This is a genomic window from Gellertiella hungarica (genome assembly GCF_014197145.1).
Lineage (GTDB): Bacteria > Pseudomonadota > Alphaproteobacteria > Rhizobiales > Rhizobiaceae > Gellertiella > Gellertiella hungarica.
In genome coordinates, this window is record NZ_JACIEZ010000001.1 from 56,458 (window position 1) to 112,210 (window position 55,753).

The following is a 55,753-nucleotide window of genomic DNA, read 5'->3' on the forward strand; positions in this document are numbered from 1 at the left end:
GGTGGAAGGCCTGAGCTTCGATCTCTATCCCGGGGAAACCCTGTCGCTGGTCGGCGAAAGCGGCTGCGGCAAATCCACCACCGGCAAGGCGCTGATGAACCTCGTGCCCTGGACCGGATCGGTCAGGGTGGCGGGACGCGAGACGCAGGGGCTCTCCCGCCAGGCCATGAAGGCGGTGCTGCGCGACGTGCAGATGGTGTTCCAGGACCCCTATGCCTCGCTCGATCCGCGCTACCGCGTCGGCGATCTCGTCGCCGAGCCGCTGCTCATCCACGGCATTGCCTCGGGCAGCGAGCTGAAGGACCGGGTGGAATATCTCTTCAGGCGGGTGGGCCTGTCGCCGGATCAGGCGCGACGCTATCCGCACGAGTTTTCCGGCGGTCAGAGGCAGCGCATCTCGATCGCAAGGGCGCTTTCGCTCTCGCCGAAGATCATTATCGCCGACGAAAGCGTTTCGGCGCTCGACGTCTCCATCCAGGCGCAGGTGCTCGACCTCCTGCAGGACATCCAGAACGAGACGGGCATTTCCTACATCTTCATCTCCCACGACATGGCGGTCGTGGAGCAGATCAGCCACCGGGTCGCGGTGATGTACATGGGCCAGTTCGTGGAAACCGGCACGCGGCGGCAGATCTTCGAGAACCCGCAGCATGCCTATACGCAGGCGCTTCTTTCGGCCGTGCCCGTGCCCGATCCGACGCGGGACAGGAGGGCCTACGACCCCTCCGCCCGGGAGATCCGCAGCCCCATCCGGCCGCTGGACTTCACGCCGAAGCCGGCCGCCTTCCAGAATGTCGGGGGCGGCCACTTCGTCGCGCGGTGACGGAAGGCGCCCAAGACCGGGCAGGCGGCGGCTCGGCGCCGGCCGCCGTCCCGGGCAGGGCCCTGCGTCATATGCGTCCCATCAGCATCAGCACGATGACGATCACGAGCACGAGGCCGAGACCGGAGCTCGGATAGTAGCCCCATGCCGTGCTGTGCGGCCACACGGGGAGCGCACCGATGAGAACCAGGATGAGGATGATGACGAGAATGGTACCGACGCTCATGATTGTCTCCTTCTGCTGGGCCGCTGCGACCGGCAGGCCGCAGGCGGCGGGGTCTCACTGGGAATAGGTGAAAGGCGGAAGCCGCTTGAGGTTGTCCTTCGTCGCGCCGCGCAGCAGGAGCTGGTCGCCCTTGCGCTCGAAGGAACTGGCGGGAACGACGACAAGCGTGTCGCCGAGCCCGAGAAAGCCGCCCACGGACAGCACCGCGAAGGGCACGTTGCCCGCCGGGCCGATGATCAGGTCGTCCACGGTGCCCACGGCCTCGCCGTCGCCGTTGACCACGGTCGCGCCGATGAATTTCGAGGCCCGGTAGCCGCCTGCCAGCGCATTCGGATCGATCTGCTCGAGGGTGATCACTGTCGTGGTGGTGCTGGTCTGCGCAAGGGCTGCGGCCGGCAGGGCGCCGGCGGTGGCAGAGGCAGCCAGGAAGAGGAAGGTGCTGGGTTTCATGCTGTCTGTCCGTGGAAGCGCCGGGCAGGCCGCCGCAGCGGCCCGCCCGACGAAGGATAAAACGATCAGTCGCGGGCGGCGTCCTTGACGCTGCCGACGGCGTTCTGAACCTTGCCCTTGGCCTTCTGCATCTTGCCATCGGCATTCAGCTTGGCGTCGCCGAGGATCTCGCCGGCAGCTTCCTTGACGGAACCGGCGGCCTGGTTTGCGGCACCCTTGATGCGATCCTTGTCCATGGTCGAATCCTTTCCTTCATTGCTGGCCCGCTGGGAGAACGGGCCTCCTTCGTGAGGGGATGAAGGGCCGGCGGAAGCCGAGCCTGCAGTCCTCACCTTTCATCGCAAGTAGGGCTGGCTCGGCTCGCTCACAGGATCGGAAACTACTCAATTTCCCCGGCGGGCAGGGCAAGGACGAGGCGGGCGAGCTGGGGAAGCGACCGCGAGCCGGTCTTCTTCATGATCGCGGCCCGGTGGTTTTCGACCGTGCGCTGGCTGATGCCGAGATCGGCGGCGATGTTCTTGCTGGGGTGACCGTCGAGAACCATGGCCATGATCTGTTTCTGGCGACGGGTGAGCCCCTTCAGGGCCTGGGCCGCCTTCTCGCGGCTCTGCTGTTCCGCCTCGGTGTTGCGGGCGCGCGACAGGGCGGCGCGCACGCAGGACACCAGACTGGCCGCGCTGACCGGCTTCTCGATGAAATCGCTCGCCCCCATCTTCATGGCGCTGACCGCCATCTGCACGTCGCTGCTGCCCGTCATCATGATCGAGGGAAGGGGGTGGCCGCGCCGCCCCATTTCGGCCAGGAGGTCCAGCCCGCTCATGCCGGGAAGATAGGCGTCGATCAGCAGGCATCCGTGGCTCTCGCCCTCGTAGGCGGTCAGGAAATCCTCGCAGCTTTCGAAATCGCGGACTTCCGATCCCTCGGCCTCCATCACCTCCCGCATGACCGTGCGGATGGAGGGATCGTCGTCGATGACGAAAACGAGCGGCGCCTGCCCGTCGGCTCCTGCCGCGGGCTCCGGTTCCTCGGCCGGCGGGGCGGCGGGCGGGGGCGGGGCAAGCGGGCGCAGGGCCGCCGGTGCCGGATTGGCGAGGAGCGCCGTCAGCTGCCCGATCGTCACGCCCATGCGGTCCACGAGCATCGCCGCCTTCGGCTCCGTGACCTGCTTCTTCAGCAGGCTGTGGAGCAGCACGAGCGTCTGCAGGGGCTGGCGCAGTTCGTGGGCGGTGCCCGGCGAAGCCGGCGCCGGCGGGGCGGGCACGGAGAGCGGTATGGCCTCCCCGGAAAGGTTTTGCGAAGGCAAGAGATCGCCGGCACCGAGCAGGCGGCCCTCCGGGCCGAGCACCTCCCGCAGGAGCGTGGCTTCGGCTTCATCGAGGGCGCCGTGCACGATCACGGCCAGCCCGTCGCGGCTGCGTGGCAGCGAGGGGAGAAGCGCCGCGATCCGTTCCGCATCTCCCTCGCCCGGCGCCGGTCGCAGGCAGAACCGTCCCTTCTCCACGACGAGGCAGCGCCCGGCCGGCAGCAGGTGGATGGTCCCTTCGACGAGTGCGGTGCCGTGGGAGACGGAAACGACCGGCTGATCCTCGGAGCCGGCAGAGGCGGCGGCTGCGGTGGCCGGGGCGGGGGCGAGCACCAGCAGCGTCGGCTCTCCAGTGCTCCTGCCGGAGATTTCGGCGCGAATTCTGCGCATGAGGGAAGCGAGCTCCGCCGCTCCTCCCTCCTTCATCCAGAGGAGGAAAAGGGCAGGCGCGCCTGTCTTGCGGTGGCGTTCGGTCGGCGACATGGCTGTTTCCCGTTACAGCGGATCGGCTGGAACATGCCCCGTGCCGCCAGCCGGGGCACGATATCCCCACTCGCGACTCATGTCCCGCCTCGAGCCCCTAGAACGGCGAAGCCAGCCTTTGGTTCCCGTTCCGATCCCAGAAAATGCGTATAAATGCTCATGGACAGATAGTTCCCTCGCGATCCCCTTCAACCTCGCCTCGCCGGCCATAGGTATATTCCGAGCCTGCCACGGTTCCTGCCGCTTCCTACATGCCAAGGCGGAGTTCGGCGGCGGCGCTGGCTGCCTGCGTCTCTCGAAGGCCGCGCGGATCGCGGCGAACAGACAGCACCGGAGTAAAGACGACATGGCCAATTCTACCAGTGACGACATTGCAGCCCTTCGCGAAGATCTGAACAGCCTCCGAGCGGATCTTGCAAGCCTGGTATCGAACCTCAAGTCTGATGCGACGCGCGGAATGTCGCGGGGTGCCAACCAGTTCGACGAGAACATGCAGGCCCTCTACCGCTCTGCCCTGAACAGCGGCGAGGAACATGCCCGCCAGATCGGCAGGAAGATCGAGGATCATCCGCTGCTTGCCATCATGCTCGTGCTGGGCGCCGGCTATCTCGGCGGCCGCATGCTGAGCCGCTCATAATCCATGCGCGAGCTCCTTCGCCTCCTCATCCATGTGGCCGACAGCCAGATGGCACGGGAGCGCCCCAGTCTGGTGACGCGCACGGTCTGCGGGCTCATCGCCGGGTTCTTCATGCTGGCGGCGGCCGGATGCGGCGTCGCCGCCCTGTGGATAGCCCTCCTGCCGAGCCTCGGCCCGGCAGGCGCGCCGCTTGCCATTGCCGGCCTGCTGTTCGTCATCGGGCTGGTGTTTCTGCTGGTTGCGCGGCGGCGCCCGGTCCTGGTCGTTGCCGATCCGGCTGCCGACCCCCGGCATCCGTCCGCAGGCAGCCCCCTTTCGGCCAACAGGAGTGCGCTCCTTCTCGCACTCTTCACGGCCGCCTTCCAGAGCGGCGCGCGTCGGTAACCCAACCGCTTCGGAAATGGAAAAAGCCCGGTCTTCGGACCGGGCTTTTCTGTGTCTGGCTTCCCCTTGCGGATCAGGCCTTGAAGGGGCCCTCGATGCCGAAGGACTGCATCAGCGACTTGTGGCGGTTGAAGGCCTTGAGGAGTTCGGCGCCGTAACGTTCCACCAGCATCGACTGGCGGCAGGCATCCGGTGCGGAATCCAGCGCGCCGAGGATGGCGGCGAGCGTTTCAGCCGTTTCGCGGGCCGTCTTCAGCGCGGCCTTGTCGGCGGCAAGCGCCAGAACGTCCTGGCCGGTGGTGGCCCCGACGCCCTTGACGGTCTTCGCGCCGCCGGAGGTGTAGCCGGCCGGCAGGTCGCCCTTGAGGTTCACCACGCGCTTGAACTGGATCAGATCGAAGATCTGGTCGACGGCCTGCTTAGCGCCTTCGACGCGCGAGACATGCTCGGTATCGGCGGCGGCATGGGGCAGAAGCTCCAGCCGGCCCGGATATTTCTGGCCGAGCGGCAGGTAGGGCACCATCGGGCCGGAAACGGCGCCGGTTTCGGCATGGGTGAAGAGATCGGCATCGATTGCCGCATAGCGCACCTTGCCGGAAGCCAGCGCCCGGTCGAGGGCATCCGCATCCACGCCTTCGCCGCGGTCGTAGTTGAGCAGGACCGCGCCGTCATTGGCGGCGGCAAAGACGCTGTCGCCGATGAAGCCGGCATTGGCGAACTTGCCGGTTTCGGCATCGAGCGCCCCGAGGCCGGTGTGAAGCGAGAGCACGTCGGCGCCCCTGGCTGCCTCTTCCTTGGTCGCGGCCCAGGTGAAGCCTTCGCTTTCGATCCACTCCTTGTGGCGCTCGCGGGCGAAGATCTTGACCTTCATGCCGAAGGCGCTGGCGAGCTTGGCGAGTTCGCGGCCGATATTGCCGTAGCCGAACACGGCCATGACCTTGCCTTCCAGCTTCTCGGTCGGGAATTCGCGCAGGTTGCGGCCCGTGTCGAACTTTCCGGCGGCGGTGAGCGCGTGCATCTTCTCGACGGCGAGATCGGGGAGCACCTTGAGGAGTGCCTTCATGGCCATCTGCGCGGTGGCGCGGGAGTTGAAGCTCGGCGTGTTCATCAGAACCGCGTGGCCGCCCTCGCCATTGCCGCCGCCCCAGGAGGCGGAGCCCATGTTGCCGGTGCCGGCGCCGATGCGCACGCCGCCGAACTCGAACTGCGCGCCCTTCGGCAGGAAGGTGGCGGCTGCGATCACGGCGTCATACTGGCCGTTGCCGGCAACGGCCATGATCTCGGCTTCGGTGGAGATGTCGGGCACGTAGAAGAAGTGCAGCTTGCCCTTTTCGAGCGCCTGGCCGTCCTCGTAGCCCTTCTCGTGGAAGACGCCGCCCTTGGCTTCGACGTAAGCCTTGACTTCCGAATGATCCGGCTCGCCCTTGGCATCGAACTTCAGGCCGACGCGGTCGCAGACCAGCACCTTGTAGGCGCGGTTCGGATCGTCCTTGCGTTCGGTGGCGGAAGCCCTGGCTTCGGCTTCGAAGGTCACGCCCTGCTTTGCAAGTTCCTCTTCCAGCACGGCGATCTTGGCGCGGTGATAGGCGTAATGCAGGTTGTCGAGCAGCGCCGTCACGTCGGAGATCGGGCGGATGCCGCCGATCCAGGCGCGGTAGTCGCCGGGCGTGCCGGGGAAGGCGTTGATGTAGCGGGCGACATCGAGGCCGGCCTCGTAGGTGCCGTTCGGATGGGTCACGCCGTCATAGGACAGGATGTTCTTCGAATAGGCGACGATGCGGGCATGGATCGCCGGATCGGTGATGTCGGCATCCTTGACCTTCAGGAGCGTCACGGCCGCACCACGGTGATCGACGCTCGAGACGCCGAGCTCGAACAGCGGATGGGCGGCCACCCAGCGGTTCACTTCCTCGCGGTTGGCGACGGAGCGGCGGTTCAGCTCCGAGACGGTGCCGATGCGCTTTTCGGCGCGCAGCAGGCCGAAGGTGGTTTCGGCAAAGGCGAGCGTCGAGAAGGTGTTGATCACGCCGCCCAGCATCTTGTTCTGCTCGGGATCGTAGATCGGGCCGACATTGACGGTGCGCTCGCCGGTCAGCGGCTTCTTCGGATCGACGGGGGCGGCAATCTTCAGCTGGCGCGGGATCGCCCAGGAGGGCTGCTTCTGGTTCCTCTCGACGAGTGCCAGCGCGGCCGGCGTGAAGGAGATGATGTAATAGCCCGAGATGCCGCCGATCGCCTTCTGGAAGGGCATGAACATGCAGCACCTGGTGATGACTTCGTTGACCAGCTTCTCGCCCCAGGGCATGGCGCCGAGCATCGAGGTGGCGTCGAGAACGACATGGTGCTCTTCCGGGTTCATCGCGATCCAGGCGAGCAGCTGCTCGATGTCGCGGGCGGAATAGGTGGTCGCACCCGTGGTTTCATGGCCGACGCCGATGAAGAGCTTGATGCCCATCGCCTTCAGCTCTTCGGCACTCGGCACGATGCCTTCTTCCTTGGCGAAGTGGATGCGGCTTTCGTCGCCGTTCTTGGCATAGCGCATCATCTCGATGATCTGCGCGCCCCAGGACTGGCGGAAGAAGCCGGACGACTTGGCCTCTTCGCTTTCGGGACGCAGCGTGTCGACGAAGACGTGCTGGGAGGGATCGTTGGTGGTGATGAGGTGCAGGGCGGCAGCGGTGAAGCCGGAATGGCCGCCGCCGAGGCCGACGGCCATCTTGTTGGCCTTAGGGAATTCGAAGTAGCGGTGGATCTCGCGCATCATGTCCAGCAGGAACTTGTCCGCCGGATAGCCGCGATGCATGGAACGGCCGATTTCGGCAGCGGTGAACGGGCCGAGATCGTTGCCCTTGTCGTCGAGCTTGCGGTAGTTCTGCTCCAGCCAGCGCTCGAACTCGAACTTGATGAAGCGGCTGTCGGCCTCGTCGGCTGCGCCGTCGGTGATCGGGCCCACGCCGAAGAAGGGGTTCGCGGTGCGTGCGGGCGGACCGTTGCGGGTCGCCTCAAGCGAAGCAGCACGTTGAGCTTTGAGCGTTTCTACATCAGTCATTTTTGCGGAACCCCACCGTAAGGAGAATGGCACGAGGAAAAGTGCCGGCATCTTATCGATGGCCGGTTGGCGTGTAGGCTTGGATACGTCACATCTTGTCTAAAAACGCCCAGAGAAACGATTGTTTCAGCGCTTTCGTGCCGGTTTTTCCCAAAAGCGTGCCGCAAAACGCCAAGCGGGCATTGATCGGCGCGAAATGCGCCGTTTGGCGGGATGGCCGGCTCCGCCGGGCCTGTCCACTCCGTCCGCTGCGGTGAGGCCTGAAAAGATCGTTTCAGCGGCCCGTCAGCGCATTGGCGAAACGCGCGAGGCCGGAGGGACCGGCGCCCGGCCTTGCCTCCTGCCGGTCGGCCATGTGGAAGAGCCGGTACATGGTGTGCACGCCGAGCCAGCGGAGCGGTTCCGGCTCCCAGGGGCGCACCTTCCGGTTCACCCAGGGCAGGCGCGTGAGGGCGGTGTCCTTCCGGAGCACGAGATCGGAGAGCGTCCGGCCCGAGAGGTTGGAGGTGGAGACGCCGACGCCGACATAGCCGCCCGCCCAGCCGATGCCGGTATCCGGGTCGAGGCCGACGGTGGCGCACCAGTCGCGCGGGACCCCGAGCACGCCGCACCAGGCATGGTCGATCCTTGCACCCTTCGTCTGCGGAAAGTGCCGGTGGAGGATTTCGGTAAGCTGCCGGATCGTCTCCGGCTGCGTCTGGCCGTTCACGTCGGTCTGCGAGCCGAAACGGTAGGGAACGCCGCGTCCGCCCATGGCGATGCGGCCTTCGCGGGTGCGCTGCGCATAGCAATAGGCGTGGGCCCCGTCGCCGAGGATCTCGTGGCCGTTCCAGCCGATCTCCCGCCACAGCGCCTCGGAAAGCGGCTCGGTGACGATCTGCGCGCTGTTCAGCGGCAGCCAGGTGCGCGAGAGGCCCGGCAGGCCGGCGGTGAAGCCCTCGGTCGCGCGGATGATCACCGGCGCCCTGACGGTTCCGCGCGCGGTGGTGACGAGACCCTTCTCCAGCCCGGTGACGGCGGTGTCCTCGTAAATCGTCACGCCGAGGCGCTCGACCGCGCCGGCGAGGCCGCGGACCAGCTTTGCCGGCTGCACGCGGGCCACGCCGCGGGTGATCATCGCGCCGTGGACATTGGCGATGTTGATCCGGGCGCGCGCCTCTTCGGCGCCGATCAGGTGGATGTCCTCGGCGGGGACGTCCCAGGCCTTCTCGGCGGCGAAATCCTTCTGGATGCGCTCCCACTGGACGGCGCTGGTGGCGGCGCGCATCTCGTCGGTGCGCACGATGTCGGCATCGATGCCTTCCGCCTCGCAGACGCGGATGACCTCCTCGACCGTTCCCATCATGGCGGCCACCATCTCGCGCACGCCGTCGCGGCTGCCGGTCGAGAGATACTTCTCCCGCGACCAGGCGAACCCGCCGGAGAGCCAGCCGCCATTGCGGCCGGAGGCGCCGAAGCCGGCAAATTCCCGCTCCAGAATCACGATGTCGAGGCCGGGGTCGGCCTTCTTCAGGTAATAGGCGGTCCAGAGCCCGGTATAACCCGCGCCGACGATGCACACATCCGCCGTCCGGTCGCCCGGAAGGGCAGGCCGTTTTCCGGGCAGGCCGCCGATATCGCGGTACCAGAAGGACACATCCCCGTTGCGCATGAAATACCCCCGCCGATCATTGCGACGCGCACCCTGCCATGTGCCCGGCGACGGGCGCAAGAGGCGGATTGGCGCGTTGCCCGAAGCGCGCCGGAATGCGATACCGGAGGGCAGACAGTCCGGAGACCCTGCATGACCTCGATCACCACGCCCCGCTCCATCGCCCAGCTTTCGGTCCTCATCCAGTCGGGTGCCCTCGATCCCCGGGATCTCGCCCGGGAAACCATCGCGGCCATCCGCGCCCACCCCGATGGCGCGATCTTCCTCAAGGTCACGGAGGAGCGTGCGCTTGGCGAAGCGGAGCGGTCTCAGGCGCGCCTGCGCGAGGGGCGCTCGCTCGGGCCTCTCGACGGCATTCCGCTGGCGTGGAAGGACCTCTTCGCCATGGAGGGCCTCGCCAATCCGGCGGGGTCGCGCATCCTTGCCGATGCCGCGCCGGAGGCCCGCGATGCGGCGGTGGTCGAGCGGCTCCAGCGGGCCGGCATGGTCAGCGTCGGTCGCGTCAACATGAGCGAGTTCGCCTTTTCCGGCCTCGGCATCAACCCGCATTTCGGCACGCCGCGCAATCCGCGCGCTACGGACGGGCAACGCATCACCGGCGGGTCGTCCTCCGGGTCGGCAGCAGCCGTCGCAGCGGGACTGGTGCCGGTGGCGATCGGCACGGACACGGGCGGATCGATCCGCATTCCCGCCGCCTTCACCGGGATCGTCGGCTACAAGGCCACGCGCGGCCGCTATCCGATGGATGGCGTCTTTCCGCTGGCGACCAGCCTCGATTCGCTGGGGCCGCTCTGCCGCACGGTGCAGGACTGCATCCTCGTCGATGCCGCCATGCGCGGACGGGTCACGCCTGATGTCCGCGCCGAGTCGCTGTTCGGCCAGGACGTGATCGTCCCCGAGACCGTCGTCTTCGACGATATCGAGGATGGCGTGGCCGCCGCCTTCGAGGCGGGGCTCCTCCGGCTCGAAAAGGCCGGCGCCCGCATCCGGCGCATGGCGGTGCCGGCCTTTGCCGCGGTCTTCCGGCTGGCGGCGGAGCATGGCCCGCTGGTCACGGCGGAAGCCTTCGCGCTGCACCGCGAACGGCTTTCGGGGCCTCAGGCCGAGGGCATGGACCCGCGGGTGGTGGTGCGCTGCCGGCTGGGGGAGAAGATTTCCACCCCTTCCTACATCGCCATCCTCGAGGCGCGCGCGCGGCTGATCGCGGAGATGGAAAGCCTCGTCGGCGAAAGGGCCATCCTCGCCTTCCCGACGCTGCCCCATGTGGCGCCGCGCATCGAACCGCTGCTCGAAAGCGACGATGCCTTCTTCCGCATGAACGGCCAGACGCTGCGCAACACGCTGATCGGCAACTTCCTCGACTGGTGCGGCGTTTCGCTGCCCTGCGGAACGGGGGAGGCTGGCATGCCGGCAGGCCTGCTGCTCTCCGGCCTGCCGAACCGGGACGACCGGCTGCTCGGGCTGGCGCTCTCGGCGGAGTGCGCGCTCGCCGGGCCCTGAGCGCGTCCCTGCCGCATCACGGCACGCCTTCGCTTATGCACAATAAAAACGTTTATATTTTCTATTGAAAACGATTTTATCGTGCCGTATGACTCACGTCAGGAGGAGCGAGATGGGCAAGCCGACACGCAGGGTGGAGATGCCGACAATCAAGACGCTGGCAGAGATGACCGGCTTCTCGATTGCGACCGTCTCCAAGGCGCTCCGGGACTCTCCGGTGGTTGCCCCTGCGACCCGTGACGCGATCTTCGATGCCGCCGAGAAAGTGGGATATCGGGCAAACCAGCGCGGCCAGGCGCTTCGCACCGGCAAGACCTATCAGGTCGCGGTTCTCATGCCGCTCACCGGCGCATCCGGCTATGAGTGGGACGGGGTGGAATATACCCAGATCCTGTCCGGCATCAGCCAGGCGCTTGATGGCAGCGGCTACCGCATCTCCGCTCACATCGTCACCGATGCGGAAGACGGGGCCGCGATGGCCCGCCAGATCGCGGGGCTCGGCATGGCGGACGGGCTGATCTTTTCCGGCATTCTGGCCGACGATCCGCGCATCAACCTGCTGGCGGAGACGGCCTTTCCCTTCGTGACGCTCGGGCGCTGCCGGCGCGACATCGACTATGCCCATGTGGACGTCGACAACGAATGGGCCGCCCATGCGGCCACGGCCCGGCTGATCGAGGGCGGCCATCGCCGCATCGCGCTCGTCAATCCGCACCGGCGGCTTTCCTATTCGCTCGATCGTCTCGACGGCTTCACGCGGGCCTTTGTGGAACGGGGGCTTGCGCCCTCGCTCGATCTCGTGGTGGAGGGCGATCTCTCCACCCGCTTCGGCAAGGACAGCACCGAGGCGCTGCTGGCGCGCCCCGATCCGCCGAGCGCCTTCGTCTGCGTCAACGAATCCACCACGCTCGGCGTCCTGTCCGGCCTTGCCGCACGCGGCCTTGCGGTTGCCCGCGACGTGGATGTGATCGCCTATGACGACATCAATGTCAGCGCCTATTTCACGCCGCCGCTGACCACGCTCTACCTGCCCATCGAACAGCTTGGCCGCATGCTCGGCCAGTTCCTGCTCCGGCGGATCGCCGGGGAGGGGCCGTCGAGGCTCCGCCAGACCTTCCAGCCGGCGCTGATCCCGCGCCAGGCCGACAATTGCCGCATGACCTCAAACCCTATGACAGGAGGAGAATAGGATGAGAAAGACCCTTCTTGCGCTGGCGCTCGCCGCCCTTTCCGCATCGTCCGTGCTGGCTGCCGATCTCGGCGGCAAGCTCTTCAAGGTGGGATCGGACACCACCTCGCCGCCGATGGAAAGCGTCGATCCCGCCACAGGGCAGATCGTCGGCTTCGACGTGGACGTGGTGAATGCCATCTGCGCGAAGATCAACTGCAAGGCCGAATTCGTCACCACCGGCTGGGACGGCATCTTCGCCGCCCTCGACCAGGGCAATTTCGACTTCGTCGCCTCGGGCGTCTCCATCACCGAGGAGCGCAAGAAGGCGATGGACTTCACCGATCCCTACATCGTCAACAGCCAGGCGGTGCTGATGCGCGTCGAGGATGCGGTTTCCTCCGCCGAGGATTTCAAGGCCAAGGGCCTGAAGCTGTCGGCGCAGGCCAACACAACGGATGCGGATGTGGCGGCCAGCATCGTCGGCAAGGAAAACGTGCTGGCCTACGATACCTTCAGCGCCTCGGTCCTTGCGCTGAAGAACAAGGACGTGGATGGCGTGGTGATCAACGGCGCCAATGCCGATGCCTATGAAAAGGAATTCGCCGGCGAGCTCGTGGCGCCGATCCGCGGCCTCTCCTCCGATCCGCTCGGCCTCGTCTTCCGCAAGGGCGATCCGAATGTCGCGGCCTTCAACGAGGGCATCAAGGCGATCCGCGAGGACGGTACACTGGACAAGCTCGTCCAGAAGTACTGGGGTACCAACTGAAACCAGCTCCCTCCCGAGCTGACCTTGCGGGCCGGTGGCAAAAGGCCGCCGGCCTGCAGGGGAATCCCTGAACTGTCTTACTGGAGGAATGGATGTCATTCCTGACGCGGGTCCGCCCGAGCAACCTCATCATCCTGTCGGCCACGCCCTTCATTATCTATCTTTTCGCGACTTCGGCCGATTACATGCGTTCGCTGCGGGCGCTGGCGGGGGTGGAGAACGGCTCGGGAATCATGGTTCCGGGCTTCCTCATTCTCGTGGCGCTTGCCGTTTCCGGCCTGCTGGCCCTTGCCTTCATGGGCCGCAGGGACGCAAGGCGGCTGATCGCGATCCTGTCGGTTGCCGTTCATGCCGCCTGTCTCGTGGTGCTGTGGTCGGGGGGCCTTGCCCATCCCTTCATCGCGTCAGCCCTTGCAAACGGCGTCGATGCCTTCGCCTCGAACCTCATCGTCCCCGGCGTCAGCCCGCGGCAACTCACCCCGGAGGCAGACCTCTGGCTTCGCGGCCTGGTGCACATCGCCGTTCCGGTCCATGCGGCACTCTCTTTTGCCGGTCTGGCGCTTTATGGCGCTGCCCTTCTGAAGATCTCCCCCGCGCTTCGCAAGGCCGGCCTTCTGGTCGCCGGCCTGCCCAACGGCCTGCTGCTCGCCTTCCTTGCCTTCTTCGCCCACATCGCCTTTGCGGCGGGCGTGGCGACCACGCTTAGGGCGGCGGTGCTCGCCTATCTGCTGGCGGCCTTCCTCGGCCTCGTCTGGGTCGGCATGCTGCAGCTTGCCCACAGCCGGCGCACCACCGCCATCTTCAGCGTGATTGCCCTGCTGCTTGCGGGCATCGCCGCCTGGAACCTGCTGCAGCCGCCCGCGGACTATGTCCTTGCCGGCACGCGGGAGGCAAAGATCGGCATCGTTCGGGGCACGCCCTCCTCGCTGGTGGGCGCGGTCCGCTTCGGCCAGTATCCGGGAGCGCCGGAGGGCGAGGCGGGCGTGCGCACCTTCCTCACTGCCGAAGAGGCGATCAGGGCCGTGGACGCGAAGCAGGGCGTCAGCGCCGTGCTGCTGCCCGCGGCCCGGCCGCCGGCCGGCTGGCCCGTGCTCTGGCAGACCGCCGCGCTCAACGACGGCAACCGCTCCGCCGGCATCACCTTTGCGGTGCTGGCCATCATCCTCGGCATCCTGACCTTCGGCGGCGCCATTCACCGGCGGCATCCGCTGGCGATCGGCTCGGAATTCGTCATCGACACGATCCGCGGCATCCCGATGCTCGTCATCGTGCTCTATGTCGGTCTGCCGCTGTCGGGCGCGATCAAGGATGCGAGCGGCGGCGCCATCGATCCGCCGAACATGATGCGCGGCATCGTCGCCATGGCGATTGCCTATTCGGCCTATCTCGCCGAGATCTTCCGCGCCGGCATCAATGCCATTCCCGCCGGCCAGACGGAGGCGGCCAAGTCGCTCGGGCTCAACCGCTGGCAGACGGCCCGCCACGTGGTGCTGCCGCAGGCCTTCCGGGTGATCATCCCGCCGCTCGGAAACGAGCTGATCGCGATCCTCAAGGACACCTCGCTGCTCTCCATCCTGTCCATCCGCGACATCACGCAGCGCATGCGGGAATTCCAGTCGGCGAGCTTCCTGCCATTCGCTCCGTACAATTCGGCCGCCATCTTCTACATCTTCCTCACGCTTGCAGCGGCAAGCATCGTGAATACCGTCGAGAGAAAATACCATGTCAAGCATCGCTGAACGGCGCGAAGAGCTGCTCCACCGGGCCTCCGCCATCCGCTTCCCCTCGGACTTCGTCTTCGGAAGCGCGACCTCCGCCTACCAGATCGAGGGCGCAGCCACCCTCGACGGCAAGGGCGAGAGCATCTGGGATCGCTTCACCCGCCGGCCCGGCGCGATCGTCGACGGCACCAATGGCGATGTCGCCTGCGATCACTACCATCTCTTCCCGCGCGACATCGCCCTGATGAAGGAGATGGGCCTCAAGGCCTACCGGTTCTCGCTTTCCTGGCCGCGCCTTTTCCCGCAGGGGTCGGGCCGGCTGAACGCCGCGGGCGCGGATTTCTACAACCGCCTGATCGATGCGCTGCTGGAGGCGGACATCGAGCCCTTCCTCACGCTCTATCACTGGGACCTGCCGCAGGCCCTGCAGGACAGGGGCGGCTGGTACAACCGCGATACCGCCATGCGCTTTGCGGATTATGCCGCCGGGGCCGCCGCCCTCTTCGGCGACCGGGTGACGAAGTGGACGACGCTCAACGAGCCCTGGACCTTCTGCTGGTGGGGCCACGCCACGGGTGAGGACGCCCCGGGCCTGGCCGACGGCGTGAAGGGCGGCGTTGCCGCCAGCCATCACGCGCTTCTGGCCCACGGCCTTGCCGTGCCGCTGATCCGCTCCGAGGCCCGCAATGCCGAAGTCGGCATCACGCTCGACGTCAACGTCACCGAGCCCGCGACGGACCGCGAGGAGGACGTGGAGGCGGCCCGCCGCTTCGACGGGGCGCAGAACCGCTGGTATCTCGACGCGCTCTTCCGCGGCGCCTATCCCGAGGACATGCTCGATCTCTACGGCCCGCGGCTTTTGCCCGACATCCGGCCCGGCGATCTCGAGACGATCGCCGCACCCCTCGATTTCCTCGGCATCAACAATTACCGCCGGTCGGTGATCCGGGCGGGCACCGAGCTTGCGCCGCTCTCCTTCGCGCGCGTCGCGCCCGAGGGCTCGGACTATTCCGCGCTCGGCTGGGAAATCTGGCCGCAGGCCATCGAGGACATCCTCGTGCATGTGCACGAGACCTACAGGCCGGCGCGCATCTACATCACCGAGAACGGCATGGCGACGGCGGAGGAAACGCCCGATGTGAAGGGCCGGATCGAGGATGTCGAGCGCGCCGCCTATTATGTCGGCTATGTCGAGAAGGTGGCTTCGGCCGTGGCCAGGGGCGTGCCGGTGAAGGGCTATTTTGCCTGGACGCTGATGGACAATTTCGAATGGGCGCTCGGCTACACCGCGCCCTTCGGCCTCGTCCACGTGGATTTCAGGACGCAGGAACGCCGGATCAAGTGGAGCGGCGAGGTCTATGGCCGCATCGCGCGGGAGGCGCCGGGTCGATGAGCGCGACAGGGAAAAGCCCGAAGGGCACCGTTCTCGTGACCGGCGGTCACCGCGGCCTTGGCGCCGCGCTTGCCGCCGAGTTCCTGGCGAGCGGCTGGCAGGTGATTGCTGCCGGGCGCAGGGCAACCTCTCCCGTGGCCGGCATCGAGGCGCTGCCGCTGATGCTCGAGGACGAAGCCTCGATCGAGGCGGCTGCCCGCGCGCTTCTGGGCAGGCCGGTGGACATCCTGGTCCACAATGCCGCCATCCGGGGGGCGACCGGGGGGCTTGCGACCGTCGAGACCGCCGATTTCGAGGCGGTGATGCGGGTCAACGTGCTCGGGCCGCTTCTCCTCACCCGCGCGCTTCTGCCCAATCTGCGCGCAGGCGGGCGCCGGCTGGTGGCGATGATCTCGAGCCGTGCCGGTTCGAACAGCGAGGGCCATGTGGACAATCCCGACGGGGACTATGCCTATCGGCTCTCCAAGGCGGCGCTGAACATGGCGACCACCAAGCTTGCCGCCGACCTCAGGCCCGAGGGCATCGCCGTCATGGCCTTCCACCCCGGCTGGGTGAAGACCGACATGGGCGGCGAGGAGGCGGTGCTTTCCATGGAGGAGAGCGCCTCCGGGCTCAGGCGGCACATCGAAGCTTCGGGACTGGCGCAGACCGCCAGCTTCCGCACCCATGACGGATTGACGATCGGCTGGTGAAGCCAACCGAAAAGGAACGGACCATGACAGACATGATTGCAGGGGAGGCAGCGCTCGCGGCGCTGCTCACGGATCTCTATGGCCTGAAGGGACGGCTCGTGCCGCTTCCGGGCGAGCACGACCTCAACTTCCGCGTCGAGGCGGAGGATGGCCGGCGCTACCTGCTGAAACTCCATGCGGCGGGCGACGAGGAAAGCCTGGCGATGCAGGTGGCGGTGCTCGAGCATCTTCACCGCGCAGCCCCGGAGCTTCTCGTTTCCCGGCAGATCCCGGCCCGCGGCGGGGCGCTGCTGACGCCGGTTTCCTTTCGCGGCGAGCGTCAGGCGCGGCTTCTCACCTGGATCGAGGGCGACGTCTGGGCGGGGTCCAGGGCGCGGTCGCGCGACAGCGTGACGACGCTCGGCGCCCTTCTCGGGCGGCTCGACCGGGCGCTTGCGGATTTCTTCCATCCCGGCGCCCGGCGCGTCTATGGCTGGGACATCGCCCGGGCCGATCACCTGCGCCGCCATGTCGATCTCGTGGAAGGAGCGGAAAAGCAGGCGGCGGTGATCGCGATCCTCGACCGCTTCCGCAGCGTGGTGAAGCCCGCGCTGGATGCCTGCCCGCGGCAGGTGATCCACAACGATGCCAACGACTACAACACCGTTCTCGATGCCGCCGGACGGGTGAGCGGCCTTCTCGATTTCGGCGACATGGTGGAGACCGCCCGCATCATCGAGGTGGCCGTCGCCGCAGCCTATGCGCTGATCGGTTCCGACGATCCGGTCGGCGTCATCGCCGATCTTGCCGCGGCCTATCATGCGGTCAATCCGCTGACGGAGGCGGAGGCAAGCCTCGTCTTCGATCTCGTGCGGCTGCGCTATGCGGTCAGCATCCTGATGGCCACGAAGCAGATCCGCGAGCAGCCCGACAACCGGTATCTGCTGGTCAGCCAGGAGGATGTCTGGCGCGAGCTGAAGCGCCTCGAGGCGGAGAACGCCGCCTTCGCCCGGATGCGCATCCGCGATGCCTGCGGCTTTGCCGCCGTCGCCTCGGCCCGGCGGATCGCGCGCTGGCTGGAGGCGAATGCCCAGGGCTTTGCGGCCCCCATCCGGGTGGAGGGGCGGGAGCCCGTCGTGACACGCCTCGACCTTTCGGCCGAAAGCCCGGAGGCAGACCGCCTCGGCACCCTCGACGCGGCGGCCTTCGACCGGTTCGTCACGGAGCGGCTGCAGTCGGCCGGTGCGGATCTTGCCATCGGCGCCTACGGGGAGGAGCGCGTCGTGCCGGGCATGGGAAGCGGCGATGCGGAACGCCCGCTCCACCACCGGACCATACATCTCGGCATCGATCTCTATGCCGCCGCCGGCACGCCGGTCCGTGCGGTGCTGGCCGGCAGCGTCGCCTTCCTCAATGACGACGCGGTGGAGAACGGCTTCGGGCCTACCGTCCTTCTCCGCCACGAGACGGGCGAGGGCGATGTCTTCTTCACCCTTTACGGGCACCTCTCGCGCGCCTCGCTTTCCGGGCTGAAGCCCGGCCAGCATGTGGGCGCGGGCGAGGTGATCGGCCGCCTCGGCGCGCTTTCGGAAAATGGCGGCTGGGCACCGCATCTCCACATCCAGCTCGTCACCGATCATCTCGGCCTGGAGGGCCGCATGGTCGGAAACGGCAGCCGGGCGGCCTGGCAGATCTGGCAGCAGGTCAGCCCCGATCCGAGCGTGCTTCTGGGCCTGCCGGTGGCGGCCAGCCGCATTCCCCCGATGTCGTCCGAATTTCTGGTGCGCGAGCGCCAGCGCCGCATCGGCCGTTCGCTCAGCATCGCCTACAATCCCCGCCCGCTGAAGATCGTGGCGGCGGAAGGCTGCCATCTGATCGACGAGGAGGGCGTGCGCTGGCTGGACATGGTCAACAATGTCTGCCACGTCGGCCACTGCCACCCGCGCGTGGTGGCGGCCGCCCGGCAGCAGATGGGCGTGCTCAACACCAACAGCCGCTACCTGCACGACACGCTGGTGGAATATGCCCGGCGCCTGACGGCGCTGTTCCCGGAGCCGCTGTCCGTCTGCTTCTTCGTCAATTCCGGCAGCGAGGCGAACGATCTCGCGATCCGCCTTGCCCGCGCCCATACCGGGCACCATGACCTGATCACCGTCGATCACGCCTATCACGGCCACCTGACGAGCCTCATCGACGTCAGCCCCTACAAGTTCAACGGCAGGGGCGGGGAGGGGCGGCCGGCCCATGTGCGGGTGGCCGAGATGCCGGATCTCTATCGCGGCCGCTTCCGCTACGGCGATCCGGCGGCGGGCGAGAAATATGCGGAGGACGTGCGCCGGCAGGTCGCGGCGCTTGCCGCGGAAGGCAGGGCGCCGGCGCTGTTCTTCTCGGAGGGCATTCTCGGCACCGGCGGTCAGCTCCCCCTTCCGGCAGGCTATCTCAGGGCCGCCTATGCCCATGTGCGCGCAGCCGGCGGGCTCTGCCTCGCCGACGAGGTGCAGGTGGGCTTCGGCCGGGTCGGCTCTCACATGTGGGCCTTCGAGACCCAGGGCGTGGTGCCCGACATCGTCACCATGGGCAAGCCCATCGGCAACGGCCACCCCATGGCCGCCGTCATCACCACGCCGGAGATCGCCGCCTCCTTTGCCAATGGCATGGAGTATTTCAACACCTTCGGGGGCAATCCCGTCTCCGCGTCCATCGGCCTTGCTGTCCTCGACGTGATCCGGGACGAACGGCTGCAGCACCATTGCCTGCGGATCGGCGACCGGCTGATGGCGGGCGCCCGCGCCCTTGCGGACAGGCATTCCGTGATCGGCGACGTGCGCGGCCATGGCCTTTTCATCGGCATCGAGATGGTGCACGACCGCCAGACGCTCGCCCCGGCGGCGGATGCGGTAGATTTCCTACTGGTGGAAATGAAGGAAAAGCATCATATACTGCTGTCGAGCGAGGGGCCCCTGCACAACGTGCTGAAGATCAAGCCGCCCGCGCCCTTTGGCGAGGCGGATTGCGACCGGTTCCTGGATGCGCTCGATGAGGTCCTGACACGCTTTTCCCGGGGAGAACGCGCATGAAACGGGTGGTGCTGCCGACGGGCGAAGAGGTTCCGGCACTTGGCCTCGGCACCTGGAAGATGGGCGTGGGCGAACCGGACGAGGCAGGCCAGATCGAGGCGCTGCGCACCGGGCTCGATCTCGGCCTGACGCTCATCGATACCGCGGAGATGTACGGCAACGGGCGCTCCGAGGCGCTGGTCGGCAAGGCCATTGCCGGCCGCCGGGACGAGGTGTTCCTCGTCTCCAAGGTGCTGCCGGAGAACGCTTCCCGCAACGGCACCATCGAGGCCTGCGAGCGCAGCCTCGGGCACCTGTCCACCGATCGCATCGACCTTTACCTGCTCCACTGGCGCGGCAGCCACCCGCTTGCCGAAACCGTCGCGGCCTTCGAACGGCTGAAGCGCGACGGCAAAATCCGCCACTGGGGCGTCTCGAACCTCGATCCGTCCGACATGGCAGAGCTTGCGGGCGTTGCCGATGGCGGCCACTGCGCCGCCAATCAGGTGATGTACAATCTCGCCGATCGCGGCATCGAATGGGATCTGCTGCCGGAATGCGTGGAGCGGAAGATTGCGGTGATGGCCTATTGCCCGCTCGGCGAGGGGCAACTGATCGGCCATCCGGCGCTTGCGGCCATCGGCGCGCGCCATGGCGTTCCCGGCGCGACGGTGGCGCTCGCCTGGCTGCTGTCGAAGCCCGGTGTGATCGCCATTCCGAAGAGCCGCAGCGCGGCCCGCGTGCGGGAGAATGCCCGCGCGCTCGATCTCGCCCTGACGCCGGAGGATCTCGCCGAACTCGACCGGCATTTCCCGCCGCCCACGGGTCCCGTGCCTCTGGCCATGACCTGACCCTTTCCCATCCCTGACACGAAAGCCCACCCGGAGAACAGAATGGCAAACCACGCCGCACGCCTCGACGCGCTTCGCGCCCGCATGAAGGCCTCCAACACCGATATCGTCGCCGTTGGCCCGAGCTCGCACATGCTCTGGCTTTCCGGCGTTTCGCCCCATGGCGACGAGCGCCCGGTGATGCAGATCGTCACCGCCGACAAGGCCGCCTTCCTGATGCCGAAGCTGAATGCCGATGCGGCCCGCAAGGATACCGACCTGCCGTTCTACCCCTGGGCGGACGACGAGGGCGCGACCGGCGCGCTCGACCGGCTGCTCTCCGATTTCGGGGTCAAGGACAGGGCGGGCCTGACCGTCGCGCTAGACGAGACCATGCGCGCGGATTTCGCCCTCCTGCTGCTCGGCGCCCTCAGGGAGCCGCGCCATGCCTTTACCGGCGAGACCGTCGGCTGGCTGCGGGCCCGCAAGGACGAGGAGGAATACCGGATCCTCAAGGCCAATGCGCTGCTCAACGACGAGGCGGCTCTTGCCGCCTTCGCCTCGCTGAAGGAAGGCATGACCGAGCTCGACGTCGCGGAGGTGGTGAAGAACTTCTACCGTTCGCGCGGCGCCGTTGCGGAATTCACCATCGTCGGCTTCGGCGAGAACGGCGCCTATCCGCATCATCACTGCAGCGACCGCCGGCTGAAGCAGGGCGACAGCGTGCTGGTCGATATCGGCGGGCGCAACAACGGCTATCCCAGCGACATGACCCGCATGGGCTATTTCGGCTCCAGGCCGGAGGGTTTCGACGAGATCCATGCCATCGTCGACCGCGCCGTGAAGGCGGCCATCGCGGCGGCAAAGCCCGGCGTGCGGGCACGGGACGTGGATGCCGCAGCGCGCGGCGTCATCACGGATGCGGGCTACGGGGAGTTCTTCCTCCATCGCACGGGCCACGGCCTCGGCATCGATATCCATGAGGGGCCCTATATCACCGCCACCTCCGACGTCATTCTGGAAGAGGGCAACGTGTTCTCCATCGAGCCCGGCATCTACCTGAAGGATCGCTTCGGCGTCCGCCTGGAGGAGATCGTCATTCTCCGGAAGGACGGCGCCGAGGTGCTGTCCGGCCTGTCGCGCGATCTCGTCAGGGGCGGCTGACCGCCTTTGCGTGAATATCCCTCCAGGCGGGCCGTGCGCCCGGCTGGGGGAGGGCGGTCGCCTCGTAGAGCCCTCGGGCGACCGCGCGCGCCATCGTGGTCATGGCCAGATGGCATATTTCCATGAATTCCAGCGGGTCCGCGACGGGCTTTTCGCCCGTTGCCGCGCCGAAGACCGTATCGCCGTCCGAAGGAAAATGGGCGGGATGGATCGACCGCACCAGCCCGTCCTGACCGAGTATGGCCAGCCGATGGCACTCGGCCTTGGACAGGCGCGCATCGGTGACGACCATGCCGATGGTGGTTGCGGCGGGTTCCATGCCCTTGACGAAGAGGTCCGTATCCTCCCTGCGGAAGGACGGCGGATAGCCAAGCCCGCCGAATTCGCCGTCGATCTCGAAGGGGGCGGCCCAGAAATGCGGGCCGGTGCCCACGGTCGGGCTGCCCAGCGCATTGACGGCAACGAGCGCCGCCACCCGGTGGCCCTTCGAGGTGACCGCACTTGCGGATCCGAGCCCGCCCTTCAGCCGCGCCGTCGTCGCGCCCGTTCCGGCCCCGACCGTGCCGAGCGCGAAGGCGCCCTTGCGGGCCGCGCGATAGGCCGCATGACCCAGCCGCTGGTAGGGGTTCTGCTCGCCCCAGTCCTTGTCACCGCCATTCATCAGATCGAAGAGGATCGCCTGGGCTGCAATCGGGACGATCGTGTTGCCGAAGGCAAGGCCGCGTCCGTCCGCCCGCAGGCCGTCCAGCACGCCGCCCGTGGCATCGAGCCCGAAGATGGAGCCGCCGGAAAGCACCAGCGCATCCACCGCCTGCACGCTGTTTGCCGGATCGAGCATGGCGCTGTCGCGGCTTCCCGGCGCGCCGCCGAGGATCGAGACCGAGGCATTGGCCTGCCGGTCGAAGACGACCACCGTCACGCCGGTCGCGCGGTGGAGATCGGTCGCATGGCCGACGGATACCCCGTCGATATCGGTGAGCAGATTGAGCATGGGGCAAGCCTTAACTGACGCAGACAGGGCGCAGTATAGGCGGCCCGCCCCTGCCGAGAAAGATCAGGCGGTATAGACCGGCACCCCGCCGATATGGGTGGCAACAAGGCCGAGGTCGCCGTCGAGAATGACGAAGTCCGCATCCATGCCCGGCTGGAGCCGCCCCTTGGTGGCTGCCATGCCCGCCGCCTCGGCGGGATAGAGGCTTGCCATGCGCAGCGCCTCGCCGAGCGGGAGCCCGAGCGTCTCGTGCACGAAGCGGACGGAGGAGAGCATGTCGATATCAGCGCCCGCAAGCGTCCCGTCGGCAAGGGTGAGGCGTCCGTCCTTGCGATAGATCTGCCGGCCATTGAGGGTGAAGCCGTCGAGATCGGTGCCGATGGGGGACATGGCGTCGGTGACGAGGAAGATGCGCCCCGGACCGTTCTTGGCGCTGAGCGCAATGCGCATGGTGATCGGGTTGACGTGGAAGCCGTCGGCGATCAGGCCCGCATGGAGCATGCCTTCCTCCAGCGCCGCACCGACCACGCCCGGCTCGCGGTTGCCGAGCTGGCTCATGGCGTTGAAGAGGTGGGTGACGGCGCGCGCACCGGCCGCCGCATAATCCAGCACCGTATCCGCATCGCAATCCGTATGGCCGAGGCTGACGAGAATGCCGGCGCTGGAAAGCCTGTCGACCTGTTCGGGGGTGACGTTTTCCGGGGCGACCGTGGTCATCAGCACCGGCATCCGGCCTACCGTCTGCAGCAGCGTCTCCAGGTCCTCCTCCTCCATCGGGCGGATCAGCGATGGGTCGTGGGCGCCCTTGCGGGCGACCGAGAGATGCGGACCCTCCAGATGCAGCCCGAGGAAACCCGGCACGCCGAGCCGTGCCGCCTCGATGCCCGCGGCAATCGTCGCGCGGGTGATCTCGACGCGATCGGTGATCAGCGTCGGCAGAAGTGCGGTGGTACCGAAGCGGGCATGGGCGGCGCAGATGGTGGCAATGCCCTCCACCGTCTGTGCATCGTTGAGCATGACGCCGCCGCCGCCATTCACCTGAAGATCGATGAAGCCGGGCACGATGGAGGAGCCCCGGGGCAGGTCGCGGATCTCCAGCCCCTCGGGCGCGTCCGTCTCCTCCACCAGCGTGGCGATCCTGCCATTTTCCACGACGAGGACGAGGCCGCTCTCCCACCTGTCGCCGGTGAAGATGCGTGCGCCCCTGAAAGCCGTCTTCTTGTTCATCGGGTTTCCGTCACTTTCTTGAGAGCTTCCGGCTTGTCCGGGTTGAAGCCGAGCGAACGAGACCAGGCCTCCACGAAACCGTAGAAGGGGATGATCAGCGCCAGCGCATCGGTGAGGGGATGACCGGTCTCCACCCGTTCCAGATGCCCGGCCCGCTTCGTCCGCGCGGAGGTGGCATAGACTGCGGCGCGCTTTTCCGCCAGCCCGTCGGCGATGTCGGCAATCGAGGCCTCGGCGGCATCCGCGGCGGCAAAGGCGATGACGGGGAATTCCGGCTTCACCAGCGCGACCGGCCCGTGCAGAACCTCCGCCGCCGAATAGGCCTCCGCATGCAGGCCCGAGGTCTCCTTGAACTTCAGGGCCGCCTCGCTGGCGATGGCAAGCGTCGGACCGCGGCCCAGCATGTAGAGCGAGGAGGCGTCGGTCAGGTCCGCGGCGAGCGCCGGAAGCCAGTCGATCCTCACCGCCCGCGCGAAATGCCCGGGTGCAGCCCTCAGCGCCGCCCTGAGTTCCTCGTTGCCGGTCCATTCGGACAGCAGGATCAGGCCGGCGAAAACCGAGCTTACATAGGATTTCGTCGCGGCAACCGCGAGCTCCGGCCCGGCGGCGATGTCGATCGCGTGGCGGGAGGCATCGGCGAGCGGCGAGCCCATGGTGTTGGTGAGCGCGATGCTTTCCGCGCCGCTGCGGGTCGCGGCATCCGCCATGGCGACGATATCAGGGCTCTTGCCGGACTGGGAGATGGCGATGGTCGCCGCACCGGAAAGGTCGAGCGTGACGCCGTAGATCGAGGCGAGCGAGGGGCCGATGGAGGCGACCGGCCTGCGGGCGACGAGCTCGATCGCATATTTGAGAAAGTGGGCGGCGTGATCGGAAGAGCCGCGCGCGATCGTTGCCACATAGGCCGGGTTTCTCTCCCGAAGCGCGGCGCCCGCCCGTTCCAGGGCGGCGGCACCATCGAGCAGCCGCGCCACCGCATCGGGTATCTCGTCGATTTCGCGTCGCATGTGAGTGTGCATGAGGGGGTCCTTGCTGTTTCCGGGCGAAGCCGGCTCATGGGGCGGCGTCGTTCTCGCCCAGGGTCATTTCCGCAACGAAATCATAGGCATCGCCGCGATAGAGGGAGCGCGTGAATTCCACCACCCGGCCCGAGGCAAGGTAGGAGACGCGCTCGATGGACAGGCCGGCCGCGCCAGCCGGAATGCCGAGCAGCTCCGCGTCGGCTTCCTTGACGTTGCAGGCCGAAATGCGTTGGATCGCCCGCACGGGCCGCGCGCCCGTCCGGTCCAGTTCCTCGTAGAGGGAGGTCGTGACGTTTTCCGGCTCCGGAAGGAACTCGGTGGAGATGCTCGCGCGCTCGATGGCGAGCGGCGTGTCGTTGGCCATGCGCAATCGGCTGATGCGGGCCACCTGCGTGCCCGCGGAAAGGCCGAGCATCACCATCTCCTCCGTCGTCGGGTGGAAGATGCCGCGCTCCAGAAGCTCCGCCCGGGTGGTGAAGCCGCGCCGGGCCATGTCCTCGGTGAAGGAGGTGAGGCGCGACAGCGACTGCTGCACCTTCGAGACCGGCTTCGAGACGAAGGTGCCGGATCCGTGCCGCCGCACGAGAAGCCCGTCGCGCACGAGATCGTCCACCGCCTTGCGCACCGTCACCCGGCTGACATCGGCGATCTCGGCGAGATCCCTTTCCGGTGGCAGGGCTTCGCCCTGTTCAAGCTTGCCGCCGCGGATCGCCTCCTCCAGCACCTGCCGGAGCTTCATGTAGAGCGGGCCACGCCCGGCATTCTGGAGGGCCTCGGCGGAAAGGATCGAAGCGAGGATCATGCTGCAGCTCCCGTGCCCGGTACAAAATGGCGCTGCGCCAGGGCGATGGCCCCGGCCAGTCCGTCGCCGCGCGGCTTGCGCAGGCGCGATCGGTGTCGCTCCGCAATCCAGGGTGCGTAGCGGTCGGCAAGGCCGCCGACGAGGCAGAGCGGCAAGGGCCCCGCCACGGCATAGAGGCGGTCGAGTGCCTCGTCGATGGCATGGGCCGAGAGGCGGATCACCCGCAGGGCGGTCGAATCGCCGGTCTCCGCATGGTCGAAGACAAGCGCGGCCCGCTCCGCGAAATCGGCGGGCCTTGCGCTGTGGGCAAAGTCGACCATGGCCGCCGGACTGCCGCCGAACTGGGCCATGAGCACGCTCGTCAGGGCAGAGGGCGTCCTTATTCCGTCATGGGCGAGAATGGCTTCCTGCATCGCGGCCTGTCCGATCCGGGCGCCGCCGCCGAGATCGCCGAGCACGAAGCCCCAGCCCCCGACCGTTTCCATCTGTCCCGCCTGGCGGATGAAGTAGATGGTGCCGGTGCCGATCACCGCCACGCTGCCGTCCCCGGGCCCGAGCGCGCCTTCGAGCGCGACCAGCCCGTCGGAATCGAGTGCCAGGCGCGCAAAGGGCAGCCGGGCGCGGATCTCCTGTGCCGCGCGCGGCACGGTGCTGCCGGCAAGGCCGAGGAAAACCGGAATGGAGAAAAGATCTGCCGCCCCGAGCCCCGCCTGTTCGAGCGCCGCCCGGGCGGCTTCCACGATATGGCGTGCCGCACCGTCCGCATCGGTCAGAATGTTGGCGGGACCGCTGGTGCCCCGACCCAGAATCGCACCGGTGCCGTCCGCCAGTGCCGCCCGGCACAGCGTTCCGCCGCCATCGATTCCCAGGATCAGATCGGACATGGGTCACCTCCCGCCAATATAATACCAAAAAAATACCATTAACCAAGGGCGTTTTTCCGGCTTCCTCGTTCATTTTCATAAATTCCTGTTTTTCAACGGCATTTGTGAAAAATCGGCCTGTGAAAGGCGGGTCTGCAAACAAATTTGTTAATTTGGTTATGGACAATTGGTATTTTTTTGGCATTATCGCCTCAGGTGGAGGCCAGCAATGACGATAGAACGGACCGAGCGGAGGCATGATTTGGGAGCGGCGCTGGATGCGCGCTTTCCCCTGCCGATGCTCGATGCCCTCTTCGATGGCCAGATTGCAGCAGCGACGGTTGTTGCCGGGGCGCGGGATGCGCTGGCGGCTGCGGCGGGCGTCATGGCGCAATCCGTGAGCGCAGGCGGGCGGCTGGTCTATGTCGGCGCCGGATCGTCCGGCCTCATGGCCATGGCCGATGCGCTGGAGCTTCCCGGCACCTTCGGCATCGATCCCGATGGTGTCGTGCTGCTGATGGCGGGCGGCTTGCCCGGTGCCGGCGAAAGGCCCGCCCTTCCGGGCGGTCCGGAAGACGATGCGGAGGCGGGTGCCCGCGAAACCGCTGCGCTTGGCCTCGGAGCGCGGGATACGGTCCTTGCGCTCACCGCCAGCGGCTCGACGCCCTATGCCCTCGCCGCTGCCCGCACGGCCCGTGCCGCGGGCGCGCGGGTCATCGGGCTTGCCAACAATGCCGATGCGCCCCTGCTTGCCCTTTCCGATGTCGCCGTTTTGCTTCCCACGCCGCCCGAGGTCGTGGCCGGATCCACCCGCATGGGTGCGGGAACGGCGCAGAAGATCGCCCTCAACATGATGTCCACCGCCATGGCGGTCATGCTCGGCCATGTGCACGAAGGCCACATGGTGAACCTGAAGGCGGACAACCAGAAGCTTCGTGCGCGGGCAACGCGCATGGTGTCGGAGATATCCGGCATCGGTTCGGAGGCGGCGGCGGCCCATCTGGCGGCTGCCTCCGGCTCCGTGAAGATCGCCGTGCTGCTCGCTGCCGGGGCGAGCGGTAGAGAGGAGGCGGAACGCCTTCTCGCGGCGGGCGGCCAGCACCTGTCGGCCGCGCTCCGGGCTTTAGAAGACCGCAAGGAAAACGTCTAGAACAGAGGCGCCATCGGGGCGTCTCAACCGAGGGAGAACCGCATGACCCGCACCATCGTGAAGGCGATGCTCGTTTCCACGAGCCTTTTCGCTTCCATCAGCGCCGCCAGCGCAGAAACCACGCTGACCATCGAAAGCTGGCGCAACGACGACATCAAGATCTGGCAGGAAAAGCTGATCCCGGCCTTCGAAGCCAAGAACCCCGGCATCAAGGTCAATTTCGCGCCGACCGCGCCGACCGAATACAATGCCGCGCTCAATGCCAAGCTCGACGCGGGCTCTGCCGGCGACCTCATCACCTGCCGTCCGTTCGACGCCTCGCTCGAGCTCTACAACAAGGGCCATCTCGCCGATCTCTCCGGCCTGAAGGGCATGGAGAACTTCTCCGACGTCGCCAAGTCCGCCTGGACCACCGACGACGGCAAGGCCACCTTCTGCGTGCCGATGGCTTCGGTCATCCACGGCTTCATCTACAACAAGGACGCCTTCGACAAGCTCGGCATCGCCGTTCCGGCAACCGAAGCGGAATTCTTCGCCGCCCTCGACAAGATCAAGGCCGATGGCACCTATATCCCGATGGCCATGGGCACGAAGGATCTCTGGGAAGCCGCAACCATGGGCTACCAGAACATCGGCCCCAACTACTGGAAGGGCGAGGAAGGCCGTCTGGCCCTGATCAAGGGCGAGCAGAAGCTCACCGACGCCGCCTGGGTCGAGCCCTACAAGACGCTCGCCAAGTGGAAGGACTATCTGGGTGACGGCTTCGAGGCGCAGACCTACCCGGACAGCCAGAACATGTTCACGCTCGGCCGCGCCGCCATCTATCCGGCCGGTTCGTGGGAAATCTCGGGCTTCAACACCCAGGCCCAGTTCAAGATGGGCGCCTTCCCGCCGCCGGTGAAGAATGCGGGCGACACCTGCTACATCTCCGACCACAACGACATCGGCATCGGCCTCAATGCCAAGAGCGCGAATGCGGAAGCCGCCAAGACCTTCCTCACCTGGGTCGCTTCGCCGGAATTCGCCGAAATCTACGCGAACTCCCTGCCGGGCTTCTTCAGCCTGAACTCCACGGCGGTGAAGATGTCCGATCCGCTGGCGCAGGAATTCGTCTCCTGGCGCGACAAGTGCAAGTCGACCATCCGCTCGACCTACCAGATCCTGTCGCGCGGCACGCCGAACCTCGAAAACGAGACCTGGACCGCTTCGGCCAACGTCATCAACGGCACCTCCACGCCTGAAGATGCGGCCAAGAAGCTGCAGGAAGGCCTCGACAGCTGGTACAAGCCGGCGAAGTAAGGTGTGAAACGGCCCTGCCTGCTCCCGAACCGGGAATAGTGCGCGGGCCATTCATCCGCCCCTCCCGCCGTGCTTGACGGCGGGAGTGGCCATTGAAATCGAGCGGCGACGTTCCCCTCCCCCTTGTGGGGAGGGGTCAGGGGTGGGGGTGAAGCCAGGTCAACCCGGCTTCGTACCGATGGGCAGGCCATGCGCGTTCCGGATACCCCCACCCCTAGCCCCTCCCCACAGGGGGGAGGGGAATGCCGCCATCCATGCCAGCGACCGCATGGAACCAATTCTATCGATCAGGGGGAGCGATCATGACATCGACGGATGACACCGGGGCCATGGCGCCGCTGAAGCGGCCGGCCCGCTGGCACATTCTGGTGTTTCTCACGCCGGCGCTCATCATCTACACCATCGTGATGATCCTGCCGCTGTTCCAGACGCTGTGGCTCTCGCTCTTCAACGTGACGAAGGAAGGCACGCCTGTCTTCGTCGGGCTCGGGAACTTCAAGGTGCTGTTCGGCGATGCCCGCTGGGCGGCCGATTTCTGGAACGCGCTGAAGAACAACCTGATCTTCTTCGCCGTCCACATGCTGGTGCAGAACCCGATCGGCGTGGCGCTCGCGGCCATGCTGTCGATCCCGAAACTGCGCTTTGCCTCCTTCTACCGGACCGCCATCTTCCTGCCGACGCTGCTCTCCTTCGTGATCGTGGGCTTCATCTGGAAGCTCATCCTCTCGCCGCTCTGGGGCGTTGCGCCCTGGCTGATGAGCCTCGTCGGCGCGAAGGGCCTCTTCCTGCCCTGGCTCGGCCTGCCGAGCACGGCGCTGGTCACCGTGTCGCTGATCTCCGTCTGGCAATATGTGGGCATTCCCATGATGCTGATCTATGCGGCGCTGCTCAACATTCCCGACGAGGTGATCGAGGCCGCGGAATGCGACGGCATCACCGGCTGGGCGCAGTTCTGGAAGATCAAGCTGCCGCTCATCCTGCCCGCCATCGGCATCATCTCGATCCTCACCTTCGTCGGCAATTTCAACGCCTTCGACCTTGTTTACACCGTGCAGGGGGCGCTTGCCGGGCCGGACGGATCGACCGACATTCTCGGCACGCTGCTCTACCGCACCTTCTTCGGCTTCCAGCTGCAGCTCGGCGACCGCTCCATGGGCGCAACCATCGCGACGGTGATGTTCCTGATCATCCTGGCGGGTGTCTCGCTCTACCTCTTCATCATCCAGCGGCGCATCCGCCGCTACCAGTTCTGATCCCGGGAGAGGTTCGTCATGTCCAAGGCACGCACATCGCCCATCCGCGCCGGCTTCGTCCATCTGGCGCTCGGCGCCTACACTGTGATCGCGATCTTCCCCGTCTTTCTCACCATCGTGAACTCGTTCAAGGATCGCGGCTCGATCTTCCGTTCGCCGCTGCAGCTGCCGGGTCCGTCGAGCTTCAGCCTGGTGGGCTACGAGACGGTTCTGAAGCAGGGCGATTTCGTCGGCTACTTCACCAACAGCCTGACGGTGACCTGCGTCTCCATCTTCCTCGTGCTGCTCTTCGGCGCGATGGCGGCCTTCGCCCTTTCGGAATACCGCTTCAAGGGCAATGCGCTGATGGGGCTCTATCTCTCGCTCGGCATCATGATCCCGATCCGCCTCGGCACAGTGGCAATCCTGCAGGGCATGGTCGCGACCGGCCTCGTCAACACGCTGACGGCGCTCGTCCTCGTCTATACCGCGCAAGGCCTGCCGCTTGCGGTCTTCATCCTCTCGGAATTCATGCGGACCGTCTCCGACGACCTCAAGAATGCCGGGCGCATCGACGGGCTTTCCGAATATGCGATCTTCTTCCGCCTCGTGCTGCCGCTGGTCAGACCCGCCATGGCAACGGTGGCCGTCTTCACCATGATCCCGATCTGGAACGATCTCTGGTTCCCGCTGATCCTTGCGCCGGCGGAAGCCACCAAGACCATCACGCTCGGCAGCCAGGTCTTCATCGGCCAGTTCGTCACCGACTGGAACGCGGTTCTCTCGGCGCTCTCGCTCGCGATCTTCCCGGTTCTCGTCCTTTACATGATCTTCTCGCGGCAGCTCATCCGCGGCATCACCTCGGGAGCAGTAAAATGACCGACAGACCCTTGCGCGTTCTCGTTGCCGGCCTCGGCAACATGGGCCGCAGCCATGCACTCGCCTATCACCGCAATCCCGGCTTCGAGATCGCCGCCCTCGTCAACCGCTCGAAGCCGGCGCTCGACAGCGCGCTTTCCGGCTACGAGATCCTGCCGGATTTCGAGACGGCGCTGGCCGAGCTGAAGCCCGATGTCGCCTCGATCAACACCTATTCGGACAGCCATGCGGATTATGCCGTCGCCGCACTCGAAGCCGGCTGCCATGTCTTCGTGGAAAAGCCGCTCGCGACCACGGTTGCCGATGCGGAGCGGGTGGTTGCCGCCGCGAAGGCCAACGGGCGCAAGCTGGTGATCGGCTATATCCTCCGGCATCATCCCTCCTGGATGCGCCTCATCGAGGAGGCGCGGGCGCTCGGCGGGCCTTACGTCTTCCGCATGAACCTCAACCAGCAGTCCTCGGGCCCCACCTGGGAGACGCATAAGGCGCTGATGCAGACGACATCGCCGATCGTCGATTGCGGCGTGCATTATGTCGACGTGATGTGCCAGATCACCGATTCCCGTCCCGTGGAGGTGCGCGGCATGGGGCTGCGCCTCTCGGACGAGGTGGCACCCGACATGTATAATTACGGGCATCTGCAGGTTCTCTTCGAGGACGGGTCCGTCGGCTGGTACGAGGCCGGCTGGGGGCCGATGATTTCGGAGACCGCCTTCTTCGTGAAGGACGTGATGTCGCCGAACGGCGCCGTCTCCATCGTGATGGAAAACGCGAAATCCGACGATATCGACGCCCATACCAAGACGGCGATGATCCGGGTGCACAGGGCGCGGCGCGGGGCCGACGGCCGCTTTGCCGAGCCCGATCTGGACCTGAAGATGGACGGCGAACCGGGACACCAGGACCTTTGCGAGCGGGAACAGGCCTTCCTGCTGAAGGCCATTCGCGAGGATCTGGATTTGGGCCGCCACATGCAGGACGCGGTGAGTTCGCTGCGCGTCTGCCTGGCGGCGGATGAAAGTGTGCGGACCGGCAAGCCGGTCCGGTTGTAAGGGGGATTTGCCGTGGGCGCGCTTCAGCTACAGAATATCCGCAAGACCTTCGGGGCCCATGAGGTTCTGAAGGGCATCGATCTCGACGTGAAGGACGGCGAATTCGTGATTTTCGTCGGTCCGTCCGGCTGCGGGAAATCCACGCTTCTCCGGGTCATCGCCGGCCTCGAGGATGCCTCGACCGGCAGCATCCGCATCGATGGCGACGAGGTGGCGACCGTGCCGCCGGCCAAGCGTGGCATTGCCATGGTCTTCCAGTCCTATGCGCTCTATCCGCACCTGACGGTGAAGGACAATATGGGCCTTGGCCTGAAGCAGGCCGGAACGGAGAAGGCCGAGATCGAAAGACGGGTAGCCAAGGCCTCCGCCATGCTGTCGCTCGAACCCTATCTGGCGCGCCGGCCCTCCGAGCTTTCGGGTGGGCAGCGCCAGCGCGTCGCCATCGGCCGCGCCATCGTGCGCGAGCCGAAGCTCTTCCTCTTCGACGAGCCGCTCTCGAACCTCGATGCGGCGCTGCGCGTCCAGACGCGCCTCGAGATTGCAAAGCTCCACCGCGAGCTCAAGGCCACGATGATCTACGTCACGCACGACCAGGTCGAGGCGATGACGCTGGCGGACAAGATCGTCGTGCTGTCTGCCGGCGCGATCGAGCAGGTGGGCTCGCCCATGGAGCTCTACAACCGTCCGGCCAATCTCTTCGTCGCGGGCTTCATCGGCTCGCCGCAGATGAACTTCATCGAGGGCGGCCGTCTGGGCGAAAGCGTCGCCACCGTCGGCATCCGCCCCGAGCACATTTCGCTGTCGCGCGACAGCGGCGAATGGAAGGGCAAGGCCGTGCATGTGGAGCATCTCGGCGCCGACACCATCGTCTATCTGGAAACGGAGGCGGCAGGGCTCGTCACGGTGCGGCTTTTCGGCGAGCATCACGTAAACCCTGACGATATCGTCTATGCCACGCCCGACGCCACGCAGATGCATCGCTTCGATGCGGCGGGCAAAGCGATCCGTTAACCCGCCGGCCTTATGGGCGGGGAGGGGACAGACAGGAAAAGGCGCATGATCGTTTGCTTCGATATCGGCGGCACCGCCATCAAGGGGGCCTATGCCAGGGGGCCGGAAGAGATCCGGACCCTGCCGCGGGTCCAGACGCCGCTCAGGGATTTCGACGCCTTCATCGGGGTGCTGAAGACGGTGATTGCAGGCGCTCCGGAGCCGGTCTCCTGCGTCAGCATCTCGATCACCGGCGTCATCGATCAGGAGACGCGGCTGATCACGGTGGCCAACATCCCCTGTCTTGACCAGCGGCCCATCGAGGCGGATCTCGAAGCGGCGCTCGAATTGCCCGTCATCGTCTCCAACGATGCGGATTGCCTCGCCATGGCGGAATACGGCACCGGCGCAGGCAAGGGGCATCGCGTCGTCTTCGGCGTCATTCTCGGAACGGGTGTCGGCGGCGGGCTCGTCATCGGCGGCGAGCTCATCAATTCCGATGGCGGTTTTGCCGGGGAATGGGGGCATGGCCCCGCCGCACCCCGCTTTGGCGGAACGCCGGAGGTGGAAATCCCGGCCTTTGCCTGCGGCTGCGGCCTCAAGGGCTGCCTCGACGCGACGGTGAGCGCCCGGGGCATGGAAAAGATGCACCGCTTCCTCTGCGCGGAAGAAAAGACCAGCGAAGAGATCACCGCCGCCTGGCTCTCCGGCGACGAGAAGGCCACCCGCACGATCGACGTTCTCTGCGACGTCACCGCCGGGCCGCTCGCCATGCTTGTGAATACGGTGGGTCCGGGCATCGTGCCCGTCGGCGGCGGGCTTGCCCGCTGCGTGCCGCTCATCGAGGAAATCGACCGGCGGGTGCGCGCCCGCATCCTCAAGAAGCTTGACCGGTCGCTGGTCGTGCCGGGCCTCTGCACCATCGAGCCCGGCCTCGTCGGGGCGGCCGTCCTCGCCTTCAACCGGGGGCATGCATGAGACGGCGGCTGCTCGAAGTCTGCGTCGACGATGCGGCGGGCCTGCAGGCGGCCATCGAGGGCGGTGCGGACCGGATCGAACTCTGCAGCGCGCTGTCGGTCGGCGGGCTCACGCCGTCGCCGGGCCTCATGGCCCTTGCCGCCGAAGCGCCGGTGCCCGTCCATGCGATGATCCGGCCGCGCGCCGGCGCATTTCTCTATGACGAGGCGGACCTGCGGCAGATGGAAAACGACATCCGCACCGTCGCCGGCTTCGGGCTCGAAGGCATCGTGATCGGCGCGAACCATGCGGACGGGCGGCTGGACGAAGGGGCGCTTGCGCGCCTGCTGTCCGCCGCCGAAGGGCTGCCGGCGACGCTGCATCGGGCGATCGATCTGGTCCCTGATGTCAACGCGGCGGTGGATCTCGCCGTCTCCCTCGGTTTCGAGCGCATCCTGACCTCGGGCGGGGAAAAGACGGCGCTGGCCGGTCTTGAGCGGATCGCCGGAATGCTTGCCCGCGCCGCGGGACGGATCGAGATCATGCCTGGGTCGGGCATCACGGTGGACACGGTGGGCCCGATCCTTGCCCGCCTGGCCGATGTCGACATCCACGCCTCCTGCTCGTCGCCGGGGGCGGAAGAGCCGGAAAACGTGCTCGCGCTCGGCTTTGCGACCGGCCCGCAGAAGCGGACCGATGCCCTGAAGGTGCGGGCGCTGAAGGCGCGTATGGGTTGAGACGGGCTGCTCCAGGCCCCGCGGGTCAAGCGGTGGCATCAGGGCCGGCTCGACTGCCGGCCGTCATGCTCGGGCGGGTCCCGGGCATTGAGAGGTCCATCGAATGTCCGACAGGTTTGCAGATCCTCGGCACAATGCCGAGGATGACGTCGCGCATGCCGCAAGCCTGATGGAAAAGCTGGTCCCGGGACCTGCCCCGGGATCGTTCGCTCAGACGGGGAAGAGCTTCCACCGCGTCGGGCGGAAGCAGATCCTCTTCGGATCGAGCCGGGCCGCCTGTTCCGGCGTCACTTCGAGCTCGACATGGTTGCCCTCGCCGAGATCGATCTCCACATGGCGCGTGCCCGCCACGCGGCGGGTCGATACCACCCGGCCTTCGAAATGCGGCTCGTCGGCCTCGACCAGCACGATGTCCTGCGGCCGGAAATAGAGCAGGGCCTCGCCGTGCTTGTCCTCCGCCGCGGCCATGCCGAGCGTTTTTCCGCCGAAGCGGATCTCGCCGCCATCCACCGCCACCCGCAGGCAGTTGGACTCGCCGATGAAGCCGAAGACGAAGGGGGAATTGGGGCTGTCATAGACCTCGTCGGGCGTGCCGACCTGCTCGATCTTGCCCTGGCTCATCACGACGACGCGGTCCGCAAGCTCCAGCGCCTCTTCCTGGTCATGGGTCACGAACACCGTTGTATGGCCGGTGCGGTCGTGGATTTCGCGCAGCCAGCGCCGCAGGTCCTTGCGCACCTGGGCGTCGAGCGCGCCGAAGGGCTCGTCGAGCAGCAGCACGTTCGGCTCCACGGCCATGGCGCGGGCCAGCGCCACGCGCTGCCGCTGGCCGCCGGAAAGCTGGGTCGGATAGCGGCCTTCCATGCCGGTAAGCTGCACGAGATCGAGCAGCTCCTTGGCGCGGCGGCGGATATCCGCCTTGGGGGGACGGGTCGCACGCGGGCGGACGGTCAGGCCGAAGCCGATATTGTCGAGCACCGTCATGTGGCGGAACAGCGCGTAGTGCTGGAACACGAAGCCGATGTTGCGCTCCTGCACGGTCTTCAGCGAGGCATCCTCGTCGCCGAAGAAGACCTTCCCTTCGGTCGGCGTCTCGAGGCCGGCGATCAGGCGCAGAAGCGTCGTCTTGCCCGAGCCCGACGGACCGAGAAGCGCGATCAGCTCGCCGGAACGGATGTCGAGGGAGACATCGTTGAGGGCCGGGAAGCGGCCGAATTCCTTGCGGATGTTTTGTACTTTGACTTCCATGGTCTCTCTCAATGGCGGCGGCTGGCGGAAAGCTCGGCGCTGTAGTGGTATTCGAGCAGCGATTTCAGCACCAGCGTCACGAGCGCGAGCAGCGCCAGAAGGGTGGCAACGGCGAAGGCCGCCACGAAATTATACTCGTTGTAGAGGATCTCGACCTGCAGCGGCATGGTGTTGGTCTGGCCGCGGATGTGGCCGGAGACGACCGACACGGCGCCGAACTCGCCCATGGCGCGGGCATTGCAGAGCAGCACCCCGTAAAGCAGGCCCCACTTGATGTTGGGCAGCGTGACATACCAGAAGGTCTGCCAGCCGCTGGCCCCGAGCGAGAGCGCCGCTTCCTCGTCGGCGCTGCCCTGTTCCTGCATCAGCGGGATGAGCTCGCGCGCGACGAAGGGGAAGGTCACGAAGACGGTGGCAAGCACCAGTCCCGGCACCGCGAAGATGATCTGGATGCCGTTGCTCTGGAGCCAGGGGCCGAAGAGGCCCTGCGCGCCGAAGAGCAGCACGAAGACGAGGCCCGAGATGACCGGCGAGACCGAGAAGGGCAGGTCGATCAGCGTCGAGAGGATCGCCTTGCCCTTGAACTCGAACTTGGCGATGGCCCAGGCCGCAGCCACCCCGAAGACGAGGTTGAGCGGCACCGAGATGCCGGCGACGACGAGCGTCAGCCAGATGGCGGAGAAGGTCTCCGGGTCGGAGAGCGACTCGAGGAAGGCGGGCAGCCCCTTGCGCAGCGCTTCGGTGAAGACCGCAAGCAGCGGCATCGCCAGCACCAGCAGCAGGAAGAGCAGCGAGAAGCCGATCAGCACGGCCCGGGCGAAGGGGGTCTCCGTCGTCACCGTGTTTTCGGGTGCGTGATCATGCGCCATAGCCATACCTCCTGCGGCTCCACGCCTGGATGAGGTTGATGACGAAGAGCATGGCGAAGGAAATCAGGAGCATGACCACGGCGATGGCGGTGGCGGCTGGATAGTTGAATTCCTCGAGCTTGATGACGATGAGCAGCGGCGCGATCTCCGACTTGAAGGGCAGGTTGCCGGCGATGAAGATGACCGAGCCATATTCCCCCACGCCCCTGGCAAAGGCGAGGGAGAAGCCGGTCAGCACCGCGGGCGCCAGTCCGGGCAGGAGGACCCGGAAGACGGTCTGGAAGCGGCTGGCGCCGAGGGTCGCGGCGGCCTCCTCCACCTCGCGGTCGATTTCCTCCATCACGGGCTGCACGGTGCGCACCACGAAGGGAAGGCCGACGAAGACGAGGGCGATGACGATGCCGATGGGCGTGAAGGCGACCTTGATGCCGAGCGGTGCGAGAAGCGCGCCGATCCAGCCCTTGGGTGCATAGAGCGTGGTCAGCGCAATGCCCGCCACCGCCGTCGGCAGGGCGAAGGGCAGGTCCACCATGCTGTCGACGATGCGCTTGCCGGGAAAGCGGTAGCGCACGAGGACCCAGGCCAGCAGCGTGCCGAAGATCACGTTCAGGAGCGCGGCGATGAAGGCGCATCCGAAGCTGATCCAGAGGGCGTTGAGGGTGCGGCGCTCGAGCGCCAGCGCCCAGAAATCATGCCAGCCAAGCGAAGCCGACCTGAAGAACAGGCCGGCGAGCGGTATGAGAACGATGAGTGTCAGCCAGACAAGCGTGTAACCGAGCGCCCACCGGAAGCCCGGAAGAACGCTCGGTTGTCTGAACTGCCACCCTCCAGAGGTGGACCGTGCCATGAGACCCCGTTTTTACTGTGCGGGTTGATAGATCTGGTCGAACACGCCGCCATCGGCGAAGAATTCGGGTTGTGCCTTGGCCCAGCCGCCGAAATCTTCGATGGTGACAAGCTTGACGTCGGCGAAGCGCTCGAGGTCTGCCTTGTCGGCCAGTTCCGGCTTGGCGGGGCGGTAGTAGTGCTTGGCCGCAAGCTTCTGGCCGACATCGGAATAGAGGTACTGCAGGTAGGCTTCGGCCACCTTGCGCGTGCCCTTGGCATCCACGTTGCCATCGACCAGCGACACCGAAGGTTCGGCCTTGATCGAAACGGTCGGAGTCACGATCTCGAAGTTGCCTTCGCCCAGTTCCTCGAGCGCCAGATAGGCCTCGTTTTCCCAGGCGAGCAGCACGTCGCCCTGTTCGCGCTGGACGAAGGTGGTGGTCGCACCGCGTGCGCCCGTATCCAGCACCGGCACGTGCTTGAAGAGCTCGGTCACATAGGCCTTGGCCTTCTCGTCGTCGCCGCCGTTTGCCTGGCGGGCCCAGGCCCAGGCCGCGAGGAAGTTCCAGCGGGCGCCGCCGGAGGTCTTCGGGTTGGGGGTGATGACCTGCACGTCGTCCTTGACGAGGTCGCCCCAGTCCTTGATGCCCTTCGGATTGCCCTTGCGGACGAGGAAGACGATGGTGGAGGTATAGGGCGCGGAGTTGTTCTCGAGCCGCTTCTTCCAGTCCGCCGGGATCTTGCCGGTCTTTGCCGCGATGGCATCGATATCGGCTTCCAGTGCCAGCGTCACCACGTCGGCCTGAAGGCCGTCGATGACGGAGCGGGCCTGTTTGCCGGAGCCGCCATGGGAGGTCTCGACCGTCACGGTCTCGCCTGTATCGGCCTTCCACTTCTCGGCGAAGGCCGCATTGAACTCCTTGTAGAATTCGCGGGTGGGGTCATAGCTGACGTTCAGCAGGGCCTGATCGGCCCTGGCGGCGGTCATGCCGGCGCCAAGCGTCGCTCCCAGTACGAGGCCAGCCGCCAGAAGCTGTCTCAAAAATTTCGTATTCATCGCCACCTCCTTGGTTTGCCATTAAACACTATCAAACCAGTCGTGTTTCAGAACGCATGTTTTTTCGACTTTGCAGGCCGCCGGAAAAAACCTTACCCTTTTTTTGCCGCAATCGTAAATGGCGCGCCCGTCCGGCGCGCCCAGGGGGCATCGATGCATGGCGCGGATGATGAGGTTTCTGGTCTTGCTGCGACAGGGCACTGGCTATTTTCGCTGCCCTCCAAGATTCAACCGATTCAATCCCGGACAGGCCTTTCCGCACCTCTTTACGGGCCCAATTTATGGTCTTACAGGCTGGTGAACCCCGGGACCGCCGGGACATCCGGGGCTGTTCCGGCCGGCCGGACACGGGATTGGACCACCAACAGGAGGAATGAGCTTGGCTCGCGTTACCCTTAGACAGTTGCTCGATCACGCTGCCGAATACGGCTATGGCGTGCCCGCCTTCAACATCAACAACATGGAACAGGGCATCGCCATCCTCGAAGCAGCGGCGGCCACCAACTCGCCCGTCATCATCCAGGCCAGCCGCGGCGCGCGCGCCTATGCCAACGACATCATCCTGTCGAAGCTGATCGACGGTCTCGTCGAGCTGCACCCCGACATTCCGATCTGCATGCATCTGGACCACGGCAACAACGAAGCCACCTGCATGTCTGCCATCCAGTACGGCTTCACCTCCGTGATGATGGACGGCTCGCTCAAGGAAGACGGCAAGACGCCGGCCGACTATGCCTATAATGCCGGCATCACCAAGCGCGTCGTCGACATGGCCCATTGGGGCGGCGTCTCGGTCGAAGGCGAGATCGGCGTTCTCGGTTCGCTCGAAACCGGCGAAGGCGAGAAGGAAGACGGCCATGGCTTCGAGGGCAAGCTCAGCCACGACCAGCTGCTGACGGATCCCGAGCAGGCCGCCCAGTTCGTGCGCGACACGGGCGTCGACGCACTCGCCGTCGCCATGGGCACCAGCCACGGCGCCTACAAGTTCAGCCGCAAGCCTGACGGTGCGGTTCTCGCCATGAACGTCATCGAGGAAATCCACCGCCGCCTGCCCGACACCCATCTCGTCATGCACGGCTCCTCCTCCGTTCCGGAAGAGCTGCAGGAAATCATCAACAAGTACGGCGGCCAGATGAAGCCGACCTGGGGCGTGCCGGTCGAGGAAATCCAGCGCGGCATCAAGCACGGCGTGCGCAAGATCAACATCGACACCGACAACCGCATGGCGCTGACCGGCGCGATCCGCAAGGTGCTCTCGGAAAACCCGTCCGAATTCGACCCGCGCAAGTATCTGAAGCCGGCCATGGAAGCCATGACCAAGCTCTGCAAGCAGCGTTTCGAGGAATTCGGCACCGCCGGCCACGCGGACAAGATCAAGCCGATCCCGCTTTCCGAGATGGCCAAGCGCTACCGCTCGGGCAGCCTTGCGCCGAAGATCTCCTGATCGCTGCATTGCGCGGCCCTTCCGGTCGCGCTAATATGAAGGAGTGGAAGGACGGGGTGTGACCCGCCCTTCCGTTTCGCTTAGTCGAGGATATGCACCCGCACGATGGCCTGCCAGCCCGTGCGGGTTTTCCTTAACTCAAGCGTGATCCTGATAGGAAACCATCCCATTTCAGATCCTCCTGTCTGACGGCAAAGCTGTTGCCTCAGCCGGGGGAGCTTGTCTTCCCCGGTGCGCCGGGCAGGCGCGGAGCGCCCTGCTTCTGCCGTCAGATGAAGGGAAGATTGTACATTTCGAATATATTGTAAACGCCTGTGCCCGGCAGCACTGCCGCCCTTGCGACAGGGTTCGGCTCGCGCTAATATGAAGGAGTGGAAGGACGGGGTTGTGACCCGCCCTTCCGTTTTACTTGACGATCAGTTCGACCCGCACGATGGCCTGCCAGCCCGTGCGGGTTTTCCTTATCTCAAGCGTGATCCTGATAGGAAACCATCCCATTTCAGATCCTCCTGTCCGACGACAAAGCTGTTGCCTCAGCCGGGGGAGCTTGTCTTCCCCGGTGCGCCGGGCAGGCGCGGCGCGGTCTGCTTCTGCCGTCAGGCAGGGAACATTAACACATTCGGATGTTCTGGAAAGATGGCGACTTGCTCAGGCATAGGCGCCGCGGCGCAGGCCCTCGACCCAGTTGCGGCAGAGCGCGATGCCGTCTTCCGGGCTGAAGCTGGCCGGATTGAGGCACCAGTTCAGCCAGAGGCCATCGAACATGGCGGCAAACTGGATCGCGGCGAGGCGGGGATTGGCGACGCGGAACCCTTCCGCTTCGGCAAGATCGGAAATCAGACTTTCCATGCGGTTGACATAGATGCCGTTGTCGCGCTGCTGGGCGGCGCTCATCTTCGGCGAGTGGAGGACGAGACTCCAGAAGACGATCCAGACGCCGAGTGTCGACTGGTCGAATATGTCGGGCGAGAAGGACGCCTCGATGCAGGCATCCATCCGGGCGGCGGGCGTATCGTCCGCCTCGGCAATTGCCGCGGCAATGCCGCTCTGGATGTCGGCCGCCATCAGCTCGAAGGCATAGGCGACGAGTTCGTTCACCTCGCCGAAATGATGGGTGATGAGACCCTGGGTCACGCCCGCTTCCGCGGCAATCTGCCGGACGGAAACCCCGGCATGTCCGTTGCGCTGGATGCAGCGCAGCGCCGCCTCTGCGAGCTGGCGCTTGCGGTCCTCTGCCGATTCCCGCCGATAGCTCGCACGGGGTTTCTGCATCATCTTCAGTCTCATCAGGCTCTGCGATCCTCTGCTGCCAGTCTTGCCGCCGGTGTGGCGCGGGCACTGGTAGCGAATTCGGCGGCGGCTGCTATACGACTTTATAATAAAGGCATTCATCTTCGGGGAAATAGGCAGAAGCGGCGTAAGCCGCGCCATTTGCGGATGGCAGCCTTGCACCCATGAAGGGGCTCGCGATCCCTTATTACCCGAAAGGCCGGCTCAATCGGTGATTTCGTAAGGCAGCGTGCCGCGCTGATCATGGCGGATCACGAGCTTGCGTTTCAGCGGCGGCACGGCCCGGCTCGGGCAACGGACCCGCTCGCAGATCCGGCAGGAAATGCCGATCGGGTCATAGGCGGCCCGGTTCGTGAGGTCGAGATCGTCGGCATAGACGAAACTGTCGGCATAGGAGATCTCGCAGCCGAGCGCGATGGCATAGCGCGGGCGTGGCGTGCCGAAGCGGGCGCCGCCCTTGGTGATCTGGGTTGCAAGGCACAGGTAGCGCACGCCATCCGGCGTTTCCGCCAGCTGGCGGATGATGCGCCCCGGCATCTCGAAGGCCTGGTGCACGTTCCAGAGCGGGCAGGCGGCACCGAAGCGGGCAAATTGCAGCTTCGCCGCACTGTGCCGCTTGGTGATGTTGCCCGCCCTGTCGATGCGGGCGAAGAAGATCGGGATGCCCTTGGCCCCCGGACGCTGCAGGGTGCTCAGCCGGTGGCAGACCTGTTCCAGCGAGGCGCCGAAGCGGGTAGCGAGAAGCTCGATGTCGTGGCGCGCCTCCCGGGCCGCCTTCAGGAACGGCTGGTAGGGCAGGATCAGCGCCCCGGCGAAGTAGTTGTGCAGGCCGATGCGGCAGATTTCGGCTGCCTCGTCCGTCCGGAAGGATGCCTCCGCAATGACTGCATCGAAGAGCGCGGTTTCCTGCAGCTGGGCGATCTGAAGCGCCAGCTGGAAATCGCGGCTCGGGGCGGGGGCGTAAGGGTTGATCGACAATCTCCGCGTCACGGGGTCGAAGCGCCGCATGTGCTCGTCGGCGGGATCGCCGCGCACCACCTCAATCCCGTGCTCCCGTTCCAGATGCTGGAGGAGGAGGGTGTGGTTCTCTCCCTCGCCAAGCCCGATCCGCGCGGCAAGCCGTTCGGCGGCCAGGTCCAGTGCGTGGATGTAGTTGTCGACGAAATGGAAGAAATCCCGGACTTCCTCGTAAGGCGTCGGTTCGGCAAGGCCGGTGGTCTGGCCCAGCCGGTCGTCGAAGCTGGCGAGCTGCTCGCCGTTGCGGCGATAGGCCTGGTGGGCGGTGATCAGCGCGTGGGCAAGACCGGGCGCGTTCTGCACCACGAGCTTCAGCTCCTGAAGGCTCGGGCTGTAGGTTTCGAAGAGCGGATCGGACAGCGCCTCCGACAGCGCGGAGAGCAGGCGGTCACCTTCGCCGGAGGAGAGATCGGCAATGTCGATCTGGAATTTTTCCGCCAGCGCCAGAAGGACGGCAGCCGAGACCGGCCGCTGGTTGTTCTCGATCTGGTTCAGATAGGAGGTGGAAATGCCGATGCGCTCGGCAAACTGGCCCTGGGTGGCGCGGTTCGCCTCCCTGATTTCCCTCACCTTGCGTCCGATATAGAGCTTGCCGATAGCCATTTCGCAAATTCGCAATTTTCACTTCGCAAATTTGTATCTTACGCATCTCTGCCCGTTCAAGCGTTTTCTTCTTGAACCATCGGCGATATTGCGGATGGCGGATGCGCCTGTAGGATTGCGGGCGGGCAGGAGACAGGAAAGCGGGAGGAATATCCCATGCGGGCAGTTCTGGAACAGTTGGAAAGCCGGCGTGCCGAAGCGCGTCTGGGCGGCGGCACCCGCCGCATCGAGGCGCAGCACGGCAAGGGCAAGCTGACGGCGCGCGAGCGCATCGACGTGCTGCTCGATGAGGGTTCCTTCGAAGAATACGACATGTATGTCACCCATCGCTGCACTGATTTCGGCATGGAAGCGCAGAAGGTGGCCGGCGATGGCGTGGTGACCGGCTGGGGCACCATCAACGGCCGCCAGGTCTATGTCTTCTCCCAGGATTTCACCGTGCTCGGCGGGTCGCTTTCCGAAACCCACGCCCAGAAGATCTGCAAGATCATGGACATGGCGCTGAAGAACGGCGCGCCCGTGATCGGCCTCAACGATTCCGGCGGCGCGCGCATCCAGGAGGGCGTCGCCTCGCTTGCCGGCTATGCCGATGTCTTCAAGCGGAATGTGGATGCTTCGGGCATCATCCCGCAAATCTCCGTCATCATGGGCCCCTGCGCCGGCGGCGCTGTCTATTCGCCGGCCATGACCGACTTCATCTTCATGGTGCGCGACAGCTCCTACATGTTCGTGACCGGCCCCGATGTGGTGAAGACGGTGACGAACGAGATCGTGACCGCGGAAGAGCTCGGCGGCGCGCGCACCCACACCGCGAAATCCTCCGTGGCTGACGGCGCCTATGAGAACGACATCGAGACGCTGGAAATGGTCCGCGCGCTCTTCGATTTCCTGCCGCTGAACAACCGCGAGAAGCCGCCGGTGCGTCCCTTCCACGACGATCCGGCCCGCATCGAGATGCGGCTCGACACGCTGATCCCGGATTCCAATACCAAGCCATACGACATGAAGGAGCTCATCCACGCGCTGGCCGACGAGGGAGACTTCTTCGAGATCCAGGAAGCCTTTGCCCGCAACATCATCACCGGCTTCATCCGCATCGAGGGGCAGACGGTGGGCGTCGTGGCCAACCAGCCGATGGTGCTGGCGGGCTGCCTCGACATCGACAGCTCGCGCAAGGCCGCCCGTTTCGTCCGCTTCTGCGATGCCTTCAACATCCCGATCCTGACGCTGGTCGACGTGCCGGGCTTCCTGCCGGGCACCGCGCAGGAATATGGCGGCGTCATCAAGCACGGCGCCAAGCTTCTCTTCGCCTATAGCCAGGCGACGGTTCCGATGGTCACGCTGATCACTCGCAAGGCCTATGGCGGCGCCTATGACGTGATGGCGTCCAAGCATATCGGGGCCGACATCAACTATGCCTGGCCGACGGCGGAAATCGCCGTCATGGGCGCCAAGGGCGCGACCGAGATCCTCTACCGCTCCGAGCTTGGCGATCCGGAAAAGATCGCGGCGCGCACGGCGGAATATGAAGAGCGCTTCGCCAACCCCTTCGTCGCGGCCGAACGCGGCTTCATCGACGAGGTGATCATGCCGCATTCCTCGCGCAAGCGCATTGCCCGCGCCTTCGCCTCGCTGCGCAACAAGCAGGTGGATACGCGCTGGAGAAAGCACGACACCATTCCGCTTTAAGGGGGCACGCGATGCCAACCCTCATGATCTGGAAAGGGCATCGCATGTTTTTCTACTCGAAGGAGATCGGCGAGCCACCGCATGTTCACGTTCTCAAGGATGGAAAGCAGCTGAAGGTGTGGCTTTCCGATCTGAGGGTGGCACGCAAGGCCGGCTTCGCCCCCACGAGGTGAGTGATATCCTGAAGATCATCGCTGAACATCAGCAGGAGTTTCGGGAGGCATGGAATGACTACTTTGGACATTGATGACCGCCAGCTTCAGGTCTCCGGCGTCGAGGTCACCGACAGCAGCATCATCTTCCTGATGGCCGATGGCCGGAAGATCGAAGCTCCGCTCTGGTGGTATCCGCGCCTCTACCGCGCAAGCCCGCAGGAGCGCGCGAAATGGACCATACTGCCTTTCGGCGATGCCGTCGGGTGGGAGGAAATCGACGAATACATCAGTGCGAAGGCATTGATCATCGGAGGGGCTGCGCCCGGCGCCACTCCCCCAGCACAAGCCGCAGAATGAGCCCGACATGATCAAGAAAATCCTGATTGCCAACCGCGGTGAAATCGCCTGCCGCGTCATCAAGACCGCCCGCAAGATGGGCATCAAGACGGTTGCCGTCTATTCGGATGCGGACCGCAATGCGCTGCATGTGGAGATGGCGGACGAGGCGGTGCATATCGGTCCCGCGCCGTCTTCCCAGTCCTATATCGTGATCGAGAAGATCCTCGAGGCGATCCGCAAGACGGGCGCGGATGCGGTGCATCCGGGCTATGGGTTCCTTTCGGAGAACGCGGCCTTTGCCGAGGCGCTGGAGAAGGAAGGCGTTGCCTTCATCGGGCCGCCGGTCGGCGCGATCCAGGCCATGGGCGACAAGATCACCTCGAAGAAGCTCGCGGCGGAAGCCGGCGTTTCCACGGTTCCGGGCCATATGGGGCTGATTGCCGATGCGGACGAGGCGGTGAAGATCTCCGCCTCCATCGGCTATCCCGTGATGATCAAGGCCTCTGCCGGCGGCGGCGGCAAGGGCATGCGCATCGCCTGGAACGACGAGGAGGCCCGCGAAGGCTTCCAGTCTTCCAAGAACGAGGCGAAAAGCTCGTTCGGCGACGACCGCATCTTCATCGAGAAGTTCGTGACCGAGCCGCGCCACATCGAAATCCAGGTGCTGGGCGACAAGCACGGCACGACGCTCTATCTCGGCGAGCGCGAATGCTCCATCCAGCGCCGCAACCAGAAGGTCATCGAGGAGGCCCCGTCGCCCTTCCTCGACGAGGCGACCCGCAAGGCCATGGGCGAGCAGGCCGTGGCGCTCGCAAAGGCCGTCGGTTACCACTCTGCCGGCACGGTGGAATTCATCGTCGACGGCAAGGCCAACAAGTTCTACTTCCTCGAGATGAACACCCGCCTGCAGGTGGAGCATCCGGTCACCGAGCTTGTCACCGGCATCGATCTGGTCGAGCAGATGATCCGCGTTGCGGCGGGCGAAAAGCTCTCCTTCGGCCAGTCGGACGTGAAGCTCAACGGTTGGGCGATCGAAAGCCGCCTCTATGCCGAGGATCCCTACCGCAACTTCCTGCCCTCTATCGGACGGCTCACCCGCTACCGGCCGCCGGCGGAAGGCAAGAAGGACGATGGCACCATCGTGCGCAACGATACCGGCGTCTTCGAGGGCGGCGAGATCTCGATGTATTACGATCCGATGATCGCCAAGCTCTGCACCTGGGGCAAGGATCGCCTGACGGCCATCGATGCCATGGGCCGCGCGCTCGACGATTTCGAGGTGGAGGGCATCGGCCACAACCTGCCGTTCCTCTCGGCCGTCATGGGCCAGGAGCGCTTCCGCTCGGGCCGGCTCACGACCGCCTATATCGCGGAGGAATTCAGGGACGGCTTTACCGGTGTGCAGCCGGGCGAGGCCATGGCCCGCAGGCTGGCCGCGATTGCCGCCCTCCTCAACCGCACCCGCGAGGCCCGCGCCGTGGAGATTTCCGGAACCATCGGAAACCACAAGCGCGTCGTCGGCAAGGACTGGGTGGTGACGCTCGGCGGAGCGAGCTTCGCGGTCACGCTGGAAGGCGGTTCGGTCCGCTTCGAGGACGGTACGTCGCTCGTCGTCGGCGGCCAGTGGCAGCCGGGCGACAGCCACGCCCACTTCACCATCGACGGCCAGCGCATGGGCGTGAAGGTCAGCCGTTCCGGTACGGGCTTCCGTCTCCGCCATGCGGGCATCGACGTGATCGCCCATGTGCGCGAGCCGCATGTGGCGGCGCTCGCGAAGCTGATGCCCGTCAAGCTGCCGCCGGATACGTCGCGCATGCTGCTTTGCCCCATGCCTGGCGTCATCACTTCGGTGCTCGTCGCCGAGGGCGATACGGTGGAAGCCGGCCAGGCGCTCGCGACAGTCGAGGCGATGAAGATGGAGAACATCCTGCGAGCCGAAAAGCGCGCCGTGGTGAAGAAGGTCGCCGTCAAGGCCGGCCAGTCTCTCGCCGTCGACGAGCTGATCATGGAATTCGAGTGATGGAGAAGGTTTCAGGCGTCGGGGGACATCTGCTGGAGGAGCCGGTCTATCATATGTCTCTGGTGATCCTGTGGGCCGCAGAATATGGCAAGCACATTGACCGTTCGTGCCGTGTCATCGACGTTGAAGTAGATGACCATACCGTCCCGCGTCATATGTCTGAGATGGGGATCCATTTCGGGGTTGCGGGTACCTTTGTGCGGGAAACGGGCAAGCCCTTCGATATCGTCATTCACCTTTCGAAGCCGGCGGCTGGCTCTCTCGAACGCCTCTTCAATCGTATCGCCAAATCCAAGATAAGAGCTGACGAAGTGGTCGAAGGCGAGATCGAGGTCTTGCCCGCTCTCCACTGTCCGGCGAATTCTATAGACCATACTGTTTCTTCTTTGCCGCAAGCAGATCCTCGATTTGCTGTCGGCTTTCCTCCTTGCTCAGGAATGGTCCCTTGCTGCGTTCGTCCAGCAGCGCCTTCAGCGCGGCGAGTTCGGCGTCTTTCTTCTCGGTCTCGTGGCGAAGGAGTTCAAGTCCCTGCTGGATCACCGCGCTCACGCTGGAATAGCGCCCTTCTTCCACCATCCGGCGGGCAAAGGCTTCCTGCTGGTCGGGTAGCGAAACAGAGGTTTTTACGGTCATGAGGCGGATCTCCAATTCAGGATATCATAATACTACTGAGTAGTATTTCGGTCAATCAAGACGGGCAGACCCCTTTGAGGGTGCCGGGGAATAAGCCGAGGAGGCAGAGCATGACGAAGAAGACCATCGAGGACTGGAAGGCGCTGGCGGAGAAGGAGCTGAAGGCTCCGGCGGAGAAGCTCGTCTGGCATACGCCCGAGGGCATCGACGTGAAGCCGCTCTATACGGAAGAGGATCTTGCCTCTTCCACCCATCTCGGTTCGCTGCCGGGCTTTGCGCCCTTCACCCGGGGCCCGCGCGCCACGATGTATACGGGCCGTCCCTGGACGATCCGGCAATATGCGGGCTTCTCGACGGCGGAGGACAGCAACGCCTTCTACCGCAAGGCGCTGGCTGCCGGGCAGCAGGGCGTTTCGGTTGCCTTCGATCTGGCCACCCATCGCGGCTACGATTCCGATCATCCCCGCGTCGTCGGCGATGTGGGCAAGGCGGGCGTGGCCATCGACTCGGTCGAGGACATGAAGATCCTCTTCGACGGCATTCCGCTCGAGAAGATCTCCGTCTCCATGACCATGAACGGCGCCGTCATTCCGATTCTGGCGAATTTCATCGTCGCGGGCGAGGAGCAGGGCGTTCCGCGGGCCGAGCTTTCGGGCACGATCCAGAACGACATTCTCAAGGAGTTCATGGTCCGCAACACCTATATCTATCCGCCGGAACCCTCCATGCGGATCATTGCCGACATCATCGAATATACGGCGAAGGAGATGCCGCGTTTCAACTCGATCTCCATTTCCGGCTATCACATGCAGGAAGCGGGCTCGACGCTGGTGCAGGAACTGGCCTTCACGCTGGCCGACGGGCGCGAATATGTGCGCGCCGCGCTGGCCAAGGGCCTGAATGTGGATGATTTCGCCGGCCGTCTGTCGTTCTTCTTCGCCATCGGCATGAATTTCTTCATGGAGGCGGCCAAGCTGCGCGCGGCGCGCCTGCTGTGGTCGCGGATCATGGAGGAGTTCCAGCCGAAGAAGGCCTCCTCCCTGATGCTGCGCACCCACTGCCAGACCTCGGGCGTGTCGCTGCAGGAACAGGACCCCTACAACAACATCATCCGCACGGCCTTCGAGGCCATGTCGGCGGTGCTCGGCGGCACGCAGTCGCTGCACACCAACTCCTTCGACGAGGCCATCGCGCTGCCGACGGAGTTTTCCGCCCGCATCGCCCGCAATACGCAGCTGATCCTCCAGCACGAGACGGGCGTCACCAAGGTGGTCGATCCGCTTGCCGGTTCCTATTATGTCGAAAGCCTGACGGCCGATCTCGCCGAAAAGGCCTGGGCGCTGATCGAGGAAGTGGAGGCCATGGGCGGCATGACCAAGGCGGTTGCCGCCGGCCTGCCGAAGCGCATGATCGAGGAAGCCGCCACCCGCCGCCAGGCCGCGGTCGACCGGGGCGAGGAGGTGATCGTCGGGGTCAACAAGTACCGGCTCGAAACCGAACAACAGATCGACATTCTCGAGATCGACAACACTGCCGTGCGTGCCTCGCAGATCAAGCGCCTCGAGCAGATCCGGCGCCAGCGCGATCCGAAGCGGGTCGCCGAGGCGCTGGCCGCACTCACGGAAGCCGCCCGTTCGGGCAAGGGCAACCTGCTGGAAGCCGCCGTCGAGGCGTCGCGCGCCCGGGCGACCGTCGGCGAGATTTCCGATGCCATGCGCGCCGTCTTCGGCGACCATGCGGCCAAGCCCGAAGTGGTGCATGACGTCTATGGCAAGGCCTATGGCGACGATCCGGAATATCAGAACCTCGCCACCCGCATCCGCGACATGGCCTCGACGCTGAAGGTCAAGCCGAAGATAATGGTCGCCAAGCTCGGCCAGGACGGGCACGACCGCGGCGCGAAGATCATTGCCTCCGCCTTTGGCGATGCCGGTTTCGAGGTGGTGGCTGGACCGCTCTTCCAGACCCCCTCGGAAGCCGCCGACATGGCCATCGCCGAGAAGGTGCATGTCATCGGCGCGTCCACGCTGACCGCCGGTCACAAGACGCTTCTGCCGCAGCTGGTGGAGGAGCTGAAGGCCAAGGGCGCCGAGCACATCATCGTCGTCTCCGGCGGGGTGATTCCCCGGCAGGACTATGATTTTCTCATGGAAAGGGGCGTTTCGGCGGTCTTCGGTCCGGGCACGAACGTGCTGGAAGCGGCCCGCGCCGTATTGGACCTGATGCAGGGAAGGTTGCGCAACGCGGTATAATCGGTTTAGGGAGAATTCCGCTAATCGATTGAAATCATTACAATCGATTTTATACTGTGCGTTGCAGCAAAAATGCTTGCTTGTCCCGTGATGCAGGAACATATGCCTTCATGAAACGTTGAGTGTAGCCCCCCAGGACGGGGCAAACAGGAGGCGAATGATGAAGACTGAAACGATTCCTCATGAACTCTGGCAGCGCCACGAAATGGAGTGGCAGGCAATCCGCGACCGTCCGGCAAATGACACTGGCTTCACGCCCCGCGTCATCTGGCAGCGCGAGGAAGAACGTTCGCCCGAACGGTCGAGCCGCCAGAACTGATCAGGTTCATCCGGAAGCATTCAAGAAGGCGCCCCTCTGGCGCCTTTTTTGCGTTCTCGTGCCCCCGGTCAGGTGGTTCTGTTGCTGGGTTCGCCCGGCTGCTGTGCTATGACGGCAGCGTGGAATCATCGAGCGGACCGGCGGAGCGCACCGAATGACAGACACCAGCCAGCAATCCCGTGCGGCGGCGCAGGACGGAACCGGAGCCTCGCGCGGCGGCGGGCATGCCGGAGGCAAACCCATGCGCATCCTCCACGTGCTTTTCTCCTCCCGCATTGCCGGTTCGGAGCGCTATTGCATCGATCTCGCGAATGCGCAGGCCGCCCTCGGCCACGAGGTGCATGTGGCCGGCATTTCGGGGTCGCCCATGGCGGGCGAGCTGTCGCCGCGGGTGAGGTTCCACGGTCTTTCCCTGCCGCTTTTCCGGGGCATGCGGCTTCGCTGGCTGGCCCGGAAGATCGGCGCGGACCTTGCCCATGCCCATCTCAGCCCTGCCTGCAAGGCGGTGGCGCGCGGGCCGAAGGGGCTTGCGAAGGTGGCGACCCTGCATGTGGGCTACAAGCCCCGCCAGCATGCCCGGCTCGATGGCGTCATCTGCGTCAACCGCGCCCAGTTGAAACGGCTCGACGATTACGGCGGAAGGGCGGTCCTGATCGCCAACTGGATGCCGGAACTCGAGGCCGGCGCCCCGCTCGACCTGCGGGCCCGGCTCAACCTGCCCCGCGGCACGCGGCTGGTGGGGGCGGTGGGGCGGCTGCATCCCAGCAAGGGGTGCGACGTTCTCGTGTCCGCCTTCCTCAAGGCATCCCCGCCGGATGCGGCGCTGGTGCTGGCAGGCGAGGGGCCGCAGCGCGCGGAGCTCGAGAAGCTTTCCGGCGGCGATCCCCGCATCCACCTCATCGGCCATTGCGCCAACGTGCCGGGCTTTCTCGCCAATCTCGATCTCTTCGTCTCGCCCTCGCGCGAGGAGACGGCCGGCCTTGCGATCCTCGAGGCCATGCAGGCCGGTCTGCCCATCGTTTCGACGGCAACCGACGGGCCGTCGGAATATCTCGCGGGACATCCGGTGACGCTGGTCGAGCCCGGCTCCGTCGATCACCTTGCGGCGGCGATCGGGGTGGCGTTCCAGCCGGACAACATTGCCGGCCTTGCCCGTGTCTGTTACGACATGCGTCCGTTTTCTCGATCGGCGGGCGTTGCCAATGTACTGCAATTCTACAGCGAGATTGCCGCAAGGCCCTGATCCGCGCGCATCCCGCGGCAAGGGGCGTTAGACCATGGCCTTCAGACCGAAGAGCGATTTCTGGAAGGTGGGCATCGTCCCCGCACCGGCTGAGGTTCTCCTGGATCCCGCCCGTCTTTCCGCCCTGACGGACAGGATCGTCTGGCTGCCCGATCCCGGCCCGTGGCGCTACCTTGCCGATCCCTTTGCGATCCGCCACGGAGATGCGCTGCATGTCTTCGTCGAGGCCTATGATTACCGCACCAAGCACGGCTTCATCGAGCGGCACGAGTTCGGACCGGAACTCGAATGGCGGGGCAAGGAGGTGGCGCTCCAGGCGCCGGTGCACCTTTCCTATCCCTTCCTGATCGAGGAGGATGGCGAGATCTTCATGCTGCCGGAAAGCCACAAGGCAGGCGAGCTCGTCCTCTGGCGGGCGGTGGACTTTCCGCGCGGCTGGGTGCGGGAAGCCGTGCTGCTCAAAGACATGCCGGTGGCCGAGGCATCCGTCATCCGCCACGCGGGCCGCTGGTGGATGTTCTACACGCTCGTGGGCTCGGGCGCGCGCGACCAGCGCGAGCTGCATCTTGCCCATGCCGACCGGCTTGCCGGTCCCTGGACGGTTCATCCCGGCAATCCCGTTCTCGTGGACAAGGCCGGCGCGCGCCCGGGGGGAACCCCCTTTGCCGACGGGCAAGGAAACCTGCTCCTGCCCGTCCAGGATTGCCACATCACCTATGGCGGGGCGCTGCGCTTCCTGCGGTTCGACCGGCTGGAGCCGGAGGCGGTCGTTTGCAGCCATCTGCCCGTCAGCCTGACCGGCGGGCTTGCCGCCCGGGATTACCCGGACGGGCTCCATACGTTTTCCGCCTGCGGAGACCTGACGCTCATCGACGTCAAGCGCATCTCCCGTTCCTATGGCCGGCATCTCGTGAACCTGCAGCGGCGGCTGTTTCGCAGGCGGCTCCGCTGAGCGGCGTCGCGCTGCCCGTCGTCACAGCGCGGTGCGCACCCGCCAGAGTTCGGGGAAGAGCACCACTTCGAGCATCCGCTTCAGATAGGAGACCCCGACCGTGCCTCCGGTGCCGCGCTTCATGCCGATGACGCGCTCCACCGTGGTCACGTGGTTGAAGCGCCAGCGGCGGAAATAATCCTCGAAGTCGATCAGCTTTTCCGCCAGTTCGTAGAGTTCCCAGTATCTGCGCGGATCGCGATAGACCTCCGCCCAGGCTTCGAGAACCTTCTCGCTCTCGCCGCGCGTTCCGTCCGGATTGACGACGGAGCCTTCGCCGATGTCGAAGCCGTTGCGGGCAAGCAGCTGGACGGCCTCGTCGTAGAGCGCGGGCTCCGCGAGGATGGCTTCGAGTTCGCGCATGATGTCGGGGTCGTGCGCATGCGGCTTCAGCAGCGTCAGGTTCCGGTTGCCGGCCAGAAACTCGATCGCCCGGTACTGCCAGGACTGGAAGCCGGAGGACTGGCCGAGCGCATCGCGGAAATCGGTATATTCCGAAGGCGTCATGGTGCGCAGCACGTCCCAGGCGCTGTTCAGCTGTTCGAAGATGCGGGCCACGCGGGAGAGCATCTTGAAGGCGGGCTGGAGATCGTTGGCGCGCAGGCATTTCAGCGCGGCGCGGATCTCGTGGATCGCGAGCTTCATCCAGAGCTCGGAGGTCTGGTGCTGGATGATGAAGAGCAGCTCGTCATGGGCGGTGGAAAGGGGGTGCTGCGCATTGAGCACCTTCTCCAGGCTCAGATAGTTGGAGTAGGACATGCGGCGCGAGAAATCGAGCACCGCCCCTTCATGGGTCTCGCCGTTCTTCTCGGTCATGTCAGGTCACCTTGCCCTTCTTCTGGTATTCCGGCTTCTCGTAGAGCCTCTCCTTCATCACGCGCTCCAGAACCTCCGCCGCCTTCACGGCGTCTGCGGGCGTGACATAGAGCGGGGTGAAGCCGAAGCGGATGATGTTGGGCGCGCGGAAGTCGCCGATCACCAGATGGGCGATGAGCGCCTGCATGATGGCAAAGCCCTGCTCGTGCCGGAAGGAGACCTGGCTTCCGCGCTGCTCGGGATTGCGCGGCGAGGCGAGCGTCAGCGTCGGGCAGCGGGCCTCCACCTCGCGGATGAAGATCTCGCAAAGCTCGATGGAACGGGCGCGCACATCCGCCATCTCGATCCCGTCCCAGACGGAAAGGGCGGCATCGAGCGCGGCCATGGAAAGAACCGGGGGCGTGCCGGCGCGCATGCGGTCGATGGAGCCTGCCGGGCGATAGCCGAGCTCGAACTGGAAGGGCGCGTCATGGCCGAGCCAGCCGGAGAGCGACGGCGTGATCTTCTCCTGAAGTTCGGGGCGGACATAGATGAAGGCCGGAGCGCCCGGGCCGCCGTTCAGATACTTGTAGCCGCAGCCGATGGCGAAATCCGCACCCGCCCCGTGGAGGTCCACCGGGAAGGCGCCGGCGGAATGGGCGAGATCCCAGATGGTCAGCACGCCATGCGCCCTTGCCTTCGCGGTCAGCGCCTTCATGTCGTGCTTGCGTCCGGTGGCGTAATCCACCTCCGTCAGCATCAGCACGGCCACGTCGTCGCCGATCGCCGCCTCGACGTCGTCGGGGGCGACCACCTTCAGGCGGTGGCCCTGGCCCATGGTCTCGATCACGCCCTCGGCGATGTAGAGGTCGCTCGGGAAGTTGCCGGTATCGGACAGGATCACCTTCCGCTCCCCGGCAAGCCGGAGCGCTGCCGTCAGCGCCTTGAACAGGTTGATCGAGGTCGAGTCGGCGGCAATGACGGAGCCCTCGGGTGCGCCGATCAGCCGGCCGATCTTGCGGCCCACCTCGGCGGGCAGGTCGATCCAGCCGCAGGTGTTCCAGGCGCGGATGAGCTCGTGGCCCCAGCTGTGGTTCACCTCGCGGGCCACCCTTTCGCGCGCAGCCCGGGGCAGGGCCCCCAGCGAATTGCCGTCCAGATAGATGACGCCCTCGGGCAGGTCGAAGAGCGTGCGGGTCTTGTCGAAAATCGATGCGGTCATGTCTGTCAGCCGTTCGTTGGGTTCTTGAGCTGGAAGCGCTGGATCTTGCCGGTCTGCGTCTTGGGCAGGGCGGCAGTATACTTGACCGAGCGCGGATATTTGTAGGGTGCGATGGTTGCCTTCACATGCATCTGCAGTTCCAGCGTCAGCGCGTCGGAGGGATCGATGCCGGGCTTCAGCACCACATGCGCCTCCACGATCTGCCCGCGCGTTTCGTCCGGCGCGCCGATGACGGCGCATTCCAGCACGTGCGGATGGGTCAGCAGGGCCGCCTCCACCTCGGGGCCTGCGATGTTGTATCCGGCGGAAATGATCATGTCGTCGGCGCGGGCGGCGAAATGGAAGCGCCCGTCCTCGTCCTGGTAGAAGGCGTCGCCCGTCAGGTTCCAGCCCTGCTTCACGTAGTTCCTCTGCCTGTCGTCGGCGAGGTAGCGGCAGCCGGTCGGGCCGCGAACGGCGAGCTTTCCGACGGTGCCGCGCGGCACCTCGTTCATGGCGTCGTCGACGATCCGCGCCTCGTAGCCGGTCACCGGCCGTCCCGTTGTGCCGGGGCCGCGGTCATCCAGCCGGTTGGAGATGAAGACATGCAGCATCTCGGTCGCGCCGATGCCGTCGAGGATCGGCTTGCCGGTCTTCTCCACCCAGCTTTCGTAGACGGGGCCGGGAAGGGTTTCGCCGGCGGAAACGGCGATGCGCAGGGAGGAAAGGTCCGCCCCCTTGTCCATCGCCGCCAGCATGGCCCGGTAGGCGGTGGGGGCGGTGAAGCAGATGGTGGCCCTGTAGGTCTCGATGATGTCGACCATGTTGGGCGGGGTCGCGTGCTCCAGAAGGGCCGCCGCCGCGCCGAAGCGCAAGGGGAAGATCGCAAGCCCGCCAAGCCCGAAGGTGAAGGCGATCGGCGGGGAGCCGACGAAGACGTCGTCCGGCCGGACCTGAAGCACCTCCTTCGCATAGGCATCGGCGATGATCAGCAGGTCGCGGTGGAAATGCATGGTCGCCTTCGGATTGCCTGTCGTGCCGGAGGTGAAGCCGAGCAGCGCCACGTCGTCCCGTCCCGTGCGGACGGCCTCGAAGCGCACCGGCTTGTCGAGGGCCACCCGGTCGAGTTCGGCATCGTGGTTGGCGGTGCCGTCGAAGCCGACGACCGTCTTCAGGAACCGGCTGTCCTTGGCGGCCAGCGTCAGCTCGTCCATGATGCGCGTGTCGCAGAGCGCCAGCGAGATTTCCGCCTTGTCGATGATCTTGGTGAGTTCGCCCGAG

51 protein-coding genes (2 of these 51 running past the window's edge) are annotated in these 55,753 nt (G+C 65.7%); 29 read left to right on the plus strand and 22 right to left on the minus strand.

The features are described from left to right. Nucleotides 1-823 carry the 3' end of a dipeptide ABC transporter ATP-binding protein gene (locus GGR23_RS00260; protein WP_183364094.1) on the plus strand. Its footprint begins 962 nt before the window's first position, so only the last 823 of its 1,785 coding nucleotides appear in the window; its start codon lies off the left edge, out of view; the stop codon is at nucleotides 821-823. 67 nt (nucleotides 824-890) lie between these two features. Here the strand turns inward: GGR23_RS00260 and GGR23_RS00265 are convergent, their stop codons facing one another. From GGR23_RS00265 to GGR23_RS00280, 4 genes are all read right to left on the minus strand, one after another. Beyond that, complete coding sequence (locus GGR23_RS00265) at nucleotides 891-1,049, minus strand: DUF3309 domain-containing protein (protein WP_183364095.1); 159 nt, start codon at nucleotides 1,047-1,049, stop codon at nucleotides 891-893. 54 nt (nucleotides 1,050-1,103) lie between these two features. Further along, nucleotides 1,104-1,499: a PRC-barrel domain-containing protein gene (locus GGR23_RS00270; RefSeq protein ID WP_183364096.1), complete on the minus strand. Its 396-nt coding sequence runs from the start codon at nucleotides 1,497-1,499 to the stop codon at nucleotides 1,104-1,106. Between the two features lie 65 nt (nucleotides 1,500-1,564). Continuing rightward, entirely contained in the window at nucleotides 1,565-1,735 is a 171-nt protein-coding gene (locus tag GGR23_RS00275) for a CsbD family protein (protein WP_183364097.1), read from the minus strand. Nucleotides 1,736-1,878: 143 nt separating this feature from the next. Next, entirely contained in the window at nucleotides 1,879-3,285 is a 1,407-nt protein-coding gene (locus GGR23_RS00280) for a response regulator transcription factor (RefSeq protein WP_183364098.1), read from the minus strand. A 346-nt stretch (nucleotides 3,286-3,631) separates the two neighbouring features. Here GGR23_RS00280 and GGR23_RS00285 point away from each other — a divergent pair, with 346 nt between their 5' ends. Together GGR23_RS00285 and GGR23_RS00290 are read left to right on the plus strand one after the other, a co-directional pair. Then, complete coding sequence (locus GGR23_RS00285) at nucleotides 3,632-3,922, plus strand: hypothetical protein (protein WP_183364099.1); 291 nt, start codon at nucleotides 3,632-3,634, stop codon at nucleotides 3,920-3,922. Between the two features lie 3 nt (nucleotides 3,923-3,925). Continuing rightward, on the plus strand, nucleotides 3,926-4,306 hold the full coding sequence (locus GGR23_RS00290) for a phage holin family protein (RefSeq protein ID WP_183364100.1): 381 nt from the start codon (nucleotides 3,926-3,928) through the stop codon (nucleotides 4,304-4,306). Between the two features lie 73 nt (nucleotides 4,307-4,379). Here the strand turns inward: GGR23_RS00290 and GGR23_RS00295 are convergent, their stop codons facing one another. Both GGR23_RS00295 and GGR23_RS00300 read right to left on the minus strand, forming a co-directional pair. After that, on the minus strand, nucleotides 4,380-7,355 hold the full coding sequence (locus GGR23_RS00295) for an NAD(P)-dependent oxidoreductase (protein ID WP_183364101.1): 2,976 nt from the start codon (nucleotides 7,353-7,355) through the stop codon (nucleotides 4,380-4,382). 274 nt (nucleotides 7,356-7,629) lie between these two features. Beyond that, entirely contained in the window at nucleotides 7,630-9,006 is a 1,377-nt protein-coding gene (locus GGR23_RS00300; RefSeq protein ID WP_183364102.1) for an NAD(P)/FAD-dependent oxidoreductase, read from the minus strand. A 132-nt stretch (nucleotides 9,007-9,138) separates the two neighbouring features. Here GGR23_RS00300 and GGR23_RS00305 point away from each other — a divergent pair, with 132 nt between their 5' ends. The 9 genes from GGR23_RS00305 (at nucleotide 9,139) to GGR23_RS00345 (ending at nucleotide 21,278) form a co-directional block, all read left to right on the plus strand. Beyond that, the gene (locus GGR23_RS00305; protein ID WP_183364103.1) at nucleotides 9,139-10,506 is read left to right on the plus strand and encodes an amidase; all 1,368 of its coding nucleotides are present in this window, start codon (nucleotides 9,139-9,141) and stop codon (nucleotides 10,504-10,506) included. Nucleotides 10,507-10,618: 112 nt separating this feature from the next. Next, on the plus strand, nucleotides 10,619-11,695 hold the full coding sequence (locus GGR23_RS00310; protein ID WP_183364104.1) for a LacI family DNA-binding transcriptional regulator: 1,077 nt from the start codon (nucleotides 10,619-10,621) through the stop codon (nucleotides 11,693-11,695). Nucleotide 11,696: 1 nt separating this feature from the next. Beyond that, nucleotides 11,697-12,443 (plus strand): transporter substrate-binding domain-containing protein, encoded by a 747-nt coding sequence (locus tag GGR23_RS00315; RefSeq protein ID WP_183364105.1) that lies wholly within the window; start codon nucleotides 11,697-11,699, stop codon nucleotides 12,441-12,443. 92 nt (nucleotides 12,444-12,535) lie between these two features. Then, nucleotides 12,536-14,182, plus strand: a complete 1,647-nt coding sequence (locus GGR23_RS00320; RefSeq protein ID WP_183364106.1) for an amino acid ABC transporter permease — start codon at nucleotides 12,536-12,538, stop codon at nucleotides 14,180-14,182. Beyond that, nucleotides 14,166-15,557, plus strand: coding sequence for a GH1 family beta-glucosidase (locus GGR23_RS00325; RefSeq protein ID WP_183364107.1), 1,392 nt, complete (start codon nucleotides 14,166-14,168; stop codon nucleotides 15,555-15,557). The genes GGR23_RS00320 and GGR23_RS00325 overlap by 17 nt, the downstream gene beginning before the upstream one ends. Next, a complete protein-coding gene (locus tag GGR23_RS00330; protein WP_183364108.1) occupies nucleotides 15,554-16,249 on the plus strand; it encodes an SDR family oxidoreductase in 696 nt (231 codons plus the stop codon). Before GGR23_RS00325 ends, GGR23_RS00330 begins: the two co-directional genes overlap by 4 nt. Before the next feature lie 23 nt (nucleotides 16,250-16,272). After that, a complete protein-coding gene (locus GGR23_RS00335) occupies nucleotides 16,273-19,305 on the plus strand; it encodes an aminotransferase class III-fold pyridoxal phosphate-dependent enzyme (RefSeq protein ID WP_183364109.1) in 3,033 nt (1,010 codons plus the stop codon). Next, nucleotides 19,302-20,135 (plus strand): aldo/keto reductase, encoded by an 834-nt coding sequence (locus GGR23_RS00340; RefSeq protein WP_183364110.1) that lies wholly within the window; start codon nucleotides 19,302-19,304, stop codon nucleotides 20,133-20,135. Before GGR23_RS00335 ends, GGR23_RS00340 begins: the two co-directional genes overlap by 4 nt. Nucleotides 20,136-20,177: 42 nt before the next feature. Next, the gene (locus tag GGR23_RS00345) at nucleotides 20,178-21,278 is read left to right on the plus strand and encodes a M24 family metallopeptidase (RefSeq protein ID WP_183364111.1); all 1,101 of its coding nucleotides are present in this window, start codon (nucleotides 20,178-20,180) and stop codon (nucleotides 21,276-21,278) included. On the opposite strand, the gene GGR23_RS00350 is transcribed toward GGR23_RS00345, so the two are convergent. The 5 genes from GGR23_RS00350 to GGR23_RS00370 all read right to left on the minus strand — a co-directional run bounded on the left by GGR23_RS00350 (nucleotide 21,265) and on the right by GGR23_RS00370 (nucleotide 26,204). Further along, entirely contained in the window at nucleotides 21,265-22,269 is a 1,005-nt protein-coding gene (locus GGR23_RS00350) for a P1 family peptidase (protein ID WP_183364112.1), read from the minus strand. The genes GGR23_RS00345 and GGR23_RS00350 overlap by 14 nt on opposite strands. Before the next feature lie 63 nt (nucleotides 22,270-22,332). After that, complete coding sequence (nagA, locus tag GGR23_RS00355) at nucleotides 22,333-23,496, minus strand: N-acetylglucosamine-6-phosphate deacetylase (protein WP_183364113.1); 1,164 nt, start codon at nucleotides 23,494-23,496, stop codon at nucleotides 22,333-22,335. Next, nucleotides 23,493-24,515, minus strand: coding sequence for an SIS domain-containing protein (locus GGR23_RS00360; protein ID WP_183364114.1), 1,023 nt, complete (start codon nucleotides 24,513-24,515; stop codon nucleotides 23,493-23,495). The genes nagA and GGR23_RS00360 overlap by 4 nt, the downstream gene beginning before the upstream one ends. Nucleotides 24,516-24,549: 34 nt before the next feature. After that, the gene (locus tag GGR23_RS00365) at nucleotides 24,550-25,320 is read right to left on the minus strand and encodes a GntR family transcriptional regulator (RefSeq protein WP_183364115.1); all 771 of its coding nucleotides are present in this window, start codon (nucleotides 25,318-25,320) and stop codon (nucleotides 24,550-24,552) included. After that, on the minus strand, nucleotides 25,317-26,204 hold the full coding sequence (locus tag GGR23_RS00370) for a glucosamine kinase nucleotide-binding domain-containing protein (protein WP_183364116.1): 888 nt from the start codon (nucleotides 26,202-26,204) through the stop codon (nucleotides 25,317-25,319). Before GGR23_RS00370 ends, GGR23_RS00365 begins: the two co-directional genes overlap by 4 nt. Nucleotides 26,205-26,412: 208 nt before the next feature. On the opposite strand from GGR23_RS00370, the gene GGR23_RS00375 reads away from it, so the two are divergent. From GGR23_RS00375 to GGR23_RS00410, 8 genes are all read left to right on the plus strand, one after another. Beyond that, on the plus strand, nucleotides 26,413-27,333 hold the full coding sequence (locus tag GGR23_RS00375) for an N-acetylmuramic acid 6-phosphate etherase (protein WP_183364117.1): 921 nt from the start codon (nucleotides 26,413-26,415) through the stop codon (nucleotides 27,331-27,333). A gap of 42 nt (nucleotides 27,334-27,375) precedes the next feature. After that, entirely contained in the window at nucleotides 27,376-28,632 is a 1,257-nt protein-coding gene (locus tag GGR23_RS00380) for an ABC transporter substrate-binding protein (protein ID WP_183364118.1), read from the plus strand. A gap of 302 nt (nucleotides 28,633-28,934) precedes the next feature. Next, nucleotides 28,935-29,885: a carbohydrate ABC transporter permease gene (locus tag GGR23_RS00385; RefSeq protein ID WP_183364119.1), complete on the plus strand. Its 951-nt coding sequence runs from the start codon at nucleotides 28,935-28,937 to the stop codon at nucleotides 29,883-29,885. An 18-nt stretch (nucleotides 29,886-29,903) separates the two neighbouring features. Then, nucleotides 29,904-30,743 carry a carbohydrate ABC transporter permease gene (locus GGR23_RS00390; RefSeq protein WP_183364120.1) on the plus strand — a complete coding sequence of 280 codons (840 nt, stop codon included), beginning with the start codon at nucleotides 29,904-29,906 and terminating at the stop codon, nucleotides 30,741-30,743. Continuing rightward, complete coding sequence (locus GGR23_RS00395) at nucleotides 30,740-31,795, plus strand: Gfo/Idh/MocA family protein (protein WP_183364121.1); 1,056 nt, start codon at nucleotides 30,740-30,742, stop codon at nucleotides 31,793-31,795. The genes GGR23_RS00390 and GGR23_RS00395 overlap by 4 nt, the downstream gene beginning before the upstream one ends. Before the next feature lie 12 nt (nucleotides 31,796-31,807). After that, nucleotides 31,808-32,806, plus strand: a complete 999-nt coding sequence (locus tag GGR23_RS00400) for an ATP-binding cassette domain-containing protein (RefSeq protein ID WP_183364122.1) — start codon at nucleotides 31,808-31,810, stop codon at nucleotides 32,804-32,806. 45 nt (nucleotides 32,807-32,851) lie between these two features. Further along, nucleotides 32,852-33,763 (plus strand): ROK family protein, encoded by a 912-nt coding sequence (locus tag GGR23_RS00405; protein WP_183364123.1) that lies wholly within the window; start codon nucleotides 32,852-32,854, stop codon nucleotides 33,761-33,763. Continuing rightward, nucleotides 33,760-34,479, plus strand: coding sequence for a copper homeostasis protein CutC (locus GGR23_RS00410; protein WP_183364124.1), 720 nt, complete (start codon nucleotides 33,760-33,762; stop codon nucleotides 34,477-34,479). The genes GGR23_RS00405 and GGR23_RS00410 overlap by 4 nt, the downstream gene beginning before the upstream one ends. Before the next feature lie 210 nt (nucleotides 34,480-34,689). On the opposite strand, the gene GGR23_RS00415 is transcribed toward GGR23_RS00410, so the two are convergent. Genes GGR23_RS00415 through GGR23_RS00430 form a run of 4 tightly spaced genes read right to left on the minus strand, consistent with a single transcriptional unit; the run spans nucleotide 34,690 to nucleotide 38,412 of the window. Then, nucleotides 34,690-35,727 (minus strand): sulfate/molybdate ABC transporter ATP-binding protein, encoded by a 1,038-nt coding sequence (locus GGR23_RS00415; RefSeq protein WP_183364125.1) that lies wholly within the window; start codon nucleotides 35,725-35,727, stop codon nucleotides 34,690-34,692. A gap of 8 nt (nucleotides 35,728-35,735) precedes the next feature. Beyond that, on the minus strand, nucleotides 35,736-36,596 hold the full coding sequence (gene cysW / locus GGR23_RS00420; protein ID WP_183364126.1) for a sulfate ABC transporter permease subunit CysW: 861 nt from the start codon (nucleotides 36,594-36,596) through the stop codon (nucleotides 35,736-35,738). Further along, complete coding sequence (gene cysT / locus GGR23_RS00425) at nucleotides 36,586-37,443, minus strand: sulfate ABC transporter permease subunit CysT (RefSeq protein WP_183364127.1); 858 nt, start codon at nucleotides 37,441-37,443, stop codon at nucleotides 36,586-36,588. The genes cysW and cysT overlap by 11 nt, the downstream gene beginning before the upstream one ends. Before the next feature lie 12 nt (nucleotides 37,444-37,455). Next, complete coding sequence (locus tag GGR23_RS00430) at nucleotides 37,456-38,412, minus strand: sulfate ABC transporter substrate-binding protein (RefSeq protein ID WP_382340806.1); 957 nt, start codon at nucleotides 38,410-38,412, stop codon at nucleotides 37,456-37,458. A 448-nt stretch (nucleotides 38,413-38,860) separates the two neighbouring features. Here GGR23_RS00430 and fba point away from each other — a divergent pair, with 448 nt between their 5' ends. Continuing rightward, a complete protein-coding gene (gene fba, locus GGR23_RS00435; protein WP_183364129.1) occupies nucleotides 38,861-39,925 on the plus strand; it encodes a class II fructose-bisphosphate aldolase in 1,065 nt (354 codons plus the stop codon). Nucleotides 39,926-40,573: 648 nt separating this feature from the next. On the opposite strand, the gene GGR23_RS00440 is transcribed toward fba, so the two are convergent. Together GGR23_RS00440 and GGR23_RS00445 are read right to left on the minus strand one after the other, a co-directional pair. Next, entirely contained in the window at nucleotides 40,574-41,200 is a 627-nt protein-coding gene (locus GGR23_RS00440) for a TetR family transcriptional regulator C-terminal domain-containing protein (RefSeq protein WP_210296800.1), read from the minus strand. Between the two features lie 219 nt (nucleotides 41,201-41,419). Next, nucleotides 41,420-42,835: a helix-turn-helix domain-containing protein gene (locus tag GGR23_RS00445; RefSeq protein ID WP_183364130.1), complete on the minus strand. Its 1,416-nt coding sequence runs from the start codon at nucleotides 42,833-42,835 to the stop codon at nucleotides 41,420-41,422. A 156-nt stretch (nucleotides 42,836-42,991) separates the two neighbouring features. Here GGR23_RS00445 and GGR23_RS00450 point away from each other — a divergent pair, with 156 nt between their 5' ends. The 4 genes from GGR23_RS00450 to GGR23_RS00465 are packed head-to-tail and all read left to right on the plus strand — an operon-like array spanning nucleotide 42,992 to nucleotide 47,038. After that, on the plus strand, nucleotides 42,992-44,524 hold the full coding sequence (locus GGR23_RS00450; RefSeq protein ID WP_183364131.1) for an acyl-CoA carboxylase subunit beta: 1,533 nt from the start codon (nucleotides 42,992-42,994) through the stop codon (nucleotides 44,522-44,524). A 44-nt stretch (nucleotides 44,525-44,568) separates the two neighbouring features. Continuing rightward, complete coding sequence (locus tag GGR23_RS22980) at nucleotides 44,569-44,697, plus strand: DUF4160 domain-containing protein (protein WP_210296801.1); 129 nt, start codon at nucleotides 44,569-44,571, stop codon at nucleotides 44,695-44,697. Between the two features lie 54 nt (nucleotides 44,698-44,751). Beyond that, nucleotides 44,752-45,036 (plus strand): DUF2442 domain-containing protein, encoded by a 285-nt coding sequence (locus GGR23_RS00460; RefSeq protein WP_183364132.1) that lies wholly within the window; start codon nucleotides 44,752-44,754, stop codon nucleotides 45,034-45,036. Nucleotides 45,037-45,043: 7 nt separating this feature from the next. Continuing rightward, a complete protein-coding gene (locus tag GGR23_RS00465) occupies nucleotides 45,044-47,038 on the plus strand; it encodes an acetyl-CoA carboxylase biotin carboxylase subunit (protein WP_183364133.1) in 1,995 nt (664 codons plus the stop codon). A gap of 11 nt (nucleotides 47,039-47,049) precedes the next feature. Here GGR23_RS00465 and GGR23_RS00470 read toward each other — a convergent pair whose 3' ends face one another. Next, complete coding sequence (locus GGR23_RS00470) at nucleotides 47,050-47,412, minus strand: type II toxin-antitoxin system RelE/ParE family toxin (RefSeq protein ID WP_183364134.1); 363 nt, start codon at nucleotides 47,410-47,412, stop codon at nucleotides 47,050-47,052. Beyond that, nucleotides 47,402-47,671 carry a type II toxin-antitoxin system ParD family antitoxin gene (locus GGR23_RS00475; protein WP_183364135.1) on the minus strand — a complete coding sequence of 90 codons (270 nt, stop codon included), beginning with the start codon at nucleotides 47,669-47,671 and terminating at the stop codon, nucleotides 47,402-47,404. Before GGR23_RS00475 ends, GGR23_RS00470 begins: the two co-directional genes overlap by 11 nt. Before the next feature lie 110 nt (nucleotides 47,672-47,781). Between GGR23_RS00475 and scpA the strand changes: the two genes are divergently transcribed. The 4 genes from scpA to GGR23_RS00495 all read left to right on the plus strand — a co-directional run bounded on the left by scpA (nucleotide 47,782) and on the right by GGR23_RS00495 (nucleotide 52,437). Continuing rightward, complete coding sequence (scpA, locus tag GGR23_RS00480; RefSeq protein WP_183364136.1) at nucleotides 47,782-49,923, plus strand: methylmalonyl-CoA mutase; 2,142 nt, start codon at nucleotides 47,782-47,784, stop codon at nucleotides 49,921-49,923. Between the two features lie 160 nt (nucleotides 49,924-50,083). Further along, entirely contained in the window at nucleotides 50,084-50,242 is a 159-nt protein-coding gene (locus GGR23_RS00485) for a hypothetical protein (protein WP_183364137.1), read from the plus strand. Between the two features lie 154 nt (nucleotides 50,243-50,396). Beyond that, nucleotides 50,397-51,485: a glycosyltransferase family 4 protein gene (locus tag GGR23_RS00490; protein WP_246364797.1), complete on the plus strand. Its 1,089-nt coding sequence runs from the start codon at nucleotides 50,397-50,399 to the stop codon at nucleotides 51,483-51,485. Between the two features lie 34 nt (nucleotides 51,486-51,519). After that, nucleotides 51,520-52,437, plus strand: coding sequence for a glucosamine inositolphosphorylceramide transferase family protein (locus GGR23_RS00495; RefSeq protein ID WP_183364138.1), 918 nt, complete (start codon nucleotides 51,520-51,522; stop codon nucleotides 52,435-52,437). A 21-nt stretch (nucleotides 52,438-52,458) separates the two neighbouring features. Here GGR23_RS00495 and kynA read toward each other — a convergent pair whose 3' ends face one another. The 3 genes in view from kynA to GGR23_RS00510 are tightly spaced (at most 5 nt apart) and all read right to left on the minus strand, a layout consistent with a single transcriptional unit that may run on beyond the window. Further along, a complete protein-coding gene (gene kynA / locus GGR23_RS00500) occupies nucleotides 52,459-53,292 on the minus strand; it encodes a tryptophan 2,3-dioxygenase (protein WP_183364139.1) in 834 nt (277 codons plus the stop codon). Between the two features lies 1 nt (nucleotide 53,293). Then, entirely contained in the window at nucleotides 53,294-54,493 is a 1,200-nt protein-coding gene (kynU, locus tag GGR23_RS00505; protein WP_183364140.1) for a kynureninase, read from the minus strand. 5 nt (nucleotides 54,494-54,498) lie between these two features. Further along, nucleotides 54,499-55,753: the 3' portion of an AMP-binding protein gene (locus tag GGR23_RS00510; RefSeq protein ID WP_183364141.1), read on the minus strand. It continues 371 nt past the right edge of the window; the window shows 1,255 of its 1,626 coding nt (coding positions 372-1,626); the start codon falls outside the window, past its right edge; the stop codon is at nucleotides 54,499-54,501.

What these genes read in the sequence shown, in the direction of transcription:
- GGR23_RS00300 (WP_183364102.1), bottom strand. Translation starts at nt 9,006, where the DNA reads ATGCGCAACGGGGATGTGTCCTTCTGGTACCGCGATATCGGCGGCCTG.
- GGR23_RS00495 (WP_183364138.1), top strand. Translation starts at nt 51,520, where the DNA reads ATGGCCTTCAGACCGAAGAGCGATTTCTGGAAGGTGGGCATCGTCCCC.
- GGR23_RS00405 (WP_183364123.1), top strand. Translation starts at nt 32,852, where the DNA reads ATGATCGTTTGCTTCGATATCGGCGGCACCGCCATCAAGGGGGCCTAT.
- GGR23_RS00345 (WP_183364111.1), top strand. Translation starts at nt 20,178, where the DNA reads ATGGCAAACCACGCCGCACGCCTCGACGCGCTTCGCGCCCGCATGAAG.
- kynU (WP_183364140.1), bottom strand. Translation starts at nt 54,493, where the DNA reads ATGACCGCATCGATTTTCGACAAGACCCGCACGCTCTTCGACCTGCCC.
- GGR23_RS00290 (WP_183364100.1), top strand. Translation starts at nt 3,926, where the DNA reads ATGCGCGAGCTCCTTCGCCTCCTCATCCATGTGGCCGACAGCCAGATG.
- GGR23_RS22980 (WP_210296801.1), top strand. Translation starts at nt 44,569, where the DNA reads ATGTTTTTCTACTCGAAGGAGATCGGCGAGCCACCGCATGTTCACGTT.
- GGR23_RS00360 (WP_183364114.1), bottom strand. Translation starts at nt 24,515, where the DNA reads ATGCACACTCACATGCGACGCGAAATCGACGAGATACCCGATGCGGTG.
- GGR23_RS00490 (WP_246364797.1), top strand. Translation starts at nt 50,397, where the DNA reads ATGACAGACACCAGCCAGCAATCCCGTGCGGCGGCGCAGGACGGAACC.
- GGR23_RS00340 (WP_183364110.1), top strand. Translation starts at nt 19,302, where the DNA reads ATGAAACGGGTGGTGCTGCCGACGGGCGAAGAGGTTCCGGCACTTGGC.
- GGR23_RS00395 (WP_183364121.1), top strand. Translation starts at nt 30,740, where the DNA reads ATGACCGACAGACCCTTGCGCGTTCTCGTTGCCGGCCTCGGCAACATG.
- GGR23_RS00370 (WP_183364116.1), bottom strand. Translation starts at nt 26,204, where the DNA reads ATGTCCGATCTGATCCTGGGAATCGATGGCGGCGGAACGCTGTGCCGG.
- GGR23_RS00475 (WP_183364135.1), bottom strand. Translation starts at nt 47,671, where the DNA reads ATGACCGTAAAAACCTCTGTTTCGCTACCCGACCAGCAGGAAGCCTTT.
- cysW (WP_183364126.1), bottom strand. Translation starts at nt 36,596, where the DNA reads ATGGCGCATGATCACGCACCCGAAAACACGGTGACGACGGAGACCCCC.
- GGR23_RS00310 (WP_183364104.1), top strand. Translation starts at nt 10,619, where the DNA reads ATGGGCAAGCCGACACGCAGGGTGGAGATGCCGACAATCAAGACGCTG.
- GGR23_RS00335 (WP_183364109.1), top strand. Translation starts at nt 16,273, where the DNA reads ATGACAGACATGATTGCAGGGGAGGCAGCGCTCGCGGCGCTGCTCACG.
- GGR23_RS00450 (WP_183364131.1), top strand. Translation starts at nt 42,992, where the DNA reads ATGCGGGCAGTTCTGGAACAGTTGGAAAGCCGGCGTGCCGAAGCGCGT.
- kynA (WP_183364139.1), bottom strand. Translation starts at nt 53,292, where the DNA reads ATGACCGAGAAGAACGGCGAGACCCATGAAGGGGCGGTGCTCGATTTC.
- GGR23_RS00440 (WP_210296800.1), bottom strand. Translation starts at nt 41,200, where the DNA reads ATGATGCAGAAACCCCGTGCGAGCTATCGGCGGGAATCGGCAGAGGAC.
- GGR23_RS00280 (WP_183364098.1), bottom strand. Translation starts at nt 3,285, where the DNA reads ATGTCGCCGACCGAACGCCACCGCAAGACAGGCGCGCCTGCCCTTTTC.
- GGR23_RS00415 (WP_183364125.1), bottom strand. Translation starts at nt 35,727, where the DNA reads ATGGAAGTCAAAGTACAAAACATCCGCAAGGAATTCGGCCGCTTCCCG.
- GGR23_RS00305 (WP_183364103.1), top strand. Translation starts at nt 9,139, where the DNA reads ATGACCTCGATCACCACGCCCCGCTCCATCGCCCAGCTTTCGGTCCTC.
- GGR23_RS00270 (WP_183364096.1), bottom strand. Translation starts at nt 1,499, where the DNA reads ATGAAACCCAGCACCTTCCTCTTCCTGGCTGCCTCTGCCACCGCCGGC.
- GGR23_RS00485 (WP_183364137.1), top strand. Translation starts at nt 50,084, where the DNA reads ATGAAGACTGAAACGATTCCTCATGAACTCTGGCAGCGCCACGAAATG.
- GGR23_RS00295 (WP_183364101.1), bottom strand. Translation starts at nt 7,355, where the DNA reads ATGACTGATGTAGAAACGCTCAAAGCTCAACGTGCTGCTTCGCTTGAG.
- GGR23_RS00445 (WP_183364130.1), bottom strand. Translation starts at nt 42,835, where the DNA reads ATGGCTATCGGCAAGCTCTATATCGGACGCAAGGTGAGGGAAATCAGG.
- GGR23_RS00265 (WP_183364095.1), bottom strand. Translation starts at nt 1,049, where the DNA reads ATGAGCGTCGGTACCATTCTCGTCATCATCCTCATCCTGGTTCTCATC.
- cysT (WP_183364127.1), bottom strand. Translation starts at nt 37,443, where the DNA reads ATGGCACGGTCCACCTCTGGAGGGTGGCAGTTCAGACAACCGAGCGTT.
- scpA (WP_183364136.1), top strand. Translation starts at nt 47,782, where the DNA reads ATGACGAAGAAGACCATCGAGGACTGGAAGGCGCTGGCGGAGAAGGAG.
- GGR23_RS00375 (WP_183364117.1), top strand. Translation starts at nt 26,413, where the DNA reads ATGACGATAGAACGGACCGAGCGGAGGCATGATTTGGGAGCGGCGCTG.
- GGR23_RS00350 (WP_183364112.1), bottom strand. Translation starts at nt 22,269, where the DNA reads ATGCTCAATCTGCTCACCGATATCGACGGGGTATCCGTCGGCCATGCG.
- nagA (WP_183364113.1), bottom strand. Translation starts at nt 23,496, where the DNA reads ATGAACAAGAAGACGGCTTTCAGGGGCGCACGCATCTTCACCGGCGAC.
- GGR23_RS00315 (WP_183364105.1), top strand. Translation starts at nt 11,697, where the DNA reads ATGAGAAAGACCCTTCTTGCGCTGGCGCTCGCCGCCCTTTCCGCATCG.
- GGR23_RS00430 (WP_382340806.1), bottom strand. Translation starts at nt 38,412, where the DNA reads ATGACCGCCGCCAGGGCCGATCAGGCCCTGCTGAACGTCAGCTATGAC.
- GGR23_RS00460 (WP_183364132.1), top strand. Translation starts at nt 44,752, where the DNA reads ATGACTACTTTGGACATTGATGACCGCCAGCTTCAGGTCTCCGGCGTC.
- GGR23_RS00275 (WP_183364097.1), bottom strand. Translation starts at nt 1,735, where the DNA reads ATGGACAAGGATCGCATCAAGGGTGCCGCAAACCAGGCCGCCGGTTCC.
- GGR23_RS00470 (WP_183364134.1), bottom strand. Translation starts at nt 47,412, where the DNA reads ATGGTCTATAGAATTCGCCGGACAGTGGAGAGCGGGCAAGACCTCGAT.
- GGR23_RS00325 (WP_183364107.1), top strand. Translation starts at nt 14,166, where the DNA reads ATGTCAAGCATCGCTGAACGGCGCGAAGAGCTGCTCCACCGGGCCTCC.
- GGR23_RS00385 (WP_183364119.1), top strand. Translation starts at nt 28,935, where the DNA reads ATGACATCGACGGATGACACCGGGGCCATGGCGCCGCTGAAGCGGCCG.
- GGR23_RS00285 (WP_183364099.1), top strand. Translation starts at nt 3,632, where the DNA reads ATGGCCAATTCTACCAGTGACGACATTGCAGCCCTTCGCGAAGATCTG.
- GGR23_RS00410 (WP_183364124.1), top strand. Translation starts at nt 33,760, where the DNA reads ATGAGACGGCGGCTGCTCGAAGTCTGCGTCGACGATGCGGCGGGCCTG.
- GGR23_RS00320 (WP_183364106.1), top strand. Translation starts at nt 12,536, where the DNA reads ATGTCATTCCTGACGCGGGTCCGCCCGAGCAACCTCATCATCCTGTCG.
- GGR23_RS00365 (WP_183364115.1), bottom strand. Translation starts at nt 25,320, where the DNA reads ATGATCCTCGCTTCGATCCTTTCCGCCGAGGCCCTCCAGAATGCCGGG.
- GGR23_RS00330 (WP_183364108.1), top strand. Translation starts at nt 15,554, where the DNA reads ATGAGCGCGACAGGGAAAAGCCCGAAGGGCACCGTTCTCGTGACCGGC.
- GGR23_RS00390 (WP_183364120.1), top strand. Translation starts at nt 29,904, where the DNA reads ATGTCCAAGGCACGCACATCGCCCATCCGCGCCGGCTTCGTCCATCTG.
- GGR23_RS00380 (WP_183364118.1), top strand. Translation starts at nt 27,376, where the DNA reads ATGACCCGCACCATCGTGAAGGCGATGCTCGTTTCCACGAGCCTTTTC.
- GGR23_RS00465 (WP_183364133.1), top strand. Translation starts at nt 45,044, where the DNA reads ATGATCAAGAAAATCCTGATTGCCAACCGCGGTGAAATCGCCTGCCGC.